Raw genomic sequence first — 56064 nt, forward strand, 5'->3', positions numbered from 1 at the left:
TCGCCGGGCCGCTCACCCGATGGCTGCGCCGGGGCGAGGGCCCGTACCGCACCCGCCCGCAGGTCGACGACGAGCGCGAGGACTACGTGCGCCTCCGGCACAACGGAGGCAACGGCTACGGCCGCTGAGTCCCACCCGCCGGGCCGATGAGTTCCGCCCGCGTCTCCGGTCGGTACGGGTATGACCACGACCACGAGAGTCCTCAGCGTGTCCCTGCCGGTGCCCGACCAGGATGCCGCCCTCGCCTTCTACCGTGATGTCCTCGGCTGCGAGCTGGTCGTCGACGCCGAGATCTGGCCCGGCGCCCGGCTCGTCCAGGTGCAGCCACCCGGGTCCGACGTCGCCATCGTCCTGCTCCCGCCGGACAGCGAGATCCCCGTCGCGCTCCGGCTGGCCACCCCCTCGGCGCAGGACGCCCACGACCGGCTGCGCGCGACCGGTGCGACGCTGCACAACGACCAGGTCCTGCACCTGGAGGGCGCGCCGCCGATGTTCGCCTTCGCCGACCCGTGGGGCAACCAGCTCGTGTTCATGGAGGAGTGAGCCGCCGCCCGGCGCTCACTCCTCGATGGTCACCCGGACGGCCCGGGCCCGCTCGACGGCGGTCTCCAGCACCGCGAACCGCGGGTCCGGCAGGTCGTAGAGCTCGACCCGCGGCAGGTCACGCAGCCCCGCCAGCCGCGGGTCCTCGAGCACGGCCTCGGCCAGGGACCGGTCCCCGCCGAGCACGAGACCTTTCGCGCTGCTCCCCCGGAGCAGCCGCACCGCGTGCTCGGTGACCGCTCCGACGAGCTCGTCGGCCTGGTTGGACCGGCGCCGCGCGAAGCGCTGCTGGCTCCATCCCCCGGCCGCCGTGCGCGACTGCACGTACCGTGTCCCCGCCTTGTGCTCGGTGAGCCGGTCACCGACCGCCACGCCCACCGCGTAGCCACCCCGCCGGACGAGCAGCAGCGCCAGCGGGTCGGCCTCCAGACGCGAGACCCCGACGACCCGCTGGGGGCCGTCGGGGTTGTTCTCGTCGAAGCGCGCTCGCCAGCGGTCGTACCGCCCGGGCGCGACCTCGACGACGCGGGTGCTCACCTCAGATGTTGAAGCCCAGGGCGCGCAGCTGCTCGCGGCCGTCGTCGGTGATCTTGTCCGGGCCCCACGGCGGCATCCAGACCCAGTTGACGCGGTAGCCGGCGACGATGCCCTCGAGCGAGGCCGCGGTCTGGTCCTCGATGACGTCGGTCAGCGGGCAGGCCGCCGACGTCAGGGTCATGTCGATGACGGCGTGGTTCTGCGGGTCGACGGTGATGCCGTAGACGAGGCCCAGGTCGACGACGTTGATCCCGAGCTCGGGGTCCACGACGTCGCGCATGGCCTCCTCGACGTCGGCGACGTTCGCCGGGGTGGTGGTCTCGCTCACTGCTTCGCTCCTTCGGCCTGGTACAGGGCATCGGTGAACGCCGACCACGAGAGGAGGGCGCACTTGACGCGTGCGGGGTACTTCGCGACACCGGCGAGGGCCACGCCGTCGCCGATCTGGTCCTCGTCGCCGGGGTCCTCGCCCTTACTCGTGAGCATCCGGCGCATCGCCTCGTAGGTCTCCCGGGCGTGCGCGACGGTGCCGCCGGTGACCTCCTCGGCGAGGATGGACGCCGACGCGACGCTGATCGAGCAGCCCATCGAGTCGTACGAGACGTCCTCGACGACGGCGTCGTCCCCCGCACCGCTGACGTGCACCCGCAGGGTCACCTCGTCGCCGCAGGTGGGGTTGACGTGGTGGCTCTCGGCGTCGAACGGCTCGCGCAGGCCGGCGCGCACGGGACGCTTGGAGTGCTCGAGGATGAGCTCCTGGTACAGGTCCATCAGACGGGCACCTCCGTCCCGAAGATCGCCGGCACGCGGTCGAGGGCCTCGAGGAGGGCGTCGACCTCGGCGGGGGTGGTGTACGCGGCGAACGACGCGCGCGTGCTGGCGGGCGCGCGCAGCTTCCGGTGCAGCGGCCACGCGCAGTGATGCCCGACGCGCACCTCGACCCCCCGGTCGTCGAGCACCTGGCCGACGTCGTGGGCGTGGACGCCGTCGACCACGAAGGCCACCGCTCCCCCGCGCTCGCGCAGGTCGGCGGGCCCCAGGACGCGCACCCACGGCCGCTCGGCCAGGCCACGCAGCAGCCGCTCTGTGAGCATCTGCTCGTGGGCGTGCACGCGGTCGAGCCCGAGCTCGGTGAGGTGGTCGCACGCGGCGGCCAGCCCGACGGCCTGGGCCGCGACCGGCACGCCGGCCTCGAACTTCTGCGGCACCGGCGCGTACGTGGCGCCCTCCATCGTGACGGTCTCGATCATCGAGCCACCGGTGAGGAAGACCGGCATCTCGTCGAGGAGCTCGGGACGCCCCCAGAGGACGCCGATGCCGAGCGGGCCGAACATCTTGTGGCCCGAGTAGGCCAAGAAGTCGACGCCGAGGTCGGCGACGTCGACCGGCAGGTGCGGCACCGACTGGCAGGCGTCGAGGACCGCGAGGGCCCCGACGGCGTGCGCGCGCTCGGCGAGCTCACGGACCGGGTTGACCGTGCCGAGCACGTTCGAGACGTGGGTGAAGGCGAAGACCTTCGTACGCTCGGTGAGCAGCTCGTCGAGGTCGGAGAGGTCGAGCCGCCCGTCCTCGGTGACCGGCACCCAGCGCAGCGTGGCGCCGGTGCGCTTGCACGCCTCCTGCCACGGGATGAGGTTGGCGTGGTGCTCCATCTCGGTGACGAGCACCTCGTCACCCGGACGCAGCGAGAACCGCTCTCCCGCACCGCCGCCGCCACCGTGCGTGCCGTTGGTGAAGGCGTACGCCACGAGGTTCAGCGCCTCGGTGGCGTTGCGGGTGAAGACGACCTCCGCGGCCTGCGCCCCGATGAACCGGGCGATGGTCTCGCGGGCCTTCTCGTAGGCGTCCGTGCCCTCCTCGGAGAGCTGGTGCGCCCCGCGGTGCACCGCGGCGTTCGTGTGCTCGTAGAAGTGCCGCTCGGCGTCGAGGACGCGGACCGGCTTGTGCGAGGTGGCCCCCGAGTCGAGGTAGACGAGCGGGTGGCCCCCGCGCACCGTGCGCGACAGGATCGGGAACTCGGCCCGGATGCGGGCCAGCTCCTCGTCGGTGAAGGGGGCGGCCGTCATCTCAGGCCTCGGTGGTCGCCGGGAGGAAGCGGTCGTAGCCCTCGGCCTCGAGGCGCTCGGCGAGCTCGGGGCCACCCTGCTCGGCGATCCGGCCGTCGACGAAGACGTGGACGAAGTCGGGCTGGATGTAGCGCAGGATCCGCGTGTAGTGCGTGATGAGCAGGACGCCGGCGCCGGTGGACTCCTTGGCGCGGTTGACGCCCTCGGAGACGATGCGGAGGGCGTCGACGTCGAGGCCGGAGTCGGTCTCGTCGAGGACGGCGAACTTCGGCTGGAGGAGCTCCATCTGGAGGATCTCGTGGCGCTTCTTCTCACCACCGGAGAAGCCCTCGTTGACGTTGCGCTCGGCGAACGCGGCGTCCATCCGGAGGTTCTCCATGGCGCCCTTGACGTCCTTGACCCAGGTGCGCAGCTTCGGCGCCTCGCCGGTGACCGCGGTCTTGGCGGTGCGCAGGAAGTTGGACACGGTGACGCCCGGGACCTCGACGGGGTACTGCATCGCGAGGAAGACGCCGGCGCGGGCGCGCTCGTCGACGCTCATCGCGAGGACGTCCTCGCCGTCGAGGGTGACGGTGCCCGAGGTGACGGTGTACTTCGGGTGGCCGGCGATGGAGTACGCGAGGGTCGACTTGCCGGACCCGTTCGGGCCCATGATCGCGTGCGTCTGACCGGACTCGATGGTCAGCGTGACACCGCGGAGGATCTCCTTGGTGCCCTGCTCGGTCTCGACGGTGACGTGCAGGTCGTTGATCTCAAGGGTGGACATACGGCTCAGATCTCCTCGGACAGGGCGACGAAGACGTCGTCACCCTCGGTACGGACGGTGTGGACGGCGATGGGGGTGATGGCGGGCGGCCCGGTGGGCTCGCCGGTGCGCAGGTCGAAGCGCGAGCCGTGCAGCCAGCACTCGAGCGTGCAGCCGTCGAGGTCGCCCTCGGACAGCGAGACGTTGGCGTGGCTGCAGGTGTCGTCGACGCAGTGGACGGTGCCGTCCTCGGTGCGCACGATGCTCACGCGGCGCCCCTCGATCTCGGCGAGGGCGGCACCGACCTCGGGCAGCTCGTCGAGGCGGCAGACCCGCACGAAGCCCTGCTCGGTCAGCTGGTCGCTCACGCGGCGGCCTCCCCCGCGAGCTCGCGCTCGATGGCGGCCATGAGGCGCTCCTGCACCTCGGGGACACCGATGCGGGCCACGACGCTCGCGAAGAACCCGCGGACGACGAGGCGGCGGGCCTCGTCCTCGGGGATGCCGCGCGCCATCAGGTAGAACAGCTGCTCGTCGTCGAACCGGCCGGTGGCCGAGGCGTGCCCGGCCCCCTCGATCTCGCCGGTCTCGATCTCGAGGTTCGGCACCGAGTCGGCGCGGGCGCCGTCGGTGAGGACGAGGTTGCGGTTCAGCTCGTAGGTGTCGGTGCCCTCGGCCGCGGCACGGATGAGGACGTCGCCGACCCAGACGGTGCGGGCGGTCTCGCCCTGCAGCGCACCCTTGTACTCGACGTTGCTGCGGCAGTGCGGCGCCTCGTGGTCGACGAAGAGCCGGTGCTCGAGGTGCTGGCCGGCATCGGCGAAGTAGACGCCGAGGCCCTCGAACGAGCCGCCGGGGCCGGCGTACGTGGCGTTGGTGTTGAGGCGGACGACCCCGCCGCCGAGCGTCACGGCGATGTGCCGGACCCGGGCGTCGCGGCCGACGACGACGTCGTGCTGGCCGAGGTGGTGCGAGGCGTCGTCCCACTCCTGGACGGTGACGAGCGTGACGTCGGAGCCGTCGCCCGCGAGGACGGTGAGGACCTCGGAGTAGTCGGCGGTGCCGTCGTGCTCGAGGAGCACCGTCGCCTTGGCGAAGCGCCCGACGCGCACCGTGAGGTGGCCGTGGACGACGTCGGAGGCGTTGCCGGACAGGCGGATGCGCACCGGCTCGGTGAGCTCGGCCTCGGCGGGCACGTCGACGAGGGCGATCCCGCCGCTGTGCGCGGCGGCGACGGCCGCAGCGCGGTCCTGCGGGGCCGGCACGCCGAGGGCCTGCCAGTCGGCGACGGGGAGGGTCGAGAGCGTGACGCCCTCGGGGAGTTCCTCGTGCCACTCGAGGCACGCACCGGTGGCCTCGTCGCGGAAGAACGCGCCGAGCCGGTCGACCGGCGTGAAGCGCCACTCCTCCTCGCGGCCGTGCGGGACGGCGAAGTCGGCGACGTCGAAGGACGCGGTCCGCTCGGCGCGCGACTGGTCGGGGACCATCGTCGCGGCGCTGTGGGTGTGGGCGCCCTCGGTGGGGCGCTGGGGGGTCAGCAGCGACATCAGCCGACTGCTCCTTCCATCTGCAGCTCGATGAGGCGGTTCAGCTCGAGGGCGTACTCCATGGGGAGCTCCTTGGCGATCGGCTCGACGAAGCCGCGCACGATCATCGCCATCGCCTCCTCCTCGGTCATGCCCCGGGACATCAGGTAGAACATCTGGTCCTCGGACACCTTGGAGACGGTCGCCTCGTGGCCCATCTGCACGTCGTCCTCGCGGATGTCGACGTAGGGGTAGGTGTCGGAGCGGGAGATGGTGTCGACGAGCAGGGCGTCGCAGACGACCGAGCTCTTCGAGCCGTGGGCGCCCTCCATCACCTGCACGAGACCGCGGTACGAGGTGCGGCCACCGCCGCGCGCCACCGACTTCGAGACGATCGAGCTGCTCGTGTTCGGAGCGGCGTGGACCATCTTCGAGCCGGCGTCCTGGTGCTGGCCCTCGCCCGCGAAGGCGATGGACAGCGTCTCGCCCTTGGCGTGCTCGCCGAGGAGGAAGACGGCCGGGTACTTCATCGTGACCTTGGAGCCGATGTTGCCGTCGATCCACTCCATCGTCGCGCCCTCGGCGCAGGTCGCGCGCTTGGTGACGAGGTTGTAGACGTTGTTCGACCAGTTCTGGATCGTCGTGTAGCGGACGCGGGCGTTCTTCTTGACGACGATCTCGACGACCGCCGAGTGCAGCGAGTCGGACTTGTAGATCGGTGCGGTGCAGCCCTCGACGTAGTGCACGTAGGAGCCCTCGTCGGCGATGATCAGCGTCCGCTCGAACTGGCCCATGTTCTCGGTGTTGATCCGGAAGTAGGCCTGGAGCGGGATGTCGACGTGGACGCCCGGCGGGACGTAGATGAACGAGCCACCCGACCACACGGCGGTGTTCAGCGCGGCGAACTTGTTGTCGCCGGCCGGGATCACCGAGGTGAAGTACTCGCGGAAGAGGTCCTCGTGCTCGCGCAGCCCCGTGTCGGTGTCGACGAAGATGACGCCCTTCTCCTCCAGGTCCTCGCGGATCTGGTGGTAGACGACCTCCGACTCGTACTGCGCGGCGACGCCGGCGACGAGGCGCTGCTTCTCGGCCTCGGGGATGCCGAGCTTGTCGTAGGTGTTCTTGATGTCCTCGGGCAGCTCCTCCCAGGAGGTGGCCTGCTTCTCGGTGGACTTCACGAAGTACTTGATGTTCTGGAAGTCGATGCCCGTGAGGTCGCTGCCCCAGGACGGCATCGGCTTCTTGTCGAACAGCCGCAGCGACTTCATCCGCAGGTCCTTCATCCACTGCGGCTCGCTCTTGCGGTCGGAGATGTCGGCGACGACCTCCGGGCCGAGGCCGCGCCTGGCGGACGCGCCCGCGGTGTCGGAGTCGGCCCAGCCGTACTCGTAGGTGCCGAGACCCTTGAGACCGGGGTTGAGCTCTTCGATGTGGCTCGTCATGACGAGGACCTCTCGGTGGTGGTCGGGGTGGGGACGAAGGTGGTGCAGACGTGGTCGCCGTGGGCGAGGGTCGCCAGGCGCTGGACGTGGACGCCGAGGAGACGGGAGAACGCCTCGGTCTCGGCCTCGCACAGCTCGGGGAACTCGGACGCGACGTGCTGCACGGGGCAGTGGCCCTGGCAGAGCTGCACCCCCGTCAGCGTCGTGGCGGCCCCGGGTGTTCCCACCGGGCGCGCCGAGGCGGCGTAGCCCTCGACGTTGAGGGCGGAGACGAGGGCGTCGGTGCGCCGCGCGGGGTCCTCGCCCGCCGCTTCGAGCACGGGGGCAATCCGCTCCTCGAGACCGGCGAGCCGCTCCTCGGCGAAGGCTTGGACGGCCCGCTCGCCACCGGTGCGGCGCAGGAAGCGCAGGGCCTCGCCGGCGAGGTCGTCGTAGTCGGAGGAGAGCGCGCGGTGCCCGGCGTCGGTGAGGGTCCAGGCCTTCGCGGGCCGGCCGCGGCGCCGGGGGCCCCCGGCCTCGCGCGGCTCGACGAGCCCGGCGGCGTGCAGGTTGTCGACGTGGCGGCGCACGGCGGTCTCGGTGAGGCCGAGCCGCTCGACGAGGGCGGTGATGCTCACCGGGCCCTCCTGGCTCACGACACGCAGCACCCGGTCGCGGGTGCGCGACTCGTCGGTGTGGACGTCGGGATTAACCACACACCCATGTTAGGTAAATGCGCCGACGCCGTCCAAGGAAGGGTCGCCTAACCGAGCCGGGGCTCCTCGGCGCACTCCTCGTCGGACGGCCCGTCGATGTCGTCGTCCTCGTCGATGGGCAGGAAGACCGACGGCATCCGGCTGCGGGGCGGCGCCACGGAGTCGTGACCGAACAGCCGCTCGCGCAGCGGGGCGGTGAGCACCCCGAGCGGGGCGGTCAGCACGTAGCCGTAGGCGACGACGAGGCCGGTGAGCCCCGGCGCCACGACGAGCCCCGCGACGATGGCCACGACGACCGCGGCGGTGCCGAGCCGGGCGCGTGGCGTCGTGGGCGCGAGGAGGTTGCGGAAGGAGCGGAACCGGATGGTCATCACCATCAGGAAGGCCGGGGCGACGCTGACGAGCAGCGGGAACCACGCCCGCCACGGGCCGGTGCCCGGGCCGAAGAACGGCGAGTCGAGGGCGAAGATCGTCGCGATGACCACGCTGGCCGCGCCCGGCGACGGCAGGCCGACGAAGTAGCGCTTGTCGGCCGCCGGGTCGATGGTCACGTTGAAGCGGGCCAGCCGGAAGGCCGCGCAGGACAACCAGAGCAGGGCGACGAGCCAGGACAGCACCGGCCACTCCCCCAGCGCCCACGTGTGCACGAGCACGGCCGGGGCCACGCCGAAGGAGATGAGGTCGGCGAGGGAGTCGAGCTGGAGGCCGAACGGCGACGTGGCGCCGACGAGGCGGGCCACGAAGCCGTCGGCGATGTCCATGACGATCGAGACGGCGATGAGCACCGCCGCGAGGGTGAAGTGGCCGCGGAACGCGAGCAGCACCGAGGAGAACCCGCTGATGAGGTTGAAGGTGGTGAACGCGCTCGGCGCGAGGAGCCGGGCACGCTCGCGCTTGGGCAGCTGGCGCAGCGAGACGACCGAGGCACCGCTCGGGGAGACCAGCCGCCAGCGGTCGAGGATGCGCCGCCGGCCGTTGCCGTCCGCCGGGTCGCTCGTCATGCCGGCCCCCCGGAGCAGCGCAGGGGCGGGCTGGGCGCGGCGGGGACGGCGGCATCCGCTGTGGCGGGGCCGGGGTCCCGGTCGGTGCGAGGCATGGGCCCCACCCTAGGATGTCGGTCCATGGCGCCGGCGGTCCTCGTGCACGACCTGCGGCGCGCCTACGGATCCCGCACCGCCGTCGACGGCGCCTCGTGGTCCGCCGCCCACGGGCGTGTCTGCGCGGTCCTCGGCCCCAACGGCGCCGGGAAGACGACGACCGTCGAGTGCCTCGAGGGCCTGCGCCGCCCCGACTCCGGCGAGGTCCGCGTGCTCGGCACCGACCCCTGGCGGGCGCCCGCTGCGCACCGGGCTGCGGTCGGCGTGATGCTCCAGGACGGCGGCCTCCCCACCACGGCGCGCCCCCTCCCCCTGCTCCGGCACCTCGCCGCGCTGCACGCCTCCCCCTGGCCGGTCGACGAGCTCGCGGCCCGGCTCGGCATCGACGACTTCGCCCGCACCACCGTGCGGCGGATGTCCGGGGGGCAGCGCCAGCGGGTGGCCCTCGCCGCCGCCCTGGTCGGGCGGCCCGAGGTGCTCTTCCTCGACGAGCCGACCGCCGGGCTCGACCCGCACGCCCGCCTCGACGTCTGGGACCTCGTGCGCGCCGAGGCCGACCGTGGCGTGTGCGTCGTCCTCACCACCCACTCGTTCGAGGAGGCCGAGCGGATCGCCGACGACGTCGTCGTGCTCGCGGCGGGCCGGGTCGCCGCCGCCGGCACCCTCGACGAGGTCCGCGGCGGGCGGCCCCTCGAGGACGTCTACTTCGAGCTGACGGGTGGGGCCCGCCGATGAGCGCACCGGCCGCCCCGCGTCGCCGGGTCCTCGCCCAGGCCGCCTTCGAGACCCGGATGCTCCTCGGCAACGGCGAGCAGCTGCTGGTGTCCGTGCTGCTGCCGGCCATCGCCCTCGTCGGCCTCGCGCTGGCGTCCGTGCCGGACCTCGGCCCGGGACGGCGCGTCGACCTCGCGACGGCCGGGACGCTGGCCCTGGCCGTCCTGTCCACGGCGTTCACCGGGCAGGCCATCGCCACCGGCTTCGACCGCCGCGCCGGCGTGCTGCGCCTCCTCGGCACCACCCCGCTGGGGCGGGACGGGCTGCTGGCCGGGAAGGCGCTGGCCGTCCTCTCGGTGCTCGGCGTGCAGGTCCTCCTCCTCGGCGGGCTCGGGGCGGTGCTGGGCTGGCGGCCGGCCGCCGCCGGGCTGCTGCCCGCCCTCGTCACGCTGCTGCTCGGCACGGCCACCCTGGTCGCGCTGGCGCTGCTGCTCGCCGGCACCGTGCGGGCCGAGGCGGTGCTGGCCGTCGCCAACCTCGTCTGGGTGCTGCTGCTCGGGCTCGGGACCCTCGTGCCGACCGACGTGCTGCCCGCGCCGCTGCGGGGCATCGCCCAGGCGCTGCCGGGTGGGGCGCTCGGGGACGCGCTGCGCACCTCGCTCGTCTCCGGCGGCTGGCCGTGGACGCAGTGGGCGGTGCTCGCGGCCTGGGGCGTCGTGGGCGGTGCGGCCGCGGCCCGCTGGTTCCGCTGGTCCGGCTGAGCCGTACGATCGTGGCGTGAGCCAGCGGTCCGTCCTCGCCGCGTCCGTCTCGACCCGCGCCGTGCGCCGCTGGGCCTGGGCGACGCTCGTCGCCAACACGGTGATCATCCTCACCGGCGGGCTCGTCCGCCTCACCGGATCGGGGCTGGGCTGCCCCACCTGGCCGCGTTGCACGGACGCCTCCTACGTGCCGCACCAGGAGCTCGGCCTCCATGGCGTCATCGAGTTCGGCAACCGGTTGCTCACCTACGTCCTCGTGGCGGTGGTCGTCGGCACCGCCGTGGCCGTGTGGCGCTGGTCGGGAACGTCGCGCGGGCTGCGCCGCCTCGTCGTGGGCATCGGCCTCGGCATCCCGTTCCAGGCCGTCATCGGCGGCATCACCGTGCTCACCGACCTCAACCCGTGGGTCGTGGCCCTGCACCTCGTCCTGTCGATGTACCTCGTCGCGCTGTCGGTGTGGCTCGTCGTGCGGGTCCACCCGCGCGCCGGGGTCGCGGCGTCCGCGGGCGTGCAGCGGCTGGTCCGCGTCGTCTACGGCGTCGCGTGGGTCGCGGTCTACCTCGGCACCGTCGTCACCGGCAGCGGTCCCCACGCCGGCGACGAGGACTCGCCGCGCAACGGCCTCTCCCCCGAGACCTGGAGCCACGTCCACGCGGCGTCGGTCTACCTCCTCGTGGCGCTGACGCTCGCGCTGTGGTGGAGCACCCGCTCGGGCGCGCTGCGCCGGCCCGTCCTCGTCCTCCTCGGGGTCGAGCTCGCCCAGGGCGTCGTCGGCCTCGTCCAGTTCTGGACGGGCCTGCCGATCGTGCTCGTCGCGCTGCACCTGGTGGGGGCGGCGGCGCTCGTGGCGGCGGCGACCTGGGTCGTGCTGGCCGCCCGCGGCGGGTCGTCGGAGGGTGCCACCGGCGAGACCCGCTCGGCGGACCAGCCCGTCCCGGCCTAGCCCTCCCCGAGCAGCCCGGCCTCCCGGGCCAGGGCCACGGCCTCGCCGCGCGAGCCGGCACCGAGCTTGGCGAGGATGTTCGAGACGTGCACGCTGGCCGTCTTGGTGCTGATGAACAGCGCGCGCCCGACCTCGCCGTTGGAGCGCCCGGCGGCGAGAAGGGTGAGCACCTCGTGCTCGCGGGCGGTGAGGGTGGTGCCGCCGGGCCGCGGGCCGGCGCCGAGCCGGTCGAGGTCCTCCAGGAGCGGGCGGGCGCCCAGCCGTTCGGCCACCGCACGGGCGGCGGCCACCTGCTCGGCGGCGCCGGTCGGGTCGCCCGCGGCCGTGAGCACCTCGGCGAGCCGGGCCCGGACCCGGGCCACCTCGTAGGGCTCGGCCCTCCGGTCGAAGAGCTCGACGACCTCGCGCCACGCCTCGACCAGGGCCTGCGGCGCCACCTCGGCCCCACCGGCCCACCGGACGCGCAGCGCCTCCGCGCGGGCCCGCGCCACCCACGCCTCGCCCTCGAGCGAGGGGTCGGGCAGCGACGACCCCGGTCCCCAGACGGCGGCGGCGTCCGACGCCAGCTCCTCGGCGACCTCGAGCAGGCGCCGGCGCTCCGCCGTCGGGCGCTCGCGCAGCACCGAGCCGATGTGCCCGAGCGCGAGCGCGGCCACGCGCACCTCGACCGGGACGCGCGGCATCGACCAGAGTGAGCGCAGGTGCGCGACGACCTCGTCACGCACCTCGAGCATCCGCTCGAGCCGGCCCGCACGGCCCAGCACGTCGACGGCGACCGCGCCGGCCTGCGCCGCGATGCGCCCGTCCTCGGACCACCACGGCCGGGCGGCGGCGAGCAGCGCCTCGGGGTCGAGGGAGCCGCGGGCCGCCGGCACGTAGGAGCCCGCCGACTCGACGCCCGCGAGGCCGCCCGCCGGCAGCCCGGCGGTCGCGGCGTCGGCCACGAGCCGCACCGCGAGGTCCCAGTCGCCCATCTCGTGGGCCGCCGTGACGGCGAAGGCGCGGCCGTCGGTGCCGAAGACCGAGGCCTCGAGCCCGGCCCGGCGCGCCTCGGCGTGCTCGCGCTCGAAGCCCTCGAGGGCCGCCCGGTAGTCGCCGCGACGCAGGTGGATGCTCGCGAGGACGTGCATCGCCCGGAGCAGGGCGAGGTCGGGGGCGTCGGTCCACTCGGCGACGACGGCCTCGAGCCGGCGCATCGCCTCCCCCGGGTCGCCGGCCGCCTCGCCGAGCCGGACGAGCACCGAGGACAGGTCGGCGCGGTCGACGAGCAGGTCGTGCTGCACGGCCAGGGCCATCGCCTCGTCGGCGACCGCGAGCGCCTCGGTGGTGGCGCCGACGTCGGTGAGGACCTCGGCGCGCCGGGTGAGCAGGCCGACCCGCAGCGGTGCGGGGGCGTCGTCGTCGAGCAGAGTGAGGGCCTCGGCGGTCAGCGCCTCGCGGTCGACCCGTTCCTCGGTCATCCGGGAGGCGAAGGCCAGCGCCCCGAGCAGCTCGGCGCGCTCGCGCGGGCTCGGCGCGGTACCGGCGAGGCGGCTGCGCAGGAGGGTCATCGCGCGCATCGGCCGCCCGGCGGCGTTGGCCGCGCCGGCCGCCCGCAGGGTCAGCGTGTGCACCTCGGGCGCCTCGACGTCGACGAGCCCGAGCGCGGTCTCGAAGTGGGCCAGCGCCTCGGCGGGGCCGCCCATCCGGCGAGCGGAGTCGCCGGCGCGGACGGCGGCCGTGAGGGCGAGCGTGCGGTCGCCGGAGGCCAGCGCGTGGCGGGCCAGCGCGGCGTCGGAACCGAGCCCGGGGTCCTCGAGCAGGGCGTCGGCGCAGGCCCGGTGCAGCTGGACCCGCTCGTGGGGCAGGAGGTCCTCGCTGACCGCCTCGGCGAGCAGGGCGTGGCGGAACTCGTAGCCGCGGTCGGCCCACGGCTCGAGGACGTGGTGCTCGAGGGCGGCCCGCAGCGCGGTGCGCAGCACGCCCGGCGGCACCGCCGCGACCCGCTCGAGGAGCGCGTGGGGCACGCGGCGGCCGATGACGGCGGCGACCCGTACGACGGACTGGGCGTCGTCGTCGAGCTGGTCGACCCGGGTCAGGAGGAGGCGGGTGAGGTCGCCGGCGTCCACGCCCCCGGCGCCGGCCGCGGCGGCGAGCTCCTCGGCGAAGAAGGCGTTGCCCTCGGCCCGGCGCGCGACGTCCTCGACGACGCGGGGGCCGAGGTCGGCGGCGGCGCGGCGGACGACCTGGCGCAGGTCGGCATCGGGCAGCGGCCCGAGCTCGACACGGGTGAGCGAGGGCAGCCGCGACCAGAGGGCCAGAGCTGCCGCGAGCGGGTGCCGGCGGTGGATGTCGTCGGTGCGCCACGTGGCGAGCAGCCCGACGCCCTCGGGGGCGCCGCGGGTGAAGAGCAGGCTGAGCAGCTCGCGGGTGGACTCGTCGGCCCAGTGGACGTCCTCGACGACGACGAGCACCGGGCCGCGCCGCCCGAGCTCGGCGAGCGTGGCGTGCACCGCCTCGACGAGGTCGGCGCGCACGGCATCCCCACGGGCACCGCCCGCGAGCCGGGGCACGAGCGGGACCAGGCCGGGGTGGGCGGCGACCAGCTCGTCGACCAGGTCGCGCTCGCGGGCGTCGAGCCCGGCGACCATCTCGACGAACGGTAGGTACGGCAGCGTCGTCCCGGCCTCGCCGACGCAGTGCCCGAGCAGGACCCGGCCCGCGGCGTCCTCGACGACCCGGCCGACGAGGGCGGACTTGCCGATGCCGGCGTCGCCGCCGAGGAGGACCGCCCCGCCGTCGTCCCCACCCAGGGCGGCCGAGACCCGTGCGAGCTCGTCGAGACGACCGACGAGCGCGGGGCGGGGACGGGACGGCACGGTGCCGATCATGGCAAAGGACACCGACGCCGTCGTGCTCACGGGTGGCGCGGCCGGCCGGCGGGACGGGGCCGGACCAGGCGGGTGAGGACCGCGGCGAGCGGGTGCAGGGCGACCGCGACCGGGGCGGCCGACGGCTCCGGAGCCGGGTGGTGGTGCCGGGAGTGGACGTCCACCCCCGCGAGCTCGAGGCGGCGCTCGACCTCGGCGGTGACGAACAGCGGGTCCGCGTGGATGCTCATGGTGCTCTCCTTCTCGGTGCCGGTGGGGCTCTCCCGCCGACTCCTCCACGGTGCTCGGCTGAGGTGGCCCCCCACATCGGGCGGCTGCCGTATCCCTGCAGCGCCGCGGTGGCCTGAGGTACCTCACGGCATTCCACAAGAGGCCTTGCACAACAGCACTTGTGCGTCTACCGTGGAGGGATGACCAAGCCGGAGATCCGCACCCTGCGCGACGCCGCACCCCTCGCCGCGCTGGCCCACCCGTTCCGCGCCCGGATGATGGACGCCCTCAAGGTCGACGGCCCCTCGACCGCCTCGATGCTCGCCGCGCGCACCGGCCAGGCCGTGGGCAACGCGAGCCACCACCTCAAGGTCCTCGCCGAGGCAGGGCTCGTCGAGGAGGCCCCCGAGCTGGCCCGCGACCGGCGCGAGCGGTGGTGGCGCCTCGTCTCGGCGGGCACCCGCTGGAGCAGCGTCGACCTCGCCGACGACCCCGCCGCGGCCACCGCCGCCCGTGAGGCCGAGGCCCTCCAGCTGCGCCGGCAGGTCGAGCGGATCACCGGATGGCTGGCCAACCGCGACACCGACCCCGAGTGGGAGGACGCCGCGTTCGCGAACCAGAACTGGATGCGCCTCTCCCCCGCCGAGCTCCAGCAGGTCGCGGAGGAGACCATCGCGCTCTACCGCCGGTGGTCCGACCGCGAGGTGCCGGACGACGGCGTCGAGCGCGAGCCGGTGCTGGTCGTCGCCCGGGGGTTCCCGTGCCAGCCGTGACCCGCACCGCCCCGGTGGGCACCGCCCCGGTCGCCCTGCGCCACAACGTGAACTTCCGGCTGCTGTGGGCCGGCGAGGGCATCAGCGTCCTCGGTGCGATGACCACCACCGTCGTCGTCCCGCTCCTCGCGGTGACGTCCTTCGACGCCGGGCCCGGCTGGATGGGCCTGCTGACCGCCGCGGCGTGGCTGCCGTGGCTCGTCGTCGGGCTGCCCGCCGGGGCCTGGGTCGACCGGCTCGACCCGCGCCGCGTGATGATCGTGGCCGACCTCGTGGCCGCCCTGGCCGTGGGCTCGGTGCCGGTGGCCTACCTCCTCGGCGTCCTCGATCTGCCGCACCTGCTCGCCGCCGCCCTCGCCAGCGGCACGTGCGCGGTCTTCTTCCGCACGGCCTACGGCGCCTTCGTGCCGCGCGTCGTCCGTGAGGAGGACCTCGACGCCGCGAACGGCCGCCTCTACGGCACCGAGTCGGCGATGCAGGTGGCCGGGCCGGGTCTCGGTGGCCTGCTCGTCCAGCTGGTCGGGGCGGCGCTGGCCGTCGTCGCCGACGTCGTCAGCTTCCTCGCCTCGGCGCTCTGCCTCTGGCGGATGGACCCCGCCGCGCTCCGCCCGCCGCCCGAGCGCCCGGCCCGCGAGCCGCTGCGCCGTGAGATCGCCGACGGCGTCCGCATCGTGCGCCGCGACCGGTACCTGCGCTACTTCACCCTCCAGGGTGCGGCCTCGAACTTCGCGCTCACCGGGTACGGCGCGCTGCTCGTGCTCTTCCTCGTCCGCGACCTCGGCGTCGAGCCCGCCACGGTCGGCCTGCTCGTCGCCGCCGGCAGCGTCGGTGGCCTCGTCGGCGCGGCGGTGGCGACCCCGCTGGCCCGCCGGGTCGGCACCGCCCGCGCGATGCGCTGGCTGCAGCTGCTCGGCGGGCCGACCGCGCTGCTCGTGCCCTTGGCGGCCCCCGGGCCGCGCGTCGCCCTCGTCCCGGTCGGCGTCGCGCTCGTCGGGGTGGGGGTCGTGGGCGCCAACGTGGTGCGCTCGGCGTTCCGGCAGCGCTGGACGCCGCCGACCCTGCTCGGGCGGACGATGTCGGCGTCGTCGGTGCTCAACTTCGGCACGATGCCCGTGGCCGGCGTGGTGGCCGGGTGGCTCGGCTCGTCGCTCGGGGTGCGCCCGACCATCCTCGTCAGGACCGCGCTGCACGCACTGGTCTCGGCGACCGTGCTCGTCGGGCCGTACCGGCGCGGTCGGGACCTGCCCGAGGGGCGTCTCGACGACGCGTGAGCCGGTGTCAGCGGATGGCGAGGTGCAGCAGCGGGTCGACCGCCACCGCGAGGAAGACCACCGTCACGTAGGTGATCGAGTAGTGGAAGAGGCGCATCGGCTTCAGGGCCGGGCCCTCGAGCCCGCGCTTGGCAGCGCCGAGCAGTCGGTGCGCCTCGGCGACGAACAGGGCGCCGGCCACGAGCGCGGTCCCCGCGTACAGCCAGCCCATCGAGGCCACCGGGACCAGGACGAGCGAGGTCGCGACCATCACCCACGAGTAGGCGACGACCTGGCGCCCCACCGCGACCGGCCCGCGCTCGACGGGGAGCATCGGCACCTCGGCGGTCGCGTAGTCCTCGCGGAAGGCCATCGAGAGCGGCCAGTAGTGCGGCGGTGTCCAGAAGAAGATGACGAGGAAGAGCACGAGCGCGGGCCACTCGACGGTGCCGGTGACGGCGGACCAGCCGATGAGGGTCGGCATGCAGCCGGCGATGCCGCCCCACACGATGTTCTGCGAGGTCCGGCGCTTGAGCAGGATGGTGTAGCCGACGGCGTAGAGCACGATGGCGAGCACCGACAGCAGCGCCGACAGCGCGTTGACGACCAGCGCGAACCAGACCGTGGAGGCGACGGTGAGGACGCCGCCGAAGACCAGGGCCTCGGGGACGCTCACCTCGCCGGTGACCATCGGCCGCGAGCTGGTGCGGTGCATCAGCCGGTCGATGTCGCGGTCGTAGACCGAGTTGAACGTGTTCGCGGCGCCGGCGCTGAGGATGCCGCCGACGAGGGTCGCGACGACGAGCCAGAGGGACGGCACGCCGCGCTGTGCGAGGAACATGACCGGCACCGTCGTGACGAGCAGGAGCTCGATGATCCGGGGCTTGGTCAGCGCGACGAAGGCGGCGACCCGGCGTCGAGGGGACCGCGCCACGGCAGGGGCCGCGGGGGTCGTCAGCGGGGTGGTGGCCACGTCGTCCTTCACGGTCGGCCGGAACGGTGCTCGGCGATTCTAGCCGCCGCCGCGCGTCTGGCCGAAGACCGGCCCCCACCGCAACGTGGGTCCGGCACTAGGGTGGGTACTCGAAGCGTCACACGGCGCCCTCACCGCCGGTGGTTTCGTCCAGATGAGTCCCGCGAGAGAGGTTCCCCTTGACCACCACCACCCCCCGCAAGCGCACCGCGAAGCCGCTCGCCGGCCGTTCCCCCGAGCTGAACAAGCCGGTCGCCCGCAAGGCGAAGTGGAGCGACCTCGACGTCCGCGCCGTCGACACCGCGCGGCTGCTCGCCGCCGACGCCGTGCAGAAGACCGGCAACGGCCACCCCGGCACCGCGATGAGCCTCGCACCCGTCGCCTACCTGCTCTTCCAGAACGTCATGCGCCACGACCCGTCCGACCCCTCGTGGCTCGGCCGTGACCGGTTCGTCCTGTCCTGCGGGCACTCCTCGCTGACGCAGTACGTCCAGCTGTACCTGTCCGGCTACGGCCTCGAGCTCGCCGACCTCAAGGCGCTGCGCACGTGGGGCTCCCTCACCCCCGGCCACCCCGAGGTGCACCACACCAAGGGCGTCGAGATCACCACCGGCCCGCTCGGCTCGGGCCTGGCCTCCGCGGTCGGCATGGCGATGGCGCAGCGCCGCCAGCGCGGCCTGCTGGACCCCGAGACCAAGGCCGGCCAGAGCCCGTTCGACCACCACGTGTGGGTGCTCGCCTCCGACGGTGACCTCATGGAAGGCGTTGCCTCCGAGGCCTGCTCGCTCGCCGGCCACCAGGAGCTGAGCAACCTCACCGTCGTCTACGACGCCAACCAGATCTCCATCGAGGACGACACCGACATCTCCTTCACCGAGGACGTCGCCAAGCGCTTCGAGGCCTACGGCTGGGACGTCGTGGACGTCGACTGGCGCCGCTCGAGCGACCCCAAGGGCGACGCCGGGTACACCGAGGACGTCGACGCCCTGCTCGCCGCGCTCGAGAAGAGCCGCCGCCCCGGCAAGCGCCCGACCCTCGTGCGCCTGCACACCGTCATCGCCTGGCCCGCCCCGTCGGCGCGCGGCACGGGCAAGGCCCACGGCTCCGCCCTCGGCGCGGACGAGGTCGCGGCCACCAAGAAGATCCTCGGGTTCGACCCGAAGAAGTCCTTCGACGTCGACCGCGCGGTCATCACGCACACGCGCGAGGTCAAGAAGCGCGGCAAGGCCGCCCACCGCGAGTGGGACAAGGGCTACAAGGCGTGGCGCAAGGCCAACCCCGAGCGCGCGGCCCTCCTCGACCGGCTCGTCGCCGCCGAGATGCCGAAGGACCTCGCGAAGGCGCTGCCCGTCTTCGACGCCGACGAGAAGGGCATCGCCACCCGCGCCGCCTCCGGCAAGGTGCTCACCGCCCTCGCCGACGTCATGCCCGAGCTGTGGGGCGGCTCGGCCGACCTCGCCGAGTCCAACAACACGACGATGGGCGGCCAGCCCTCGTTCATCCCCACGGGGAAGCAGACCGACGAGTGGAAGGGCAGCCCCTACGGCCGCACCCTGCACTTCGGCATCCGCGAGAACGCGATGGGCATGATCCTCAACGGGATCGCCCTCGAGGGCCTGACCCGCCCCTACGGCGGCACCTTCCTCGTCTTCTCCGACTACATGCGTCCGGCGGTGCGGCTCGCGGCCCTCCAGGAGCTGCCGGTCACCTTCGTGTGGACCCACGACTCCATCGGCCTCGGCGAGGACGGCCCGACCCACCAGCCGGTCGAGCACCTCGCCTCGCTGCGCGCCATCCCCGGGCTGGCGGTGGTCCGCCCGGCCGACGCCAACGAGACCTCCGAGGCGTGGGGCGAGGTCCTCCGCCGCGGCGGCACCGCCGGGCTCGCGCTGTCCCGCCAGGCCCTGCCGACCCTCGACCGGAAGACCCACGCCAAGGCCTCCGGCGTCCGCAAGGGCGCCTACGTGCTCGTCGACGGCGGCGCGAAGGGCGACGAGGCGCCCGAGGTCGTGCTCATCGCCACGGGCTCCGAGGTCACCCTCGCCCTCGCGGCGCGCGAGCGCCTCGAGAAGGCCGGCACCCGCACCCGCGTCGTCTCGATGCCGTGCCGGGAATGGTTCGAGGAGCAGCCGCGCTCCTACCAGAACAAGGTCCTGCCCCCCGAGGTCCGGGCCCGTGTCAGCGTCGAGGCGGGTGTGGCCATGGGATGGCACGACCTCGTCGGTGACGCCGGCCGCTGCGTCAGCCTCGAGCACTTCGGGGCCTCGGCCGACGGCCCGCGGCTGTTCCGCGAGTTCGGGTTCACCCCCGAGGCGGTCGTCAAGGCGGCCAAGGACTCGCTCAAGGCCGCCCGCGCCACCGGGGGCGTCCCCGCGGTGAACGACACCGCGCCGCGCTCCCGGAAGGACCAGGGCACCGACGTCGGCACGCCCAAGGCGCCGAGCCGCAAGAGCGCGGCCTCGGCGAGGAAGTGAGACCCGCATGACCGCACCTCAGCCCATCCAGGACCTCGCCGCGAACGGCGTCTCCGTCTGGCTCGACGACCTGTCCCGCGACCGGATCGAGTCCGGCAACCTCCAGCAGCTCATCGACGAGAAGGGGGTCGTCGGTGTCACGACGAACCCCTCGATCTTCCAGGCCGCGCTCTCCGAGGGCCACGCGTACGACGCGCAGGTCGAGGAGCTGGCGCGCGCCGGGAAGTCGGTCGACGAGACCGTCTTCGCGCTGACCACCAAGGACGTCCGCGACGCCTGCGAGATCATGAAGCCGGTCTTCGACGCCACCGGTGGCGAGGACGGCCGGGTCTCGATCGAGGTCGACCCGGGCGCCGCGCACGACACCGGCCGCACGGTCCGCGAGGCCAAGGCGCTGGCCGCCGAGGTCGACCAGCCGAACGTCCTCATCAAGATCCCGGCCACCGTCGAGGGCCTTCCGGCCATCTCGCAGGTGCTCGCCGAGGGCATCTCGGTCAACGTCACGCTGATCTTCTCCCTCGACCGCTACCGCGCCGTGATGAACGCCTTCCTCACCGGCCTCGAGCAGGCCCGCGAGAACGGCAAGGACCTCTCGCAGATCCGTTCCGTCGCATCGTTCTTCGTCTCGCGCGTCGACGCCGAGATCGACAAGCGCCTCGACGCCATCGGCTCCGACGAGGCGAAGGCGGTGCGCGGCAAGGCCGGTCTGGCCAACGCCCGGCTCGCCTACCAGGCCTACGAGGAGGTCTTCTCGACCCCGCGCTGGGCCTCCCTCGAGGCGGCCGGCGCGCACCGGCAGCGTCCGCTGTGGGCGTCGACCGGCGTCAAGGACCCGGCCTACCCCGACACGATGTACGTCACCGAGCTCGTGGCCCCCGGCACCGTCAACACGATGCCCGAGAAGACCCTCGACGCCACCGCCGACCACGGCGAGGTCACCGGCGACACCATCACCGGCGGCTACGCCGAGGCGTCGGACGTCCTCGACACCCTCGAGCGGCTCGGCATCTCGTACTCCGAGGTCGTCGACCTCCTCGAGAAGGAGGGCGTCGAGAAGTTCGAGAAGGCCTGGGGCGAGCTGCTCGACGGCGTGACGAGCGAGCTGGAGAAGGCGAGCGCGTGAGCACCCTCGACGTCTCCGCCACCGGGGCGGCGGCGCAGGCCGTCGCCACCCACGTGCCCACGCTCGTCGCGGACTCCGTGGCCAGCCGGCTCTTCGCGCAGGACCACACCCTGTGGGGTGCCGCGGCCGAGGACGAGGCGTCCAAGCGCCTGTCCTGGACCGGTCTCCCCCGCAGCTCGCGGCCGCTCGTCGGCGAGATCGCCGCCCTGCGGGGCGAGCTCGAGGAGACCGGCTACGACCGCGTCGTGCTCTGCGGGATGGGCGGCTCCTCGCTCGCCCCGGAGGTCATCTGCGCCACAGCCGGCGTCCCGCTCGTCGTCCTCGACTCGTCGGACCCCGACGTCGTCCGCGGCGCGCTCACCGACCTCGACCGCACGGTCGTCGTCGTGTCGAGCAAGTCCGGCTCCACCGTCGAGACCGACAGCCAGCGCCGGGCCTTTGAGCAGGCCTTCCGCGACGCCGGCCTCGACCCCACGACCCGGATGGTCGTCGTCACCGACCCCGGTAGCCCGCTCGAGGAGCAGGCGCGCGGCGCCGGGTTCCGCGTCGTCAACGCCGATCCCGCTGTCGGAGGCCGCTACTCGGCCCTGACCGCCTTCGGCCTGGTGCCGAGCGGCCTCGCCGGGGCCGACGTCGAGGCGCTGCTCGACGACGCCGAGACGGTCGCCGACCTGCTCGCCGCCGACGACGAGGCCAACCCCGCACTGCGCCTCGGCGCCGCGATGGCGGGCACGGACCCGTTGCGCGACAAGCTGGTCCTCGTCGACGCCGGCACCGAGAACGTCGGGTTCGCCGCCTGGGCCGAGCAGCTCATCGCCGAGTCCACCGGCAAGGAGGGCACCGGCATCCTGCCGGTCGTCGCGATCGGCTCCGAGCCGGCCCACCTCTACGCCGACGGCACGGTCGCTCGCCTCGTGTCCTCCGAGTCCGAGGACGACGGCGCCTCCGGTGACTCCGTCGTCACCGTCGCCGGGCCCCTCGGCGCGCAGATGCTGCTCTGGGAGGCGGCGACCGCCGTCGCCGGACGGCTGCTCGGCATCAACCCCTTCGACCAGCCCGACGTCGAGAGCGCCAAGGCCGCGGCCCGCGAGCTCCTCGACGCCGGCATCGGTGCCGGTGAGGACCCCGCGTTCACCGACGGCGCCGTCGAGGTGCGTTCCCTCGGACCGGAGTTCCTCGGGGACGCCACCACCGTGGCCGCGGCCGTCGACGCCCTGCTGGCGCAGCTCGACCCGGAGCACGGCTACGTGGCCGTGATGGCCTACCTCGACCGGGAGGCCGACGCCGACCTCGAGCACGTCGCCCGTGACCTGTTCGACCGCACCGGACGTCCGGTCACCTTCGGCTGGGGTCCGCGCTTCCTGCACTCCACCGGGCAGTACCACAAGGGCGGCCCGGCGACGGGTGTCTACGTGCAGGTCACGACCGCGCCGGCACAGGACCTCGAGGTTCCCGGCCGCGACTTCACCCTCGGCCAGTTCATCGCGGCCCAGGCCGCGGGCGACGCGAAGGTGCTCGCTGACCACGGTCGCCCGGTGCTCCGCCTGCACCTCACCGACCACGACGCCGGCCTCCCCGCCGTGCGCGCCGCCCTCGGGCAGGGCGGGGCATGAGCCCGGCCCGCGTCACCGCCGAGAACAACCCGCTGCGGGACCCGCGCGACAAGCGGCTCCCCCGCATCGCCGGGCCGTCCTCGCTGGTGCTCTTCGGCGTCACCGGTGACCTCGCGCGCAAGAAGCTGATGCCGGCCATCTACGACCTCGCCAACCGCGGGCTGCTGCCGCCGGGCTTCTCCCTCGTCGGGTTCGCGCGGCGCGACTGGGCCGACCAGGACTTCGGCAAGATCGTCTACGAGGCGGTCAAGGAGCGGGCCCGCACGCCCTTCCGCGAGGAGGTCTGGCGCACGCTCTCCGAGGGGATCCGGTTCGTCCCGGGCTCCTTCGACGACGACGCCGCGTTCGACCTGCTCGCCGAGACCGTCGCCGAGCTCGACGAGCAGCGCGGCACCGGCGGCAACCACGCGTTCTACCTGTCGATCCCGCCGGGCTCGTTCGCCACGGTGTGCCAGCAGCTCGAGCGTTCCGGCCTCTCGACGCCGCAGACCGGCTCGTGGCGCCGGGTGGTCATCGAGAAGCCGTTCGGGCACGACCTCGCCTCGGCCCGCGAGCTGAACGCCATCGTCGAGAACGTCTTCCCCGCCGACTGCGTCTTCCGCATCGACCACTACCTCGGCAAGGAGACGGTCCAGAACCTCCTGGCGCTGCGCTTCGCCAACCAGATGTTCGAGCCGGTGTGGAACGCCAACTACGTCGACCACGTGCAGATCACGATGGCCGAGGACATCGGTATCGGCGGCCGGGCCGGCTATTACGACGGCATCGGTGCGGCGCGCGACGTCATCCAGAACCACCTGCTCCAGCTGCTCGCCCTCACCGCGATGGAGGAGCCAGTCTCCTTCGACGCCCAGGGCCTGCGCACCGAGAAGGAGAAGGTGCTCTCGGCCGTGCGCATCCCCGCCGACCTCGCCACCGGCACCGCCCGCGGGCAGTACGCCGCCGGGTGGCAGGGCGGCGAGGACGTCGTCGGCTACCTCGACGAGGACGGCGTCGCCGACGGCTCGACCACCGAGACCTACGCCGCCGTGCGCCTCGACGTCGACACCCGCCGCTGGGCCGGGGTGCCGTTCTACCTGCGCACCGGCAAGCGGCTCGGCAAGCGGGTCACCGAGATCGCGGTCGTCTTCAAGCAGGCGCCGCACCTGCCGTTCTCCAACACCGCCACCGAGGAGCTCGGGCAGAACGCCATCGTCATCCGGGTCCAGCCCGACGAGGGCGTCACGCTGCGGTTCGGGGCCAAGGTCCCGGGCGCGCAGATGGAGGTCCGCGACGTGACCATGGACTTCGGGTACGGCCGCTCGTTCACCGAGTCCTCCCCCGAGGCCTACGAGCGGCTCATCCTCGACGTGCTCCTCGGCGAGCCGCCGCTCTTCCCGCGGCACGAGGAGGTCGAGCTGTCCTGGCAGATCCTCGACCCCATCGAGAGGTTCTGGGCCACCAAGGGCAAGGCCCCCGAGCAGTACGAGTCCGGCGGCTGGGGGCCGGCCTCGGCCGACGCCCTGATGCGCCGCGACGGCCGTGAGTGGAGGCTCCCTTGATCGTCGACCTGCCGAACACCTCGACCGCCGCCGTCTCCAAGCGGCTGGTCAAGCTGCGCTCGGACACCGGCGCGATGGCGCTCTCGCGCGTCCTCACCCTGGTCGTCGTCGTCGACGAGGCCGAGGCGGAGGACGCCATCGAGGTCGCCAACGACGCCAGCCGGCAGCACCCCTGTCGCATCATCGTCGTCGTCACCGGCAACCGCCGGGGCGCCGCGCGCCTCGACGGCCAGATCCGCGTCGGCGGCGACGCCGGCGCCTCCGAGGTCGTCGTCCTGCGGCTCTACGGACCGCTGGCCAAGCACGGCCGCGCGGTGGTCACGCCGCTGCTCCTGGCCGACTCCCCCATCGTCGCGTGGTGGCCGGTCGAGGCGCCCAAGGACCCCGCGGGGGACCCCATCGGGGCGATGGCGCAGCGGCGCATCACCGATGCCGCCCGCGCACCGGGCACGCCGCGCGCGGCGGTCAAGCGGCTCGCGTCGGCGTACGCGCCGGGCGACACCGACCTCGCGTGGTCGCGCGTCACCCTGTGGCGCGGGCTGCTCGCCGCGGCGCTCGACCAGGCGCCGTACGAGCCGGTCACGGCCGCGATGGTCGTCGCCGCCTCCGACTCCCCCTCCGGCGAGCTGCTCGCCGGGTGGCTCGCGGCCCGCCTGCGCTGCCCGGTCTCGCTCGCCCGGTCCCGCACCGGCTCGGGCGTCATCTCGGTCCGGCTCGAGCGGGCCAGCGGCACCGTCGACCTCGTCCGCCCGGTCGAGGGCGACACCGCCGTGCTGCGCCAGCCCGGCCAGCCCGACCGCACCCTGGCCCTGCCCCACCGCTCCGATGCCGAGTGCCTCGCCGACGAGCTGCGACGGCTCGACCCCGACGAGGTCTACGCCGATGCCGTCCGCAAGGGCTCGAGCGCGGTCAGCACGTCGCGCCGCACCGCGAGCGAGGCCGTCCGCGACGGCACGGCACCTTCCCCCGCCGAGGCCGAGCGCACCGCCCAGCGGCTGCGCCGTGCCGCCCGGGCCGCGGGGAGCAGCGCCATGGTCGACAAGATGCCGATGCCCGCCGACCACGCCGACTCCGACGCGGTCCGCAAGGCCGCGGAGACCAAGCTCGCCGAGGTGAAGGAGCGCCGCTCGTGACCCGTCCCGAGGCCACCGTCGTGGTCCACCCGTCCCGCCCGTCGCTCGCCGACGGCGCGGCCGCGCGGCTCGTCGTCGCCCTCGTCGACGCGCTGGCCGACCGGGGTGTCGCCCACGTGTCGATGACCGGGGGCTCGATGGGCTCGGAGATCGTCCGGTCGCTGGCCGCCGAGCCGGCGCGAGCCGCGGTCGACTGGTCGCGCGTGCACGTGTGGTGGGGCGACGAGCGGTACCTGCCCGCCGGGGACCCGGACCGCAACGACACCCAGAACGACGACGCCGGCCTCAGCTCGCTGGGCCTGGACCCCGCGAACGTCCACCGGGTCCCGGGCCCGGACTCCAGCGGCTCCGCCGAGGAGGCGGCCGAGGCCTACGCCGACACACTGCGCCGCACCGGGAACGGGGCCTTCGACGTCATGGTCCTCGGCGTCGGGCCGGACGGGCACATCGCCTCGCTCTTCCCGCACCACCCGGCCGCCGCCACCACCGGCACCCCCGCCGTCGCCGTGCACGACTCCCCCAAGCCGCCACCGGACCGCGTCTCGCTGACCCGCGAGTGCCTCGAACGCTCGCGGGAGGTCTGGTTCCTCGTCAGCGGGGCCGACAAGGCCGACGCCGTCGCGCGCGGGGTCGGTGGTGCGTCCTTCGAGACCACGCCGGCCGCCCACGTGCACGGCGAGGAGCGCACGCTCTGGCTCCTCGACCCCGACGCCGCCGCCGAGCTGGGCTGAGGGGCCGGCGATGGGCATCCTCGACCGCTTCCGCGGCCGCACCGACGGCGAGGCACCGGTCGGCGACGTCGGTGAGCCGATGGCCGACGTCGAGCCGGTCGAGGAGGTCGCCACCCGGCCGCTCACCGGGGAGGAGGAGGCCCGCCTCGAGTCCTACCGGCTCCGGTACGAGAAGCACGGCATCGACCCCACGGACGCGGCGAGCATCGCCGCCGCCTGGGAGGCCGCCGTCGAGCGGGACGCCGAGGACGAGGCCGCCGAGGTCGTCACCGTCGTCGCGACGGCGGTCGGCGACCACCTCGTCGGCACCGGCTACCGCTGGGTGGTCAGCACCGACCCGTTCGGCACCGACCTCGCCGTCGAGCCCCCGCGCCGCGGCGTGCCCGTGGTCGTCCGCACGCTCGTCGCGGTGCGCTGGATGAACCGCGAACGGGGTTGGCTCGAGGGCGTCCTCGCCCACCTCGCCCGCGCCGCCCGCCGCTGACCGAGGCTCCCCTCCGTGCCAGGTGCGGGTGTCCGCCCGCGACCGCGCACGGATCCCCGCACCTCGCGCGGACCCCAGTCCCTCATCCCCACGGCGGATCGTCGCCTCGGGTCGGGTTCGCCGGCTCTGGTCCGGTTCGCCGGATGGCGGTGAGAAGTCGCCGCCACTCCGCCTTCCGGACCAGAGTCCGGGGAAGCGGCGGACTCTGGTCCGGCGCCGCGGTTCCTGCCGACGGGCCGTGCTGTTGCTGACTCACCACGCAGGATGTGCGGCACCGCCCTCATCCCGGACAGCGGAACCCGGACACACCGCGACCCCGGCCGCATCGGCCGGGGTCGTCGGGTGCTGCAGTGGGTCAGCGGCTCACTGGATGAGGCCGCGCCCCCGCAGCGTCTGGAGCGCCTCGTCGAGGATGGCCTGGCCGTCCTCGTCGGAGCGACGCTCCTTCACGTAGGCGAGGTGGGTCTTGTACGGCTCCACCTTCGGGGGAGCCGGTGGGTTGTCCTGGTCCTGCCCCGCGGGGAAGCCGCAGCGCGGGCAGTCCCAGGTCTCGGGGACGACCAGCCCGGCCTCCTCGGCGAAGCTCGGCTTGGTCTCGTGCCCGTTGGAGCACCAGAACGAGACGTAGCGGCGGGGCGCGGCCTCGCCGCGCTCGGCCTCACCCATCGGACCCGCGCCCACGCGCGAGCCCCGGATCGCGTTACCTCCGGCCATGGTCAGTCCCCTCTCAGGCGAACCGCTCGAGGACGCCGAGACCGACGACGCAGGTGAACCAGATGACCGCCACACCGACCGTGATCCGGTCGAGGTTGCGCTCGGCGACCGAGGACCCGCCCAGCGAGCTGGACATGCCACCGCCGAACATGTCCGAGAGGCCGCCGCCCTTGCCCTTGTGGAGCAGGATGAGCAGGGTGAGGAACAGGCCTCCGAGGACCAGGAGGACCTGGAGGCCGATGCGAACCGCGTCCACGGATGGATCCTTCGTGTGGGGGTCGGGGACAACCGGTACAGGATAACCGCTGACCGGCGCGACCGCCGCAGCCCCGTGGGCGCGGCGGTCGCGGACGCTCAGACGGTGCCGCGGTGGTCGCGGAAGCGGCAGATGGCGGCGAACTCGCCGGCGTCGATCGAGGCACCGCCGACGAGGGCGCCGTCGACGTCCTCCTGGCCCATGATCGCCGCGACGTTGCCGGACTTCACCGAGCCGCCGTAGAGGATGCGGATGCCGTCGGCGACGTCGCCGGAGTACAGCTCGGCGAGCTTGGTACGGATCGCCGCGCACACCTCCTGCGCGTCCTCGGGCGTCGCGACCTCGCCGGTGCCGATCGCCCAGACGGGCTCGTAGGCGACGACCACGGTGCGGGCCTGGTCGGCGGGGACGCCCGCGAGACCGGCCTCGACCTGAGCCAGCACGTGCTCGACGTGCGTGCCGGCCTGCCGGATCTCCAGGCCCTCACCGACGCAGAAGATCGGGGTGATCCCGTGCTTGAGCGCGGCCTGGAGCTTGGCGGCCACGACGTCGTCGCCCTCGCCGTGGTACTCGCGCCGCTCGCTGTGCCCGACCGTGACGTAGGTGCACCCGAGCTTGGCGAGGAAGGCCCCGCTGATCTCGCCGGTGTACGCGCCGGAGTCGTGGGCCGAGAGGTCCTGTGCCCCGTGCTTTAGCTCGAGGCGGTCACCGTCGATGAGCGTCTGGACGCTGCGGATGTCGGTGAACGGCGGCAGGACCGCGACCTCGACGGCGGCGAAGTCGTGCTTGCCGTCCTTGAGGGTCCAGTCGAGCTTCTGCACGAGGTGGGTGGCCTGGAGGTGGTCCAGGTTCATCTTCCAGTTCCCCGCCATCAGCGGGGTGCGGCCGGAGGCCATTCAGTGCTCCTTCGTGAGGATCGCGATGCCGGGCAGCTCCTTGCCCTCGAGGTACTCGAGGGAGGCCCCGCCACCGGTGGAGATGTGGCCGAACTGGTCGTCGGTGAAGCCGAGCTGCCGGACGGCGGCCGCGGAGTCACCGCCACCGACGACGGTCAGCGCGCCGCCGGCCGTGGCGTCGACGAGCGCCTGCGCGACGGCCTTCGTGCCGGCCGCGAACGGCTCCATCTCGAACGCGCCCATCGGGCCGTTCCAGAAGACCGTGCGGGTGTCCGCGAGCCGCTCGGCGTACAGGCGGGCCGACTCGGGCCCGATGTCCAGGCCCATCGCGTCGGCGGGGATGGCGTCCGCGGCGACGACGTCGGTCTCGGTGTCGGCGGAGAACTCCTTGCCGACGACGACGTCGACGGGCAGGACGATCTCGACGCCGTCGCGCTCGGCCCGTTCGAGGTAGCCCTTGCACGCGTCGACGCTGTCGGCGTCGAAGAGGCTCTTCCCGATCTCGTGGCCCTGCGCCGCGAGGAAGGTGAAGAGCATCCCGCCGCCGATCAGCAGCCGGTCGGCGGTGCCCATCAGGTTGTCGATGACCGCGAGCTTGTCGGCGACCTTGGCGCCGCCGAGGACGACGGCGTACGGACGCTCGGGGTCCTCGGTGAGGCGCCGGAGCACCTCGACCTCGGTGCGCACGAGCCCGCCCATGGCCGACGGCAGCCGGGTGGCGACGTCGTAGACCGAGGCCTGCTTGCGGTGGACGACGCCGAAGCCGTCGGAGACGTAGGCGTCCGCGAGCCCGGCGAGGGCGTCGGCGAACTCGGCGCGGTCCTCGTCGGTCTTGGCCGTCTCACCGGCGTTGAAGCGGAGGTTCTCGAGGAGGACGACGTCGCCGTCCGCCATCGCCGCGACCGCGGCCTGCGCGCTCTCCCCCACCGTGTCGGTGGCGAAGACGACGTCGCGGCCGAGCAGCTCGGAGAGCCGCCCGACGACGGGACGCAGCGAGTACTTCTCCTCGGGTGCGCCCTTGGGCCGCCCGAGGTGGGCGCACACGATGACGCGTGCGCCCGCCCCGGACAGCTCGGAGATGGTCGGGACCGACGCCCGGATGCGCCCGTCGTCGGTGATCGTCGTGCCGTCGAGGGGCACGTTCAGGTCGGACCGGACGAGGACGCGCTTGCCGCGCAGGTCGCCCAGGGAGGCGAGGTCAGCCATCAGGGTGTCGGTCCCGTCCCGCTCAGAGGCTCTTGCCGACGAGCGCGGTGAGGTCGATGAGGCGGTTGGAGTAGCCCCACTCGTTGTCGTACCAGCCGACGACCTTGACCTGGTTGCCGATGACCTTGGTCAGGCCCGAGTCGAAGATGCACGAGCTCGGGTCCGTGACGATGTCGGCGGAGACGATCGGGTCCTCGGTGTACTTCAGGAAGCCCTTGAGCGGGCCCTCGGCCGCCGCCTTGACGATGGCGTTGACCTCCTCGACCGAGGTCTCGCGGCCCGCCTCGAAGGTGAGGTCGGTGGCCGAGCCGGTCGGGGTGGGCACGCGCAGCGCGTAGCCGTCGAGCTTGCCCTTGAGCTCGGGCATGACCAGGCCGATGGCCTTCGCGGCGCCGGTGCTCGTCGGGATGATCGAGAGCGCGGCGGCGCGGGCGCGCCGCAGGTCGCGGTGCGGGCCGTCGAGAAGGTTCTGGTCCGAGGTGTAGGCGTGGATCGTCGTCATCAGGCCCTTGACGATGCCGAGCTCGTCGTGGAGCGGCTTGGCCATCGGTGCGAGGCAGTTCGTCGTGCACGAGGCGTTGGAGATGACGTGGTGGGTGGCCGGGTCGTAGTCGCCGTGGTTGACGCCCATGACGAAGGTGGCGTCCTCGTTGGAGGCCGGCGCGGAGATGATGACCTTCTTGGCGCCGCCGTCGATGTGGGCCTTGGCCTTGGTGGCGTCGGTGAAGATGCCGGTGGACTCGACGACGACGTCCGCGCCGGCGTCGCCCCAGGCGATGTCGGCGGGGTTGCGCTCGGCGAAGATCTTGATGGTCGTGCCGCCGACGGTGATCGAGTCGTCGGTGTACGAGACGTCGTCGGCGAGGACGCCGAGGACCGAGTCGTACTTCAGCAGGTGGGCGATGGTCTTGTTGTCCATCAGGTCGTTGGCGGCGACGATCTCGATGTCGGCCCCCGACGCCTGCACGGCGCGGAAGAAGTTGCGGCCGATGCGGCCGAAGCCGTTGATGCCTACGCGAACGGTCACTGTGCGTGCCTTCCAGTGGAGAGGGATGTGCCGTGCGGAGCCGCCCGGCACCGTGGTTCCGCCACCAACCCTAGACCCCGCCCCTCGGGGCCCGACGGGCGTCCACCGTACGGGCGAGTAACCGTTTACGCACGGCCTCCCGTGAGACGGGTGCGAGACCGGAAACGGTGCGCCCGGTCAGCTGTCGAGCATGTCCGGGGTGAGCACGGCCTCGGTGTCGGGGATCCCCTCGTCCTGGGCCTTCTTGTCGGCCATCGCGAGCAGCCGGCGGATCCGCCCGGCGACGGCGTCCTTGGTCATCGGCGGGTCGGCCAGGGTGCCCAGCTCCTCGAGCGAGGCCTGCTTGTGGGTGAGCCGCAGCTCTCCGGCCTCCTTGAGGTGGTCGGGCACCTCCTCGCCGAGGATCTCCAGGGCCCGCTCGACCCGCGCCCCCGCAGCGACGGCCGCGCGGGCCGAGCGGCGCAGGTTGGCGTCGTCGAAGTTGGCGAGCCGGTTGGCGGTGGCCCGCACCTCGCGGCGGATGCGGCGCTCCTCCCAGGCCAGGACGGCGTCGTGTGCGCCGAGCCGGGTGAGCATCGCGCCGATGGCGTCGCCGTCGCGGATGACGACGCGGTCCACGCCCCGGACCTCGCGGGCCTTGGACTGGATGCCGAGCCGGCGCGCGGCACCGACGAGGGCGAGGGCGGCCTCCGGGCCCGGGCAGGTGACCTCGAGGGCCGAGGAGCGGCCGGGCTCGGTGAGCGAGCCGTGCGCGAGGAAGGCCCCGCGCCACGCGGCCTCGGCGTCGCAGACCGAGCCGCTGACGACCTTGGCCGGCAGCCCCCGGACGGGACGACCGCGACTGTCGATGAGGCCGGTCTGGCGGGCCAGGGCCTCACCGTCCTGGACGACCCGCACGACGTACCGGCTGCCCTTGCGCAGCCCGCCGGCCGCGAGGACGAGGACCTCGGGGGTGTGGCCGTACACCTCGGCCAGCTCGCGCCGCAGCCGCCGGGCCGCGTTCGCGGTGTCCAGCTCGGCCTCGACGACGATGCGCCCCCCGATGATGTGCAGCCCCCCGGCGAACCGCAGCATCGCCGCGACCTCGGCCTTGCGGCAACAGGGCTTGGTCACGACGTGCCGGCTCAGCTCGTCCTTCACCTTCGCCGTCATCGCCATGCCGGTCATCCTGCCACGCGTCATCGGGGCGGTCGCGGGCTGTACAGGATGTCCCGCAGGGCCGCCGCGTAGCGAAGCGGGTCGTGCTCGCCGCGGGCCGCGCGTCGGCTGACGGGGACCACGTGGAGCTCGGCGCCGAGCCGCTCGGCGGCCGCGGCGAGAGCCGCCTCGTCCTCGACGGCGGCGGGGTCGGCGAGGACCGCGTCGAGGCGCAGCCCGGGTGCCAGACCGGCGAAGGACCGCAGGAGGCGCACGGCGTCGAAGCCCGCCGTCTCCCCCGACCCCGGGTCGAGGTTGAGCACGAGGAGGCGCCGGGCCCGGCTGACCTCGAGGGCCTCACGGAGCTCGGGGACCAGGAGGTGGGTCATCACGGAGGTGAACCACGAGCCGGGGCCGAGGACCACCCAGTCGGCGCTGCGGATCGCGGCCACCGACTCCGGGTAGGCCGGCGGGGCTGCCGGCACCAGCCGCACCTCCTCGACCGTGCCGGGGGTCACGGCGACCTCGGCCTGCCCGCGCACCGTCGCGAGCGACCCGTCGGCCGAGAGCCCGCTGACGTCGGCCTCGATCACGAGCGGGACGGCGGCCATCGGCAGCACCCGGCCCCGCGCCTGGAGGAGGCGACCGACGAGGTCGAGGCCGGCGACGGGGTCCTCGTGGAGCTCCCAGAGCGCGACGATGAGCAGGTTGCCGAGGGCATGGCCACCCAGCGGGCCGTCGCCGGCGAAGCGGTGCTGGAGGACGTCGCGCCAGGTGTGCCCCCACTCGGTGTCGGCGCAGAGGGCGGCGAGGGCCATCCGCAGGTCGCCGGGTGGGAGGACGCCGAACTCGTCGCGGAGCCGGCCGCTCGAGCCGCCGTCGTCGGCGACCGTGACGACGGCGGTGACCTCGTCGGTGACGAACCGCAGGGCCGTGAGCGTGGCGGCGAGGCCGTGGCCGCCCCCGAGGGCGGTGACGACCGGGCCGCTCACTCGCGCCCCAGATCGCGGTGCACGACGAAGGTCGCGATGTCGTCGTCGGCGAGGCGCCGCGAGAGCGCCTCGGCGACCGCGACCGACCGGTGCTTGCCGCCCGTGCACCCGACCGCCAGGGTCGCGTAGCGCCGGCCCTCGCGCCGATAGCCCGCGGTGACCGGCTCCATCAGCGCGACCACGCGGTCGACGAACGAGCCGGCCCCCTCCTGGGCCATGACGTACTCGGCGACGGGCTCGTCGATGCCGGTGAGCTGGCGCAGCTCGGGGACCCAGAAGGGGTTGGGCAGGAAGCGCATGTCGAAGACGAAGTCGGCGTCCAGCGGCACGCCGTACTTGAACCCGAACGACATGACCGCGAGGCGCAGGCTCGGCCCGCCGGAGACCCCGACGATGGGCGTGAGCTTGCGCGCGAGCTGGTGGACGTTCAGGCCCGAGGTGTCGATGACCACGTGGGCGTCGGCGCGCAGGTCGCGGAGCAGCTCGCGCTCGGCCTGGATGCCGTCGAGCAGCCGACCCTCGCGCTGCAGCGGGTGCGGGCGCCGGACGCTCTCGAAGCGGCGCACCAGCGCCTCGTCGGTGGCGTCGAGGAACATCAGCTGCGGCTGCCAGCCGTGCTCGCGGACGGCGGCCAGGCCTTCGCGCAGCTCGCCGGTGAACGGCCGTGCCCGCACGTCGACGACGGCGGCGATGCGCAGGTCGGCGGCGCCCTCCTCGCGTGCTCGTGACGCGAGCACGCCCATCGCGGGGATGAGCTGCGGCGGCAGGTTGTCGACCACGTACCAGCCGTGGTCCTCGAGGACGTTCGCGGCGGTCGACCGGCCGGCGCCGCTCATCCCGGTGACGACGAGGAAGTTCGCCCTCGACGCCCGCTCGGTCGTGCCTTCCTCAGCCACCGCGCGCTCCTTCGTCCTCGATGACCTCGCCGGTGGCGGGGTCGACCGCCGGGGTGCCCGCGTCGGTCGAACCCAACTCTGCCGCAACGACGGCCGCCAGCGCAGGCCCGATGCCGGGAACGCCCGCCAGCTCCTCGACGGACGCCGCCCGGATCTTCTTCACCGACCCGAACTCGCGCAGCAGGGCCTTGCGCCGCTTCTCGCCGAGACCCGGCACGGAGTCGAGGGCGCTCTGGGTCATCGCCTTGGACCGGCGCTGCCGGTGGAAGGTGATGGCGAACCGGTGCGCCTCGTCGCGCAGCCGCTGCAGGAGGTAGAGGCCCTCGCTGGTGCGCGGCAGGACGAGCGGGTGCTCCTCCCCCGGCACCCAGACCTCCTCGAGCCGCTTGGCGAGACCGACGACCATGACGTCGACGGCACCGGCCTCCTCGAGGGCACGGGCGGCCGCGTTGACCTGCGGCAGACCGCCGTCCACGACGACGAGGTTGGGCGTGTAGGCGAACCGCGCCGGCCGTTCGCGGCCCTCGGCGACGTCGCGCTCGTGCTCCTCGGCCTCCTTGCGGCCGCGCCGGAAGCGCCGGGTCAGCACCTCGTGCATCGCCGCGGTGTCGTCCGTGGCGCCGGTCTCGTCGCCCCGCACGATGAACCGGCGGTACTCGGACTTGCGGGGCAGGCCGTCCTCGAAGACGACCATCGAGCCGACGACCTGGGTGCCCTGGACGTGGCTGATGTCGAAGCACTCGATGCGCAGCGGGGCGTCGTCGAGGTCGAGGTAGTCCTGGAGCTGCTGGAGCGCCTGGCTGCGGGTCGTGAGGTCCCCGGCCCGGGTGACCTTGTGCCGGGCCAGGCTCTGGGTCGCGTTGCGCGCCACCGTCTCCATCAGCGTGCGCTTGTCACCGCGCTGCGGCACGCGCACCTCGACCCGGCTGCCACGGATCCCGGCCAGCCACGACTGGAGCGCCTCGGCGTCGTCGGGCAGCACCGGCACGAGCACCTCGCGCGGGACGCCCTCGCTGGACTCGCCGCCGTACACCTGCTGGAGGAGGTGCTCGACCACCTCGGCCGTGGTCTCGGCGTCGCGCTCGGCGACCCACCCCCGCTGGCCGCGCACCCGCCCGCCACGCACGTGGAAGAGCTGCACGGCGACCTCGAGCTCGTCCTCGGCGAGACCGAACACGTCGGCGTCGGTGGCGTCGGGGAGGACGACGGCCGACTTCTCGAGGACCCGCTCGAGGGCGCCGATGTCGTCGCGGAGGCGGGCGGCCCGCTCGAAGTCGAGCTCGGCCGCGGCGCCCTTCATCTCGGCGGTCATCCGGGAGAGGAAGCGGCCGCTGTTGCCGGCCATGAAGTCGCAGAAGTCCTCGGCGATGTCGCGGTGGTGGCCGGCGTCGACCCGACCGACGCACGGCGCGCTGCACTTGTCGATGTACCCGAGCAGGCAGGGCCGGCCCACCTGTCCGGCGCGCTTGAAGACGCCGGAGGAGCAGGTGCGCATCGGGAAGACCCGCATCGCGAGGTCGAGGGTCTCGCGGATCGCCCAGGCGTGGGCGTATGGCCCGAAGTACCGGGTGCCCTTCTTCTTCGCGCCGCGCATCACCATGGCGCGCGGGAACTCCTCGCCCATCGTCACCGCGAGGTACGGGTAGGACTTGTCGTCGCGGTACTTGACGTTGAAGCGGGGGTCGAACTCCTTGATCCACGCGTACTCGAGCTGGAGCGCCTCGACCTCGGTGGTGACGACGGTCCACTCGACGCTGGCGCCGGTGCGCACCATCGTGGCGGTGCGGTGGTGGAGCGCCGAGATGTCCTGGAAGTAGGACGAGAGCCGGGAGCGCAGGCTCTTGGCCTTCCCGACGTAGATGACCCGCCCCTCCTTGTCACGGAAGCGGTACACCCCGGGGTCGGTGGGGATCTCGCCCGGCCGGGGGCGGTACGTCGAGGGGTCGGCCACGCGTCCACCCTAGGCCGCGCTCCCGACACTCAGCCCGCCGCCTCCCGCATGCCCGGTGAGACGTAGATGGTCGTGACGCGGACGTGGTCGACCCACGCCGCGAGCCGCTCGGCCTCCTCGGCCAGGGCCCGGCGCGCCGCCGCGGGCACCCTCTCGCGGATGCCCAGCCGCACCACGCCGTCCTCGTCCTGCACCCAGCAGCCGACGACGCGCCCGTCCCACCACGCCGTCGTCCCCGCGTTGCCGGCGGTGTCGACGAGGGCCGGGCCGTGCCCGCCGAGGTAGAAGGCGCGGCCGCGCCACCCCATCACGGTGGGGTCGAGGGTCGGGAGCAGCGCGGCCCACGGGTCGGCCGGCGCGACGGGGTCGAGGTCGTCGGGCAGCAGCCAGCCGAGGGCGTCCGTGCCGTCGAGCGCGACCGGCACGGCCCCGAGGTCGGCCAGCGCGCCGCGCACCGTGCCGAGGGTCCCGCCGAGCCACCAGCGCAGGTCCTCCTCGGTCCCCGGGCCGAAGGTGTGCAGCCAGTGCCGGACGACCTCGGCGTGGGCGGCGCGGGCGTCGAGGGGCTCGGGCACCTCCCCGAGCCAGGCGGCCGACGTAGTCCAGCGCGGCTTCGACAGCCGCCAGTGCGCGGCGTTGCCGGCCCGCACCACCCGGCCCTCGGCGGAGAGGAGCCACAGCACCTGGGGCAGCACCGGGACGGTGGCGCCCCAGCGGGTCCCGGGCGAGCGGTCGATCGTCACGTCGGTCGCCGGCAGCGCGGCCCGCACCTCGGGCGCGGTGAGCTCGGCACCGGCGAGCAGCCCGTGCACCTCCTCGCACGCCGCGGCGAGCCATCCCGGACCGTCACCGGTCACCCCGGAGCGCTCGAGGTCGCGCGCGATGCGCGGACGGAGCGTCCCCGCGACGCGCGCCGCCGGCCCACCGAGCACCGCCGGGAGCAGCTCGCGGGTGACGGCGAACAGCGTCTGGCGCATCGCGGTCTGCTTGACGAGGGTGCGCGACCCGTAGAGGGCGTCCTCGACCTCGTCCACCGTGGACGACGGCACGCGGGCGCGCGCGGCCAGGTGGACGCTCGCCGGCTCGGTGGCGTGCAGCGCGGTCATCCCGGTCGTCGCGGCGAGGACGTCCGGGAAGCCGCAGCCGGTCCCGAGCCCGTGACGGCGCCCCAGACGGGCCCGCCGCTCGTCGTCGCCGACGTGGCGGGCCGGGACCGGCTGCTGCCGGGTCAGGAGACGGTCAGGCCGTCGCCGCTGACCGTGACCGACTTCTCGGGCAGCGGCTTGGTGGCCGGGCCCTGCTTCACCGCACCGGTGGCGGCGTCGAACTGGCTGCCGTGGCAGGCGCAGGAGATGACGCCGTTCGCTACGCCCGACACCTGGCAGCCCTGGTGCGTGCACACCGAGGAGAACGCCTTGTACTCCCCGGCCGTCGGCTGCGTGACGACGGTGGAGAGGGCCTCGAAGATCTTGCCGCCGCCGACGGGGATGTCGGCCGCCTTGATGGCGTCGGACGCGGCGGAGGCGGCCGAGCTGGCGGCACCGGCCGCGGAGCTCGCTGCGTTCTGGACGTCGTCGGCGGCACCGCAGGCGGCGAGCGTGCCGACGCCGACGACGGAGGCACCGACGGCTCCGGCGGCGCGGAAGGTCTGGCGCCGGCTGAGGCACGAGCACTCGGGGGCGGACGGGATCGTGGGGTCGCTGCTCATCGACGTGGCCTCTCGGTCCTGGTGGCTGGTCCGCACGAGTATCCACGGCCTCGCTGGACGGCGCCTGTGGACACCAGGACAGGGTCCGGAGGTACACCCGGCCGGGGCCTTCGGCTACACCCGCGACGCCCTGACCGGCGGATTCCGCAGGTAACAAGTCGGCACCATCCCGAGGAAGGTCCTCGGAATGCGCGCGTTCGACGGATACAGTCCCGACGTGCTCGCTCAGCGGGCCCGAGCAACCCGCTCACACCAGAAAACCTTCCCAGGAGGAAACGTGCCTCAGCGTTCCGTGGTCGCCGTTGGCGCCTCGCTGCTCGTCGCCTCGCTCGCGCTCGCCGGTTGCGGCACGCGTGGCGGCGACGACACCGGTGGCGACACCGGCGGCGGTTCCGGCGACAAGGTCGCCAAGATCGGCGTCATCGCGCCCCTCTCCGGCGACCTCGCCGCCCTCGGCAAGGGCATCGAGCACTCCGTCGACCTCGCCATCAAGCAGGCCAACGAGTCGGGCGCGATCCCGGGCTGGAAGCTCGAGCTCGCCGCCGAGGACGACCAGGCCACCCCCGACGTCGGCAAGAACGCGGCGACGAAGCTGTCCTCGGACAAGGACGTCGTCGGTGTCGTCGGCACGCTCAACAGCTCGGTCGCCCAGAGCGTCCAGCCGGTGCTCGCCACGGCCAACATCACGATGGTCTCGCCGGCCAACACCAACCCGTCGCTCACCCAGGGCGCGGACTTCGCGACCGCCCCGAAGCGTGCGTACCCGAACTACTTCCGCACCTGCACCACCGACTCGATCCAGGGCCCGTTCGCGGCGCGCTACCTCTTCGAGAAGGCGGGCATCAAGGAGGTCGCGACGGTCCACGACAAGAAGACCTACGGCCAGGGCCTCGTCGACGCCTTCACCAAGGAGTACACGAAGCTCGGCGGCAAGGTCGTCGCGGCCGAGACGATCAACCCGGACGACGACAAGTACGACGCCGTCGTCAGCAAGATCAAGCCCTCGAACCCGAAGGCCGTGTACTACGGCGGCGAGTTCCCGCAGGCCGGTCCGTTCTCGCAGCAGATGAAGGCCGCCGGCCTCAACGTCCCGCTCATGGGCGGCGACGGCATCTACTCCGGTGAGTTCGTCAAGCTCGCGGGCTCCACCGCCACCGGCGACCTCGCCACCTCGGTCGGCGCCCCGACCGACCAGCTCGAGTCGGCCAAGGCGTTCGTCGACGCGTACAACAAGGGCGGCTACGCCGAGCCCTACGAGGCCTACGGCGCCTACGCGTACGACGCCGCGAACTCGATCATCAACGCGCTGAAGGTCTCCCTCAAGGACGCCGACTCCGCCGAGGCGGCCCGCGAGGCCACCGTCAAGGCGATGAGCTCGGTCTCCTTCGACGGCGTCACCGGCAAGGTGGCCTTCGACGAGTACGGCGACACCACCTCGCGGGTCCTCACCGTGTACCAGGTGAAGGACGGCGCGTGGGCTCCGGTCAACACGGAGGAGTTCAAGTAACCCCAGCGGAGCGGCACACGCCGTGAGCACCTCGACGGCGGGGGTGGTCGAGCAGACCACCCCCGCCGTCCGTGTCCGGGAGCGCCCGCCACCGTGTGGCGTGTTCCCGTGACGCAGGTCACCCGCTACTCTCCCCCCAGCCCACCCGCACGTCACGCCCCTAGGAGGCCGTGGTGGAACTTGCCCAGCAGCTCGTCAACGGGCTGACCCTGGGATCGCTGTACGCCCTGATCGCGGTCGGATACACGGTCGTCTACGGGATCATCCAGCTGATCAACTTCGCCCACGGCGAGATCTTCATGGTGGGCGCGTTCGGCGCCCTGAGCACCGCGCTCGTCTTCTTCCGCGCCGACGTGGACGGCGGGAAGGTGCTCCCGTTCTGGGCCCTCCCCCTCCTCATCGTCGGGGCGGTCGCCGCGTCGGTGGCCATCGCCGTGCTCATGGAGCGCATCGCCTACCGGCCGCTGCGCAACGCGCCGCGCCTCGCCCCGCTCATCACCGCCATCGGCATCTCGGTCTTCCTCCAGGAGGCGGTGCGCCTGCTCTACGGCAAGATCCCGACCTTCCCGGACGCCAAGCAGAAGGTGCCCTTCCCGCAGATCGACGTCGTGAGCGGCCCGGCCTTCAACCTCGGCGGCGTGACGCTCCAGCGCTCGACGATCTTCACCGTGGGCGCCCTCCTCATCTGCGCCGCCGGGCTCTTCTACTTCGTGTCCCGCACCAAGACCGGCCGCGCGATGCAGGCCGTCTCGCAGGACCCGGACACCGCGCGGCTCATGGGCATCAACGTCGACCGGATCATCGTCGTCGCGTTCGTCATCGGCGCCACGCTCGCGGCGATCGCGGGCATCGCCCAGGGCCTGCAGGTCACGAACATCAACTTCAAGATGGGCTTCCTCGCCGGCCTCAAGGCCTTCACCGCGGCCGTCCTCGGCGGCATCGGCAACGTCTGGGGGGCCGTCATCGGCGGACTGACCCTCGGCCTCGTCGAGGCGCTGGCCGTCCAGTTCATCCCCGGCACCTTCGGCGGCAGCCCGTGGAAGGACGTGTGGGCCTTCGCGCTCCTCATCCTCGTCCTCGTCTTCCGGCCCCAGGGCCTCCTCGGCGCAAAGGTGGTGGACCGCGCGTGAGCACCGTGACGCACTCCCCCGACACGACCGACCCCGAGGTCTCGCGCCTCGACCGGCTCCGCGAGCAGCACGGCGGGAAGTCGGCGGTCCTCGCGATCGCCGGCGGCGTGCTGCTGCTCGTCAGCGGCCTGCTCTCCTGGTCCTACGACGACCGCATCCTCGGCGACATCAGCGTGCGCTTCTACCCGCTCGGCATCCAGCTCTACGCGATGCTCCTCGGCATCGTCGGGATCGCCCTCGGCGTGCTGCTGCTGCGCCGGCCGGGCTGGCTGAACCCCGGGCGCGGGCTGCGCGCAGTCGGCTGGGGCTCGGTCGTCTTCGTCGTCGCCGGGCTGATCTCGGTGGCCTACCAGGCCGGTGGGCTGGTCAACGCGAACGAGGGCGGCTGGGTCGCGCTCGTAGGCGCGCTCCTCGTGCTCGCCGCGGGGCAGCTCTCCCCGGCGGTGGACCTCGACGTCCGCACCTGGCCGCGGCTGCCGTCGTGGGCCGAGATCCTCGTCATCGTCGTCATGCTCGCGCTGCTGCTCTTCGCGACGGCCTACACCCTGAGCGTCGAGGACCCCGCCACCTTCGGCTGCCTCCTCGTCACGATCCTCACGGTGGCGATCGGCCTCGTGGGCAGCGGTTTCGGCGAGTACCTCGGGTTCATCGGGCAGAACAACCGGCGCCCGCTGCTGCTCGCGGCGTTCCTCGTCGCGTTCCTCTTCCCGTTCACCCAGGACGGCTCGGACGCGAACATGTCGATCGCCACGCAGATCCTCATCTTCGCGGCGACCGCCCTCGGCCTGAACATCGTCGTCGGCCTCGCCGGCCTGCTCGACCTCGGCTACATCGCCTTCCTCGGTACCGGCGCCTACGTCGGCGCGATGCTCTCGAAGTCGGCGTTCGCCACCATCGGGTGGAACCCGCCGTTCCTCGTCGTCATGCTGCTCGGGATGCTCGTCGCGTCGATCTTCGGCCTGATCATCGGCTCCCCGACGCTGCGGGTCTCCGGCGACTACCTCGCCATCGTGACCCTCGGCTTCGGTGAGATCTTCCGCCTGGCGATGTTCAACCTCGACGGCAACAACGGCCCGGACCTCACGAACGGCCCGAACGGCATCCCCGGCATCCCGGACCTCAACTTCTTCGGGTGGGACTTCGGGGCGACGCACGTCATCGCGGGCATCCCGCTCGGCCGGTTCAGCAACTACTACTTCCTGCTGCTCCTGCTCATCGCGTTCGTCATCCTCGTCTTCACCCGGCTCAACGACAGCCGGATCGGGCGCGGCTGGGTCGCCATCCGCGAGGACGAGCGGGCGGCCGAGGCCATGGGCGTCAACGTCTTCGGGCTCAAGCTCCTCGCCTTCGCCGTGGGCGCCTCGCTCGCCGGCCTGGCCGGGACGATCAAGGCGCACCAGGACACGTCGGTGACGCCGGACCAGTACATCTTCCTCGAGTCGGCGTTCCTGCTCGCCGCCGTCGTCCTCGGCGGCATGGGCACGGTGGCCGGCGTCCTCGTCGGCGCCACCGTCCTGAAGCTGCTCCCCGAGAAGGCGCGCGTCGTCAACGACTACCGCCTGCTGATCTTCGGCCTGCTGCTCGTCGTCATGATGCGCTTCCGCCCCGAGGGTCTCGTCGCGAGCAAACGACGGCAGCTGGAGTTCCACGAGGACGACGAGGAGCTCGCCGAGATCGTGCAGTCCGAACACCTGGAGGAGGCGAAGTGACCGTCACCGACCCCGCACCCGGCACCCCCGCGCCCGGCGGCCACGAGATCGGCGAGCGCGTCGTCCTCGAGGCCAACCACGTCACGATGCGCTTCGGCGGCCTGACCGCCGTCGGGGACGTCAGCATGAAGGTGCACGACGGCGAGATCGTCGGGCTCATCGGCCCCAACGGTGCCGGCAAGACGACCTTCTTCAACTGCCTCACGGGGATGTACATCCCCACCGAGGGGCAGGTCACGCTCGGCGGCGAGCAGCTGCCGCCGAAGCCGCTCAAGGTCGTGCGCGCCGGCATGGCCCGCACCTTCCAGAACATCCGGCTGTTCAGCAACATGACGGCCCTGGAGAACGTCATGGTCGGGCGGTACTGCCGCACCTCCTCGATGGCGCTGACCTCGATCCTGCGCGGGCCGAAGTTCCGCCGCGAGGAGGAGGCCACCCGGACCCGGGCGCAGGAGCTGCTCGACTACGTCGGCCTCGGGAAGTCCACCGAGATCCTCGCGCGCAACCTCCCCTACGGCGACCAGCGCCGCCTGGAGATCGCCCGGGCCCTGGCGACCGACCCGCAGATCCTGCTCCTCGACGAGCCGACCGCGGGCATGAACCCCAAGGAGACCGAGGAGACGATGCACCTGATCTTCAAGATCAGGGACAGCGGGCTCGCGGTCGTCGTCATCGAGCACGACATGCGGTTCATCTTCAACCTCTGCGACCGGGTGCTCTGCCTGGTCCGCGGCGAGGTCCTCGTCGAGGGCTCGCCCGGCGAGGTGCAGTCCGACCCGCGCGTCATCGAGGCCTACATCGGCGGCGACGACACCGACGAGGACGAGGAGGAGAGCGCGTGAGCGCCATGCTGGAGGTCAAGGACCTCGTCGTGTCCTACGGCAAGATCAAGGCCGTCAAGGGGATCAGCTTCAGCGTCGGCCAGGGCGAGGTCGTCTCGCTCATCGGCACCAACGGCGCCGGCAAGACGACCACGCTGCGGACCATCTCCGGTCTGCTGCGTCCGGTCTCGGGCTCGATCACCTTCGACGGGCGTGACCTGACGAAGGTGCCGCCGCACGAGATCGTCTCGCTCGGGCTGGCCCACTCCCCCGAGGGCCGGCGGATCTTCCCCAAGCTGAGCGTCGAGGAGAACCTCATGCTCGGGGCGTTCTCGCGCAAGGACAAGGGGATCCGCGAGGACCTCGCGGCCGCCTTCGAGCTCTTCCCGATCCTCGAGGAGCGCCGCGCCCAGCCCGCCGGCACCTTCTCCGGCGGCGAGCAGCAGATGCTGGCCATGGGTCGGGCGATGATGAGCCGGCCCAAGATGCTCATGCTCGACGAGCCGTCGATGGGTCTCTCCCCGCTGATGATGAAGCGGATCATGACGACGGTGACGACCCTGCAGGAGCAGGGCACGACCATCCTCCTCGTCGAGCAGAACGCCCAGGCCGCGCTCAAGCGGGCCACCAAGGGCTACGTGCTCGAGGTCGGCTCGATCGTGCTGTCCGGCACCGGGTCCGAGCTGCTCGCCAGCGACGACGTCCGCAAGGCCTACCTCGGCGAGGACTGAGGCGAGCGGGTCCCACGCTCCGCGTGGGCCTGACCGGGTCGAACGACGAGAACATGCCGTGCGGGCCTCGACCCGCGCGGCATGTTCTCGTCTCTCGACCGGGTGCCGGCGCGCCTAGGGTGGGCGGATGAGCACCTTCCGGCACGACGAGTCCGCTCGCGCCCTCGCCCGCCTCGCCTACCGCACCCTCGAGCCGTACCACCTCACCGCGTACTTCGGCCCGCACGTCGACGCCGCGCGCGAGGAGCTGGGCATCGGCTGGCTCGGGGCGTACACCGGGATGCGGGCCGCCCCGCTGGGCGTCGTCCCGGGCGAGGTGGTCGCCGCGACGTTCTTCGGCTTCCGGCCCGACGCCGTCGTCAAGGCGTGGGGACTCGCGCTCGGGCGCCACACACCGGCCGAGCTCGACGAGGTGCGCACCCGCTGCCTGGACACTGGGCTGCGGGCCGCCCTCGGCCCGGACGTCGACTCCCCCGAGCTCGTCGACCTCGTCGGCCGGCTGCGCCCGGTGCTCGACCGGCTCGACCACGGGGGGCGTCCACTGGCCGCCGCCTTCGCCGCGCAGGACTGGCCCGCGGCCCCGCACCTGGCCCTCTGGCACGCGAGCGCCCTGTGGCGGGAGTGGCGCGGGGACGGGCACGTGGCGGCGCTGACCGCGGCCGGGCTGCGCCCCCTCGAGTCCCTCGTCCTCTACGACGCCTGGCTGCGGGCCACCAGCCCGGAGCGCGCGAGCCGGGGACGGCCCTTCCTCCAGCCCACCCGGAGGTGGACCGACGAGGAGTGGGCCGAGGCCACCGAGGCCCTGTGCGCCGCCGGGTTGCTGGCACCCGGCGCCGACGAGGCGCCGCCGGCGCTGACCGACGCCGGCCGGAGCCTGCGCGACCATCTCGAGGACGCCACGGACGACGCGTCGGCCGCCGCCTGGGCGGACATCGAGGACGCCGACGGCCTGCTGGCCTCCGCGCGACCGTTCGTGAAGAAGGTCATCGACGCCGGCTGGCTGCCGGGCACCCCCGCCCGCCGCTGAGGGCGGTTCGCGCCGGTCAGCCGGCCTTGCGGGTGGTGGCCTTCTTCGTCGTGCGGGTCGGCTCGCGCCGGCTCGACGTGCTCTTCGCGGCGGTCTTCTTGGCCGCGGCCTTCTTCGCGGGGGCCTTCGCCGGGGCCTTGGCGGCGCTCTTCCGGGCGCCGGTGCCGCGCTTCGGCGTGCTGGTGCGGGCGGTCTTCGCGAGGACCGGCGCGAGGAACCGGCCGGTGTGCGAGTGCTCGAGCGCCGCGACCTCCTCGGGGGTGCCCTCGGCGATCACCTTGCCGCCGCCGCTGCCGCCCTCGGGACCGAGGTCGACGAGCCAGTCGGCGCTCTTGATGACGTCGAGGTTGTGCTCGATGACGATGACCGTGTTGCCCTTGTCGACCAGGCCCTGGAGCACCCCGAGCAGCTTGCGGATGTCCTCGAAGTGCAGGCCGGTGGTCGGCTCGTCGAGGACGTACACCGTGCGGCCGGTCGAGCGCTTCTGGAGCTCGGAGGCCAGCTTGACGCGCTGCGCCTCACCACCGGAGAGCGTGGGCGCCGGCTGGCCGAGCCGGACGTAGCCGAGCCCGACCTCGTTGAGCGTCGTCATGTGCCGGGCGATGGCGGGGACCGCCTTGAAGAAGTCGGCGGCCTCCTCGATCGGCATGTCGAGGACGTCGGCGATGGTCTTGCCCTTGAAGTGCACCTCGAGCGTCTCGCGGTTGTAGCGCGCGCCGTGGCAGACCTCGCAGGGGACGTAGACGTCCGGCAGAAAGTTCATCTCGATCTTGATCGTGCCGTCGCCGGAGCACGCGTCGCAGCGCCCGCCCTTGACGTTGAACGAGAACCGGCCCGGCTGGTACCCGCGGACCTTCGCCTCCTCCGTGGTGGCGAAGAGCTTGCGGATGTGGTCGAAGACACCGGTGTACGTGGCCGGGTTGGACCGCGGGGTGCGGCCGATCGGGCTCTGGTCGACGTGGACGACCTTGTCGAGGTGGTCCAGGCCGGTGACCGACTTGTGCCGGCCCGGCACGTGCCGGGCGCCGTTGAGCTTGTTGGCCATGACGTTGTAGAGGATGTCGTTGACCAGGGTGCTCTTGCCCGAGCCGGAGACCCCGGTGACCGCGACGAGGTTGCCGAGCGGGAACCCGACGGTCACGTTCTCGAGGTTGTGCTCGGTGGCCCCGACGACGACGACCTCGCGGCCGCGCTCCTGGGGGCGGCGCACCGACGGCGTGGGGATCTCGCGGCGGCCCGAGAGGTACTTGCCGGTGATGGAGTCCGGGTGGGTGAGCAGGTCGGCGACGGTGCCCGAGTGGACGACCTGCCCGCCGTGCTCGCCGGCGCCCGGACCGATGTCGACGACCCAGTCGGCGGTGGCGATGGTGTCCTCGTCGTGCTCGACGACGATGAGCGTGTTGCCGAGGTCGCGCAGCCGGGTGAGGGTCTCGATGAGCCGGTGGTTGTCGCGCTGGTGCAGCCCGATGCTCGGCTCGTCGAGGACGTAGAGGACCCCGACGAGGCCCGACCCGATCTGGGTGGCGAGCCGGATGCGCTGCGCCTCACCGCCGGAGAGGGTGCCGGCGGGCCGGTCGAGGGAGAGGTAGTCGAGGCCGACGTCGAGGAGGAACCCGAGCCGGGCGTTGATCTCCTTGATGACCCGCTCGGCGATCTGCCGCTCGCGGACGGTGAAGTCGACGTCCTCGAAGAAGCGGGCGGCATCCGCGATCGCCAGGCGCGAGACATCGGCGATGGACCGGCCGCCGATGAGGACGGCGAGCGACTCCGGCTTGAGCCGGGTGCCCTTGCAGACCGGGCACGGCACCTCGCGCATGTAGCCCTCGTACCGCTCCCGGCTCCAGTCGGAGTCGGTCTCGGAGTGGCGGCGCTTGACGAACGGGATGGCGCCCTCGAAGCCGGTGGAGTACGAGCGCTCGCGCCCGAACCGGTTGCGGTACTTGACGTGGACCTTGTGGTTGCGGCCGGTGAGCAGGGAGTCGCGGACCTTCTTCGGCAGCTCGCGCCAGGGCACGTCCATCGAGAAGCCCATCTCGGCTGCGAGGGCCGACATGACGCGCTGGAAGTAGTCGGCGGCGCCGGAGGCCGTGGCCCACGGGGCGATCGCGCCCTCGGCGAGGCTGAGGTCGTCGTCGGGGACGATGAGCTCGGGGTCGACCTCGAGCTCGGTGCCTATGCCGGTGCACTCGGGGCAGGCGCCGAACGGGCTGTTGAACGAGAACGAGCGCGGCTCGACCTCGTCCATCTGCAGCGGGTGGTCGTTCGGGCAGGCCATCTTCTCGGAGAAGCGCCGCTCGCGGTCGGGGTGGCCCTCCTCGAGGTCGACGAACTCGGCGACGAGGACGCCACCGGCGAGGCCCAGGGCGGTCTCGACGGAGTCGGTGAGCCGGCGCTTGCCGGCGGTGTCGGCGGACCCCTTGGCGACGAGGCGGTCGACGACGACGTCGATGGTGTGCTTGACCTGCTTCTCGAGCTTCGGCGGCTCGGTGAGCGAGACGACCTCGCCGTCGACCCGGGCGCGCGAGAAGCCCTTGGACTGGAGCTCGGCGAACAGGTCTACGTACTCGCCCTTGCGGGCCCGCACGACGGGGGCGAGGAGCTGGAACCGGGTGCGCTCGGGGAGCTCGAGGAGGCGGTCGACGATCTGCTGCGGGCTCTGCCGGGTGATGGCCTCGCCGCAGACCGGGCAGTGCGGGCGGCCGGCGCGGGCGAAGAGCAGGCGGAGGTAGTCGTAGACCTCGGTGATGGTGCCGACCGTGGAGCGCGGGTTGCGGTTGGTCGACTTCTGGTCGATGGAGACCGCCGGCGAGAGCCCCTCGATGAAGTCGACGTCGGGCTTGTCCATCTGCCCGAGGAACTGCCGGGCGTACGCGGAGAGGGACTCCACGTAGCGCCGCTGGCCCTCGGCGAAGATCGTGTCGAAGGCCAGCGAGGACTTGCCGGACCCGGACAGGCCGGTGAAGACGACGAGGCTGTCCCGGGGCAGCTCGATGCTGACGTCCTTGAGGTTGTGCTCGCGGGCGCCACGGACGACGAGGTGGTCATGACTCACACCGGCCATGCTAGGTGGACCCACCGACAGGCCCGTCATCGCCGGTCACGCCGTCTAGGGTCGGCCTCGTGACCACCCCCATCGCCGAGTATGCGCTCCTCGGGGACACCGAGCGCGCGGCCCTCGTGAGCCGGCACGGAGCCGTCGACTGGCTCTGCCTGCCGCGCTTCGACTCCCCCGCCTGCTTCGCCGCCGTGCTGGGCACCGACGACCACGGCCGCTGGTTCCTCGGCCCCGTCGAGGAGGCCACGGCCACCCGCGGCTACCGCGAGAACAGCTTCGTCCTCGACACCGTCCACGAGACGGCCTCGGGTCGCGTCCGCGTGACCGACCTCATGCCGTTCGGGGACGGTCGGGCCGACCTCGTGCGCGTCGTCGAGGGCCTCGACGGCGAGGTCGAGATGGACCACGAGTGGGTCGTGCGCACCGGCTACGGCAAGGTCGTGCCCTGGGTGTCACGCATCGAGGACGCCGACGGCGCGACCGTCATCCGGGCCGTCGCGGGCCCGGACATGCTCGTGCTGCGCGGCACGCGCCTGCCCGAGCCCACCGACCACCACCACGCCGACCGCTTCACCGTGCGGGCGGGCGAGCGGTACGAGTTCGCGATGACGTGGGTGCCGTCCTGGTCCGAGGTCCCCCGCGCCCTCGACGTCCAGAGCCGCATCGACGCCACCGTCCAGCGGTTCGACGACTGGGCCGACCGGCACACCCACCAGGGCCCGTACCGCGACGCGGTCACCCGCTCGCTGCTCGTGCTGCGGCTGCTCACCGACGAGCTGCGCGGCGGCATCGTCGCCGCGCCCACCACGAGCCTGCCCGAGGACGTCGGCGGCGAGCGCAACTGGGACTACCGGTACTGCTGGCTCCGTGACGCCTCGCTCACCCTCGAGGCACTGCTGGCGTGCGGGTACGTCGAGGAGACCAGGCTCTGGCGCGACTGGCTCGTGCGGGCCGTGGCCGGCGACCCCGCCGACCTCCAGATCATGTACGCCGTCGACGGCAGCCGCGAGCTGCCGGAGCGCACCCTCGACCACCTCCCCGGGTACGCGGGGTCCACCCCCGTGCGCGTGGGCAACGCCGCCGTCGACCAGCGCCAGAGCGACGTCCTCGGCGAGGTGATGATCTCGCTCGACGAGGCCCGGCGGCTCGGTGTCAGCGAGTCGCACGAGTCCTGGGCGGTGCAGCGCGCGCTCGTCGACGACCTCGCGGACCACTGGGACCAGAGCGACAACGGGCTGTGGGAGATCCGCGGCGAGGCGCAGCACTTCACGCACTCGCGCGTCATGGTCTGGGCGGCCTTCGACCGGGCCGTTCGCGCGGTCGAGGAGGACGGCCACGAGGGGGATGTCGAGCGCTGGCGCGACCTGCGCGACCGCGTGCACGCCGAGGTCCTCGAGAAGGGCTACGACGCCGAGCGCGGCACCTTCACCCAGCACTACGACACCCGCGAGGTCGACGCCGCGCTCCTGCTGGTCCCGACGGTCGGTTTCCTCCCCGCCGACGACGAGCGCGTGCTCGGCACCATCCGGGCGGTCGAGGAGGACCTGCTGCGCGGCGGCTTCGTGCTGCGCTACCGGACGCAGAGCGGCGTCGACGGCCTGAGCGGCGACGAGAACCCGTTCCTCGCGTGCTCGTTCTGGCTCGCCGAGGCCTACGCCCGCTGCGGCCGGCTCGACGACGCGCACGCACTGATGCAGAGGCTGCTCGGCATCCGCAACGACCTCGGCCTGCTCTCGGAGGAGTACGACCCGCGCTCCGGTGCGCTGCTCGGCAACTTCCCGCAGGCCTTCTCGCACCTCGCCCTCGTCCGCGCCGCCTGCGCGATCGCGGACGCCGACGCGGCGGCCGCCCGGGGGTAGCGTCGGCGCCATGCCCGACACCGAGCCCGACCCGTCCTCCCTGCTCGCCGCGCACACCGAGCGGCTCGTCGCCACGGTCCGTGCCCTCGACGACCCCGCCGCCCCCTCGCTCTGCGAGGGCTGGACCCGCGCCCACGTCGCCACGCACGTCGCGCGCAACGCCGACGGGCTGGTGCGCCTCGTGCGCTCGGCCGTCGACGGCACCCGCGACACGATGTACGGCAGCCGCGACGAGCGCAACGCCGACATCGACGCCGGTGCCGGTCGCTCGGCCGCCGAGCTGGCCGACGACATCGAGCGCACCGCCGGCGAGTACGCGCAGGCCGCTCCGCGCCTGCGACTCGAGCACGCCGACCACGCCCTCGAGCGGACACCGGGCGACGTGCGCGGCCGGGCGGCGGACATCCCGATGATGCGGCTGCGCGAGGTCGTGTGGCACCACGTCGACCTCGACGCCGGGTTCGGGTTCGCCGACCTCGAGCCCGAGCTGCAGCGGGCCTTCCTCGACGAGGAGGTCGAGCGGCTACGGGGGCTGGACGACGCCCCGGACATCACGCTGCGCAGCACCGAGGGCGAGCAGTGGACGGTCGGTGTCGGCACGACGTCGGTGACCGGCGACCGGGCGGCTCTGCTCGGCTGGCTGGCCCGCGGTCTCACCGGCGGCGTCTCGGCCGACCCGCTCCCCCAGCTGCCGGCAGGGCGGTGAGCGGCGTGGCGTACACCGGCGAGGTGACCCCCGGCGGCCCGACCGACGTCCTCGAGCTCGGCCCGCTCACCCTGCGCAAGATGGCCGTCTCCGACATGCACAACAACGTGTACCTGCTCACCTGCACCGCCACGGGCGAGCAGCTGATGGTCGACGCCGCCGACGACCCCGCGCGCTGCCTGGCCCTGGTGGCCGAGGGCACCGGCCGGCTCGACCACCTGGTGACCACGCACCAGCACTGGGACCACGTGCGCGCCCTCCAGGAGGTCGCCCGGGCCACCGGCGCCACGACCTACGCCGGCGAGGACGACGCCGACGCCCTGCCGTTGGCGCCCGATGTCCGTCTGCGACACGGCGACACGGTGCGCTTCGGTGAGATCGTCCTCGACGTCGTGCACCTCAGGGGGCACACGCCCGGGTCGGTCGCACTGGCCTGGGCGGCGCCCGACGGTGCGACCCACCTGCTCACCGGCGACTCGCTGTTCCCCGGCGGCGTCGGCAACACCAAGCGCCCCGAGCAGAGCTTCGAGGACCTCTACCGCGACGTCACCGAGCGGATCTTCGCCGTGTACGACGACGCCACCCTCTTCCACCCGGGCCACGGCAACGACGGCCGGCTCGCCGACGAGCGGCCGCACCTGGACGAGTGGCGGCAGCGCGGCTGGTGATGCAGGGGCCGCCGAGGCCCCGCGCGAGCCCGTTCCCGGTCGTCGAGCCCCCTGCAGGGGGCTCGCTGACCGGAAGGCGGCTCGCCTGCACCGGGTCGGTCGTTAGCCTGTCGCGGTGACGTCCCCCGCCGACCGCGTGCCCGCCCCGCTGCTGGTCCTCGCGGGAGTCGTCTCGGTCCAGTTCGGCGGCGCCCTGGCGGCCACCCTGGTACCCGTCGTCGGGGCCGCGGGGTCGGTTGTCATCCGGCTGCTCTTCGCGACGGCGCTGCTGCTGGTCGTCGTCCGCCCCCGGTGGCGTGGCCACTCGCGGCGGGCCTGGGCCACCGTCGCCGCCTTCGGGGTGGCGCTCGGCCTGATGAACTTCGCCTTCTACGGGTCGCTCGCCCACCTGCCCATCGGCGTGGCGGTCACCATCGAGTTCATCGGCCCGCTCGCCCTGGCCGCCGCCCTGTCCCGGCGGGTCGTCGACGGGCTGGCCGTGCTCGCCGCAGCCGCCGGCGTGGTCCTCATCTCCGAGGCGCTGAGCATCCCCTTGGCGGACCTCGAGTGGACCGGGATCCTGCTGGCGCTCACCGCCGGTGGCTTCTGGGCGGCCTACATCGTCCTGTCCGGGCGCACCGGCGCCGAGTTCCCGAAGCTCGAGGGCCTGGCCCTCGCCATGGTCTTCGCGACCGTCGTCACGCTGCCGTTCGGCCTGACGAGCGTGCCCTCGTGGACCGTCGAGACCCTCGCCAAGGGCTTCGGCATCGCGGTGATGTCCTCGGTACTGCCCTACTCGCTCGAGCTGCTGGCGCTGCGCCGCCTGCGCGCGCAGGTGTTCGGCATCCTGCTGTCGCTCGAGCCGGCCGTGGCCGCGCTCGCCGGGCTGCTGGTGCTCGGGCAGCGCCTGCACGGGCTGCAGCTGCTGGGCATGGCGCTCGTCGTCGCCGCGTCCGGTCTGGTGCTGGGCCTGGGCGCGCGCAAGGACCCGGCGGAGTCGACCGCGACCTAGCGGCGTCGGCCCGGCCGGCCTCAGTCGTCGATGAGCTCGGGGTGGCGCCGGGTGCGCCAGAGGCTGGCGATGGTCGTGACGCCGAGGATGACGACGATGGCGCCGAGCGACACCGCGATCGGGATCTCCGGGATCGACTCGAGCTTCTTGCCGCCGTTGATGAACGGGAGCGTGTTCTCGTGGAGGGCGTGGAGGAGGAGCTTGACGCCGATGAACGCCAGCAGCACGGCGAGGCCGACGCTCAGGTAGATGAGCTTCTTCAGCAGGCCGCCGATGAGGAAGTACAGCTGGCGCAGGCCCATCAGCGCGAAGAGGTTCGCCACGAGCACGATGTAGGGCTCGCGGGTCAGGCCGTAGATGGCGGGGATGGAGTCGAGGGCGAAGAGCAGGTCGGTGGTGCCGAGCGCCAGGATGACGAAGAACAGCGGCGTGGCGAGGCGCTTGCCGGTCTCCTTGGAGAACAGCTTGGTGCCGTCGTACTCCTTGGTCGCGGGGAACCGCTTCTCCATGAACTTCATGAAGCGGTTCTCCTCGAACTCGTCGTCGTCGCTCTCCCCCTCCTTGGCGAGCTTGACGGCCGTGTAGATGAGGAACGCGCCGAAGATGTAGAAGACCCAGCTGAAGTTGTTGATGGCCGCGGCGCCGACGGCGATGAAGATGCCGCGCAGGATGATCGCGATGACGATGCCGACCATCAGCGCGAACTGCTGCAGCTTCTCCGGCACCGCGAACTTGGCCATGATCAGCAGGAAGATGAAGAGGTTGTCGACCGAGAGCGAGTACTCGGTGAGCCATCCGGCGAAGTACTCCCCCGCCAGCTGGCCGCCGGCGAACACCCACATGCCCAGCCCGAAGAGGACGGCCGCGCCCACGTAGACGGCCAGCGCGACGGACACCTCCCGGGTCGAGGGGCGGTGCGGGCGACGGGCGATCATCACGACGTCGAACAGCAGGATGGCCGCCGCGACCCCGATCGTCACCCACCACACCCACGGGGCGAGGTCGAGGTCCGGGGTGGTGGCCGTCGGCATCAGGGTGGGGAGCACCGCGCAAGCCTAACGGCGGGTGGACGGCTCGACGCACGGCGTCCGCGCCCTCCTACGCTGGCGCCATGGCGAGCATGCTCGAGGACCTCTCCCTGCTGACCGGCCTGCACCGTCAGGTCGTCGAGGAGTCCGGGCGCGCGGACCTCCTCGAGCTGACCGACGCCCTGGAACGGCGCGTGCGGGGCGAGGAGGACGGCGACCCGGCGGCCCTGGTCGCGGCACTCGACCCCGACACCACGTCGCGGATCGCCCGGCTGCTGACCGTCCACCTACACCTCACCAACCTCGCTGAGGAGCGCCAGCGCGCACGGTCGCTGCGCAGCGAGGACGGCGAGTACGGCGGCGGGGCGGACACGGGTGACATCGGACCGGCCGTGGCCGCGGCGGGTCCGGACGCCCGCGAGCGGGTCGAGCGGATGCGCATCCACCCGGTCCTCACGGCGCACCCGACAGAGGCGCGGCGGCGCGCGGTGGCCTCGGCGCTGCGGCGCATCGCCGAGCACCTCGACGCCCACGACGACCCGGGGTCGGGGCCGTCGGAGCGGGCGCGGGCGCGGCGGCGGATGCTCGAGGACATCGACATCCTCCAGCGCACGTCGACGCTGCGCATCACCCGCCCCACCCCGGCCGACGAGGTGAAGACGGTCCTGACGGTGTTCCGGCAGTCGCTGATCCACGCGGTGCCGCGCTTCCAGCGGGCCGTCGAGGCGGCTTTCGGCGACGACGAGCGCCCCGGCGAGCGGCCCCTGCCGCCCATCGTCCGGTTCGGCTCGTGGGTGGGCGGCGACCGCGACGGCAACCCCTTCGTCACAGCCGAGGTCACCCGCGAGACGGTCAGCGCGCACGCCGACCAGGCGCTCGAGGTGCTGCACGACGCCGTGGACCGCGTCGCCCGGATGATCACCGTCGACGAGGAGTCCACTCCCCCGACCGCCGCGCTGCGCGACGCGCTGGCCAACGACGCGGCGGCCCACCCGCGGCTGCTCGCCCAGGTCACCAAGGACTCGCCGAACGAGCCGCACCGGCAGAAGCTGCTCGTCGTGGCGGCCCGGCTCGCCGCGACGCGCGAGGAGCGGGCGGGCGTGGCCTACGCCGGTCCCGAGGAGGCGCTGGCCGACCTCGCGCTGGTGCAGGAGTCGCTCGTGGCGGCCGGCGACGCCCGGACCGCGTTCGGCGAGCTGCAGGACGTCGTGTGGATGGTGCAGACCTTCGGGTTCCACCTCGCCGAGCTCGAGGTGCGCCAGCACTCGGCGGTGCACCGGGCGGCGTTGGTCGAGGTGCTCGGCCTGCTACCGGAGGACGCGCGCCCCTCGGACCCGGTCGCCGCCGCCTCGGACGCGGCACTGCTGGACCGCCTCGCGGTGGAGGGATGGCCCGAGCTCGAGGGGTCTGCCGAGGGGGCGACGCGCGAGGTGCTCGACACGCTGCGCGTCATGGCCTGGCTCCAGCAGCGGTGGGGTCGGCGCTCGTGCGGGAGGTACGTGGTGTCGTTCAGCCAGTCGGCGGGTGACCTCGTGGCGGTGCGGGCGCTGGCGCGGCTGGCGGTCGGGTCGCGACCGTTGTCCCTCGACGTCGTGCCCCTCTTCGAGACCGGTGCCGACCTGGATGCCGCGGACCGCACGCTCGAGGCGTGGGTGGGGCTCGAGTCGACGTCCTCGTGGCTCGAGGGGGTCGGGCGGCGGGTCGAGGTGATGCTCGGCTACTCGGACTCGGCCAAGGACGTCGGGCCGGCGTCGGCGACGCTCGCGCTGCACCGGGCCCAGGTGGGGCTGGTGGCGTGGGCGGCCCGGCACGGCGTCGAGCTGACGCTGTTCCACGGTCGCGGTGGGTCGCTGGGGCGCGGCGGAGGGCCGCTGCACCGGGCCATCGCCGCCCAGCCGACCGGGTCGGTCGACGGCCGGTTCAAGGTGACCGAGCAGGGCGAGGTGATCTTCGCCCGGTACGCCGACGTGCGCATCGCCGAACAGCACCTCGAGCGGGTGGCCTCGGCGGTGCTGCTGACCGACTCCGCGGGCCACGCCGCCGCCCGGGACGCCGCCCTCGGGCAGTACGAGTCGGTGGGCGAGGTGGTCGGCGACGCGAGCCGTCGCGCGTTCCGGGCCCTCGTGGAGCAGCCGGGCTTCGCCGACTTCTTCGCGATGTCCAGCCCCCTGGACCTGCTCGCCGACCTGCGGCTGGGGTCGCGGCCGTCGCGGCGGTCGGGGTCGGAGTCGGGGCGCTCGCTCGACGACCTGCGAGCCATCCCGTGGGTGTTCGCCTGGTCGATGACGCGGGTGAACCTGCCGGGGTGGTACGGGCTCGGGAGCGGGCTGGCGGCGCTGCCGTCGCTGGACCCTGCGCGCGAGGCGTACCGGGAGTGGCCGGTGTTCGCTGCGCTCGTCGACGTCGCCGAGATGAGCCTGGCCAAGACCGACGACGAGCTGGCGGCCGGCTTCCTGCGGCTGGGTGGGCGTCCCGAGCTCGCGGCGATGGTCCTCGAGGAGCTCGCCCTCACCCGACGGATGGTCCTCTCGCTGTTGGGGCAGAGCGAGATGCTGGAGCGTAAACCGCACCTGCACACCGCGGTCGGGCTGCGGCGACCCTTCGTGGACATGCTCAGCCACCTGCTCCTGCGGGGCCTGTCGGAGGTCCGAGCGGTGGACGAGGACGGCGGCTCGGAGTGGCACCGTCCCCTCCTGCTCACCGTGAACGGGCTGGCGGCGGGGCTGCAGAACACGGGGTGAGCCTGCTGCCGGTATCGGGGCAAATCATCTGCAGCGGAGGCGAATTGGCCTGCGGATGACCTTGCCGATCGTACGCCTGTTCGCTACGATGAGGCATGGACAGGGGGACGATCAGCAGCCGCATCGCGGCACTCCGGACGGAGTGCGCGCGGCTGGGTCGTGAGCTGGTGGAGTCCGGTCAGGGGCTGTCGTCGGAGGACGCGTTCGAGCTGGCCGGGGAGGCGCAGGGCTTGGCGAACTCGGCCGATGCTCTGGTGGCCGTGTCGGCGGCGTGGGGTGCTCGGTTCGAGACGCGGCTGTCGGGTGATGGCCCGGCCGAGCGGGTGCACCCGGTGGGGTTCGTCGATGGCATGTCGGGGGTGATGTTCTGCCTGGAGGCCGGCCTGACCGAGGGCGTGGCCGGGCGCAAGGTCACGCTCGGTGCGGTGCTCGGGCAGCGGTTCCCCCCGTACGCGTGACCTGCTGGTCGCGGGCGCGGTGGGCACGATCACGGTGCAGAAGGTCGTCGATGCGTGCGCCGGGCTGGATGTGGAGGCGTGCGGTCGGGTGGATGCCGAGCTCGCGCCCCGGCTGCCGGATCTGGACCCGGCGCGGGTGATGTCGGAGGCGCGGCGGGTCGCGACGCGGGTGGCGGCGGACCAGGTCGCGGCGTACGTGGCGCTGACCAAGACAGGCCGGCGGGTGGAGGTGTGCCCCGGCGCGGACGGGCTGAGCGAATGGTTCGCCTCGCTCCCGACCGCGACGTCGGCGGCGATGTGGTCGGCGGTCGAGCAGCTGGCCGGGGAGTACCGGCAGGTCGACGAGGCGCTGTCGGTGCCGGAGTCCCGCGCGGATGCCCTGACCGACCTCGTCCTGCGGAACGTGTCCGTGTCGGCGCAGGTGACGCTCGGGGTGCCGGTCGTTACGAACGAGCCTGCACCGGAGCCGATGCGGGGTGAGCGGTTCCGGGTGGACTGGGACGACGACGACACGATCATCGACCACTCCACGGGGGTCGAGACCCGCTACGGCGACCTCGACCCGGTCACGCGTGAGGAGCTCTCTTGGGTCGAGGAGCCGGCCGAG

Annotated in this window: 53 protein-coding genes (2 of these 53 cut by a window edge); 27 read left to right on the forward strand and 26 right to left on the reverse strand. The window is 73.2% G+C overall.

What is annotated here, in order from left to right; genetic code table 11:
• Together ACQZ2A_RS00870 and ACQZ2A_RS00875 are read left to right on the forward strand one after the other, a co-directional pair.
• Positions 1–128, forward strand: the 3' portion of a protein-coding gene (locus ACQZ2A_RS00870) for a hypothetical protein (protein WP_430206603.1). 148 nt of this gene lie to the left of the window's left edge; the window shows 128 of its 276 coding nt (coding positions 149–276); the start codon falls outside the window, past its left edge; it ends in the stop codon at positions 126–128.
• 79 nt (positions 129–207) lie between these two features.
• The gene (locus tag ACQZ2A_RS00875; protein ID WP_430206604.1) at positions 208–543 is read left to right on the forward strand and encodes a VOC family protein; all 336 of its coding nucleotides are present in this window, start codon (positions 208–210) and stop codon (positions 541–543) included.
• A 15-nt stretch (positions 544–558) separates the two neighbouring features.
• On the opposite strand, the gene ACQZ2A_RS00880 is transcribed toward ACQZ2A_RS00875, so the two are convergent.
• The 10 genes from ACQZ2A_RS00880 to pssA are packed head-to-tail and all read right to left on the reverse strand — an operon-like array spanning position 559 to position 8554.
• A complete protein-coding gene (locus ACQZ2A_RS00880) occupies positions 559–1080 on the reverse strand; it encodes an acVLRF1 family peptidyl-tRNA hydrolase (protein ID WP_430206605.1) in 522 nt (173 codons plus the stop codon).
• A 1-nt stretch (position 1081) separates the two neighbouring features.
• Positions 1082–1408 carry a metal-sulfur cluster assembly factor gene (locus ACQZ2A_RS00885; RefSeq protein WP_430206606.1) on the reverse strand — a complete coding sequence of 109 codons (327 nt, stop codon included), beginning with the start codon at positions 1406–1408 and terminating at the stop codon, positions 1082–1084.
• Positions 1405–1851, reverse strand: coding sequence for a Fe-S cluster assembly sulfur transfer protein SufU (sufU, locus tag ACQZ2A_RS00890; RefSeq protein ID WP_430206607.1), 447 nt, complete (start codon positions 1849–1851; stop codon positions 1405–1407). The genes ACQZ2A_RS00885 and sufU overlap by 4 nt, the downstream gene beginning before the upstream one ends.
• Positions 1851–3146 (reverse strand): SufS family cysteine desulfurase, encoded by a 1296-nt coding sequence (locus ACQZ2A_RS00895; protein WP_430206608.1) that lies wholly within the window; start codon positions 3144–3146, stop codon positions 1851–1853. The genes sufU and ACQZ2A_RS00895 overlap by 1 nt, the downstream gene beginning before the upstream one ends.
• A gap of 1 nt (position 3147) precedes the next feature.
• A complete protein-coding gene (sufC, locus tag ACQZ2A_RS00900) occupies positions 3148–3912 on the reverse strand; it encodes a Fe-S cluster assembly ATPase SufC (RefSeq protein WP_430206609.1) in 765 nt (254 codons plus the stop codon).
• A gap of 5 nt (positions 3913–3917) precedes the next feature.
• Positions 3918–4259 (reverse strand): non-heme iron oxygenase ferredoxin subunit, encoded by a 342-nt coding sequence (locus tag ACQZ2A_RS00905; RefSeq protein WP_430206610.1) that lies wholly within the window; start codon positions 4257–4259, stop codon positions 3918–3920.
• Positions 4256–5437: a Fe-S cluster assembly protein SufD gene (gene sufD, locus ACQZ2A_RS00910; RefSeq protein WP_430206611.1), complete on the reverse strand. Its 1182-nt coding sequence runs from the start codon at positions 5435–5437 to the stop codon at positions 4256–4258. Before sufD ends, ACQZ2A_RS00905 begins: the two co-directional genes overlap by 4 nt.
• Positions 5437–6858, reverse strand: a complete 1422-nt coding sequence (gene sufB, locus ACQZ2A_RS00915; RefSeq protein ID WP_430206612.1) for a Fe-S cluster assembly protein SufB — start codon at positions 6856–6858, stop codon at positions 5437–5439. The genes sufD and sufB overlap by 1 nt, the downstream gene beginning before the upstream one ends.
• On the reverse strand, positions 6855–7553 hold the full coding sequence (locus tag ACQZ2A_RS00920) for a helix-turn-helix transcriptional regulator (protein WP_430206613.1): 699 nt from the start codon (positions 7551–7553) through the stop codon (positions 6855–6857). Before ACQZ2A_RS00920 ends, sufB begins: the two co-directional genes overlap by 4 nt.
• A 47-nt stretch (positions 7554–7600) precedes the next feature.
• Complete coding sequence (gene pssA / locus ACQZ2A_RS00925; protein WP_430206614.1) at positions 7601–8554, reverse strand: CDP-diacylglycerol--serine O-phosphatidyltransferase; 954 nt, start codon at positions 8552–8554, stop codon at positions 7601–7603.
• A gap of 120 nt (positions 8555–8674) precedes the next feature.
• On the opposite strand from pssA, the gene ACQZ2A_RS00930 reads away from it, so the two are divergent.
• Genes ACQZ2A_RS00930 through ACQZ2A_RS00940 form a run of 3 tightly spaced genes read left to right on the forward strand, consistent with a single transcriptional unit; the run spans position 8675 to position 11068 of the window.
• Positions 8675–9385 carry an ABC transporter ATP-binding protein gene (locus ACQZ2A_RS00930; RefSeq protein ID WP_430206615.1) on the forward strand — a complete coding sequence of 237 codons (711 nt, stop codon included), beginning with the start codon at positions 8675–8677 and terminating at the stop codon, positions 9383–9385.
• Positions 9382–10125 carry an ABC transporter permease gene (locus ACQZ2A_RS00935; RefSeq protein ID WP_430206616.1) on the forward strand — a complete coding sequence of 248 codons (744 nt, stop codon included), beginning with the start codon at positions 9382–9384 and terminating at the stop codon, positions 10123–10125. The genes ACQZ2A_RS00930 and ACQZ2A_RS00935 overlap by 4 nt, the downstream gene beginning before the upstream one ends.
• A 16-nt stretch (positions 10126–10141) precedes the next feature.
• Positions 10142–11068, forward strand: coding sequence for a COX15/CtaA family protein (locus tag ACQZ2A_RS00940; protein WP_430206617.1), 927 nt, complete (start codon positions 10142–10144; stop codon positions 11066–11068).
• Here the strand turns inward: ACQZ2A_RS00940 and ACQZ2A_RS00945 are convergent.
• Positions 11065–13926: a helix-turn-helix transcriptional regulator gene (locus ACQZ2A_RS00945; protein ID WP_430206618.1), complete on the reverse strand. Its 2862-nt coding sequence runs from the start codon at positions 13924–13926 to the stop codon at positions 11065–11067. The two genes, ACQZ2A_RS00940 and ACQZ2A_RS00945, sit on opposite strands and share 4 nt — an antisense overlap.
• Positions 13927–13964: 38 nt before the next feature.
• Complete coding sequence (locus ACQZ2A_RS00950) at positions 13965–14168, reverse strand: hypothetical protein (RefSeq protein WP_430206619.1); 204 nt, start codon at positions 14166–14168, stop codon at positions 13965–13967.
• Positions 14169–14348: 180 nt separating this feature from the next.
• Between ACQZ2A_RS00950 and ACQZ2A_RS00955 the strand changes: the two genes are divergently transcribed.
• Positions 14349–14921 (forward strand): ArsR/SmtB family transcription factor, encoded by a 573-nt coding sequence (locus tag ACQZ2A_RS00955; protein WP_430206620.1) that lies wholly within the window; start codon positions 14349–14351, stop codon positions 14919–14921.
• Positions 14918–16192 (forward strand): MFS transporter, encoded by a 1275-nt coding sequence (locus ACQZ2A_RS00960; protein WP_430206621.1) that lies wholly within the window; start codon positions 14918–14920, stop codon positions 16190–16192. Before ACQZ2A_RS00955 ends, ACQZ2A_RS00960 begins: the two co-directional genes overlap by 4 nt.
• 7 nt (positions 16193–16199) lie before the next feature.
• On the opposite strand, the gene ACQZ2A_RS00965 is transcribed toward ACQZ2A_RS00960, so the two are convergent.
• Positions 16200–17129, reverse strand: a complete 930-nt coding sequence (locus ACQZ2A_RS00965) for a heme o synthase (protein ID WP_430206764.1) — start codon at positions 17127–17129, stop codon at positions 16200–16202.
• Positions 17130–17323: 194 nt separating this feature from the next.
• On the opposite strand from ACQZ2A_RS00965, the gene tkt reads away from it, so the two are divergent.
• The 7 genes from tkt to ACQZ2A_RS01000 are packed head-to-tail and all read left to right on the forward strand — an operon-like array spanning position 17324 to position 26243.
• Positions 17324–19618, forward strand: a complete 2295-nt coding sequence (gene tkt, locus ACQZ2A_RS00970; protein ID WP_430206622.1) for a transketolase — start codon at positions 17324–17326, stop codon at positions 19616–19618.
• A 7-nt stretch (positions 19619–19625) separates the two neighbouring features.
• Positions 19626–20741, forward strand: a complete 1116-nt coding sequence (gene tal / locus ACQZ2A_RS00975; protein ID WP_430206623.1) for a transaldolase — start codon at positions 19626–19628, stop codon at positions 20739–20741.
• The gene (locus tag ACQZ2A_RS00980; RefSeq protein WP_430206624.1) at positions 20738–22354 is read left to right on the forward strand and encodes a glucose-6-phosphate isomerase; all 1617 of its coding nucleotides are present in this window, start codon (positions 20738–20740) and stop codon (positions 22352–22354) included. Before tal ends, ACQZ2A_RS00980 begins: the two co-directional genes overlap by 4 nt.
• The gene (gene zwf, locus ACQZ2A_RS00985) at positions 22351–23895 is read left to right on the forward strand and encodes a glucose-6-phosphate dehydrogenase (protein ID WP_430206625.1); all 1545 of its coding nucleotides are present in this window, start codon (positions 22351–22353) and stop codon (positions 23893–23895) included. The genes ACQZ2A_RS00980 and zwf overlap by 4 nt, the downstream gene beginning before the upstream one ends.
• Positions 23892–25028: a glucose-6-phosphate dehydrogenase assembly protein OpcA gene (gene opcA / locus ACQZ2A_RS00990; protein ID WP_430206626.1), complete on the forward strand. Its 1137-nt coding sequence runs from the start codon at positions 23892–23894 to the stop codon at positions 25026–25028. The genes zwf and opcA overlap by 4 nt, the downstream gene beginning before the upstream one ends.
• Positions 25025–25759: a 6-phosphogluconolactonase gene (pgl, locus tag ACQZ2A_RS00995; RefSeq protein WP_430206627.1), complete on the forward strand. Its 735-nt coding sequence runs from the start codon at positions 25025–25027 to the stop codon at positions 25757–25759. The genes opcA and pgl overlap by 4 nt, the downstream gene beginning before the upstream one ends.
• Before the next feature lie 10 nt (positions 25760–25769).
• Complete coding sequence (locus tag ACQZ2A_RS01000; protein ID WP_430206628.1) at positions 25770–26243, forward strand: hypothetical protein; 474 nt, start codon at positions 25770–25772, stop codon at positions 26241–26243.
• A 363-nt stretch (positions 26244–26606) separates the two neighbouring features.
• Here ACQZ2A_RS01000 and ACQZ2A_RS01005 read toward each other — a convergent pair whose 3' ends face one another.
• The 11 genes from ACQZ2A_RS01005 to ACQZ2A_RS01055 form a co-directional block, all read right to left on the reverse strand.
• Entirely contained in the window at positions 26607–26957 is a 351-nt protein-coding gene (locus ACQZ2A_RS01005) for an RNA polymerase-binding protein RbpA (RefSeq protein WP_430206629.1), read from the reverse strand.
• Positions 26958–26970: 13 nt separating this feature from the next.
• Positions 26971–27213 carry a preprotein translocase subunit SecG gene (gene secG, locus ACQZ2A_RS01010; protein WP_430206630.1) on the reverse strand — a complete coding sequence of 81 codons (243 nt, stop codon included), beginning with the start codon at positions 27211–27213 and terminating at the stop codon, positions 26971–26973.
• Positions 27214–27311: 98 nt separating this feature from the next.
• Positions 27312–28109, reverse strand: a complete 798-nt coding sequence (gene tpiA / locus ACQZ2A_RS01015; protein WP_430206631.1) for a triose-phosphate isomerase — start codon at positions 28107–28109, stop codon at positions 27312–27314.
• A complete protein-coding gene (locus tag ACQZ2A_RS01020) occupies positions 28110–29315 on the reverse strand; it encodes a phosphoglycerate kinase (protein WP_430206632.1) in 1206 nt (401 codons plus the stop codon).
• A 22-nt stretch (positions 29316–29337) separates the two neighbouring features.
• On the reverse strand, positions 29338–30342 hold the full coding sequence (gap, locus tag ACQZ2A_RS01025; protein ID WP_430206633.1) for a type I glyceraldehyde-3-phosphate dehydrogenase: 1005 nt from the start codon (positions 30340–30342) through the stop codon (positions 29338–29340).
• Between the two features lie 177 nt (positions 30343–30519).
• Positions 30520–31500, reverse strand: coding sequence for a DNA-binding protein WhiA (whiA, locus tag ACQZ2A_RS01030; RefSeq protein ID WP_430206634.1), 981 nt, complete (start codon positions 31498–31500; stop codon positions 30520–30522).
• A 20-nt stretch (positions 31501–31520) separates the two neighbouring features.
• Entirely contained in the window at positions 31521–32471 is a 951-nt protein-coding gene (locus tag ACQZ2A_RS01035) for a gluconeogenesis factor YvcK family protein (RefSeq protein ID WP_430206635.1), read from the reverse strand.
• On the reverse strand, positions 32468–33367 hold the full coding sequence (gene rapZ / locus ACQZ2A_RS01040) for an RNase adapter RapZ (RefSeq protein ID WP_430206636.1): 900 nt from the start codon (positions 33365–33367) through the stop codon (positions 32468–32470). Before rapZ ends, ACQZ2A_RS01035 begins: the two co-directional genes overlap by 4 nt.
• On the reverse strand, positions 33360–35318 hold the full coding sequence (gene uvrC / locus ACQZ2A_RS01045) for an excinuclease ABC subunit UvrC (protein WP_430206637.1): 1959 nt from the start codon (positions 35316–35318) through the stop codon (positions 33360–33362). Before uvrC ends, rapZ begins: the two co-directional genes overlap by 8 nt.
• Positions 35319–35347: 29 nt before the next feature.
• Positions 35348–36424, reverse strand: coding sequence for a winged helix DNA-binding domain-containing protein (locus ACQZ2A_RS01050; protein WP_430206638.1), 1077 nt, complete (start codon positions 36422–36424; stop codon positions 35348–35350).
• 122 nt (positions 36425–36546) lie between these two features.
• On the reverse strand, positions 36547–37026 hold the full coding sequence (locus tag ACQZ2A_RS01055; protein WP_430206639.1) for a Rieske 2Fe-2S domain-containing protein: 480 nt from the start codon (positions 37024–37026) through the stop codon (positions 36547–36549).
• A 277-nt stretch (positions 37027–37303) separates the two neighbouring features.
• On the opposite strand from ACQZ2A_RS01055, the gene ACQZ2A_RS01060 reads away from it, so the two are divergent.
• The 6 genes from ACQZ2A_RS01060 to ACQZ2A_RS01085 all read left to right on the forward strand — a co-directional run bounded on the left by ACQZ2A_RS01060 (position 37304) and on the right by ACQZ2A_RS01085 (position 43951).
• Positions 37304–38533, forward strand: coding sequence for a branched-chain amino acid ABC transporter substrate-binding protein (locus ACQZ2A_RS01060; protein WP_430206640.1), 1230 nt, complete (start codon positions 37304–37306; stop codon positions 38531–38533).
• A gap of 173 nt (positions 38534–38706) precedes the next feature.
• Positions 38707–39663, forward strand: coding sequence for a branched-chain amino acid ABC transporter permease (locus ACQZ2A_RS01065; RefSeq protein ID WP_430206641.1), 957 nt, complete (start codon positions 38707–38709; stop codon positions 39661–39663).
• Positions 39660–41372 (forward strand): branched-chain amino acid ABC transporter permease, encoded by a 1713-nt coding sequence (locus ACQZ2A_RS01070; protein ID WP_430206642.1) that lies wholly within the window; start codon positions 39660–39662, stop codon positions 41370–41372. The genes ACQZ2A_RS01065 and ACQZ2A_RS01070 overlap by 4 nt, the downstream gene beginning before the upstream one ends.
• Positions 41369–42214, forward strand: coding sequence for an ABC transporter ATP-binding protein (locus tag ACQZ2A_RS01075; RefSeq protein WP_430206643.1), 846 nt, complete (start codon positions 41369–41371; stop codon positions 42212–42214). Before ACQZ2A_RS01070 ends, ACQZ2A_RS01075 begins: the two co-directional genes overlap by 4 nt.
• A gap of 5 nt (positions 42215–42219) precedes the next feature.
• Entirely contained in the window at positions 42220–42924 is a 705-nt protein-coding gene (locus ACQZ2A_RS01080) for an ABC transporter ATP-binding protein (RefSeq protein WP_430206765.1), read from the forward strand.
• 127 nt (positions 42925–43051) lie between these two features.
• Positions 43052–43951, forward strand: a complete 900-nt coding sequence (locus tag ACQZ2A_RS01085) for an SCO6745 family protein (RefSeq protein WP_430206644.1) — start codon at positions 43052–43054, stop codon at positions 43949–43951.
• A 16-nt stretch (positions 43952–43967) separates the two neighbouring features.
• On the opposite strand, the gene uvrA is transcribed toward ACQZ2A_RS01085, so the two are convergent.
• Entirely contained in the window at positions 43968–47012 is a 3045-nt protein-coding gene (gene uvrA, locus ACQZ2A_RS01090; protein ID WP_430206645.1) for an excinuclease ABC subunit UvrA, read from the reverse strand.
• Positions 47013–47071: 59 nt separating this feature from the next.
• Here uvrA and ACQZ2A_RS01095 point away from each other — a divergent pair, with 59 nt between their 5' ends.
• From ACQZ2A_RS01095 to ACQZ2A_RS01110, 4 genes are all read left to right on the forward strand, one after another.
• Positions 47072–48865: a glycoside hydrolase family 15 protein gene (locus tag ACQZ2A_RS01095; RefSeq protein ID WP_430206646.1), complete on the forward strand. Its 1794-nt coding sequence runs from the start codon at positions 47072–47074 to the stop codon at positions 48863–48865.
• A gap of 10 nt (positions 48866–48875) precedes the next feature.
• Positions 48876–49571, forward strand: coding sequence for a maleylpyruvate isomerase family mycothiol-dependent enzyme (locus ACQZ2A_RS01100; RefSeq protein WP_430206647.1), 696 nt, complete (start codon positions 48876–48878; stop codon positions 49569–49571).
• Between the two features lie 5 nt (positions 49572–49576).
• Positions 49577–50239 carry an MBL fold metallo-hydrolase gene (locus tag ACQZ2A_RS01105; protein ID WP_430206648.1) on the forward strand — a complete coding sequence of 221 codons (663 nt, stop codon included), beginning with the start codon at positions 49577–49579 and terminating at the stop codon, positions 50237–50239.
• Positions 50240–50354: 115 nt separating this feature from the next.
• Entirely contained in the window at positions 50355–51230 is an 876-nt protein-coding gene (locus tag ACQZ2A_RS01110) for an EamA family transporter (RefSeq protein WP_430206649.1), read from the forward strand.
• Between the two features lie 20 nt (positions 51231–51250).
• Here ACQZ2A_RS01110 and ACQZ2A_RS01115 read toward each other — a convergent pair whose 3' ends face one another.
• Complete coding sequence (locus tag ACQZ2A_RS01115; protein WP_430206766.1) at positions 51251–52261, reverse strand: TerC family protein; 1011 nt, start codon at positions 52259–52261, stop codon at positions 51251–51253.
• An 80-nt stretch (positions 52262–52341) separates the two neighbouring features.
• Between ACQZ2A_RS01115 and ACQZ2A_RS01120 the strand changes: the two genes are divergently transcribed.
• From ACQZ2A_RS01120 to ACQZ2A_RS01130, 3 genes are all read left to right on the forward strand, one after another.
• On the forward strand, positions 52342–54999 hold the full coding sequence (locus tag ACQZ2A_RS01120) for a phosphoenolpyruvate carboxylase (protein WP_430206650.1): 2658 nt from the start codon (positions 52342–52344) through the stop codon (positions 54997–54999).
• A 95-nt stretch (positions 55000–55094) separates the two neighbouring features.
• Positions 55095–55457, forward strand: a complete 363-nt coding sequence (locus tag ACQZ2A_RS01125; RefSeq protein ID WP_430206651.1) for a hypothetical protein — start codon at positions 55095–55097, stop codon at positions 55455–55457.
• A 19-nt stretch (positions 55458–55476) separates the two neighbouring features.
• Positions 55477–56064, forward strand: the 5' portion of a protein-coding gene (locus tag ACQZ2A_RS01130; protein ID WP_430206652.1) for a DUF222 domain-containing protein. The gene runs 477 nt beyond the window's last position; the window shows 588 of its 1065 coding nt (coding positions 1–588); the start codon lies at positions 55477–55479; the stop codon falls past the right edge of the window.

This window comes from Phycicoccus avicenniae (genome assembly GCF_050496545.1).
Lineage (GTDB): Bacteria > Actinomycetota > Actinomycetes > Actinomycetales > Dermatophilaceae > Phycicoccus > Phycicoccus avicenniae_A.

What these genes read in the sequence shown, in the direction of transcription:
- sufU (WP_430206607.1), bottom strand. Translation starts at nt 1,851, where the DNA reads ATGGACCTGTACCAGGAGCTCATCCTCGAGCACTCCAAGCGTCCCGTG.
- ACQZ2A_RS00895 (WP_430206608.1), bottom strand. Translation starts at nt 3,146, where the DNA reads ATGACGGCCGCCCCCTTCACCGACGAGGAGCTGGCCCGCATCCGGGCC.
- sufC (WP_430206609.1), bottom strand. Translation starts at nt 3,912, where the DNA reads ATGTCCACCCTTGAGATCAACGACCTGCACGTCACCGTCGAGACCGAG.
- sufD (WP_430206611.1), bottom strand. Translation starts at nt 5,437, where the DNA reads ATGTCGCTGCTGACCCCCCAGCGCCCCACCGAGGGCGCCCACACCCAC.
- sufB (WP_430206612.1), bottom strand. Translation starts at nt 6,858, where the DNA reads ATGACGAGCCACATCGAAGAGCTCAACCCCGGTCTCAAGGGTCTCGGC.
- pssA (WP_430206614.1), bottom strand. Translation starts at nt 8,554, where the DNA reads ATGACGAGCGACCCGGCGGACGGCAACGGCCGGCGGCGCATCCTCGAC.
- ACQZ2A_RS00930 (WP_430206615.1), top strand. Translation starts at nt 8,675, where the DNA reads ATGGCGCCGGCGGTCCTCGTGCACGACCTGCGGCGCGCCTACGGATCC.
- ACQZ2A_RS00935 (WP_430206616.1), top strand. Translation starts at nt 9,382, where the DNA reads ATGAGCGCACCGGCCGCCCCGCGTCGCCGGGTCCTCGCCCAGGCCGCC.
- ACQZ2A_RS00950 (WP_430206619.1), bottom strand. Translation starts at nt 14,168, where the DNA reads ATGAGCATCCACGCGGACCCGCTGTTCGTCACCGCCGAGGTCGAGCGC.
- ACQZ2A_RS00955 (WP_430206620.1), top strand. Translation starts at nt 14,349, where the DNA reads ATGACCAAGCCGGAGATCCGCACCCTGCGCGACGCCGCACCCCTCGCC.
- tal (WP_430206623.1), top strand. Translation starts at nt 19,626, where the DNA reads ATGACCGCACCTCAGCCCATCCAGGACCTCGCCGCGAACGGCGTCTCC.
- zwf (WP_430206625.1), top strand. Translation starts at nt 22,351, where the DNA reads ATGAGCCCGGCCCGCGTCACCGCCGAGAACAACCCGCTGCGGGACCCG.
- ACQZ2A_RS01000 (WP_430206628.1), top strand. Translation starts at nt 25,770, where the DNA reads ATGGGCATCCTCGACCGCTTCCGCGGCCGCACCGACGGCGAGGCACCG.
- ACQZ2A_RS01005 (WP_430206629.1), bottom strand. Translation starts at nt 26,957, where the DNA reads ATGGCCGGAGGTAACGCGATCCGGGGCTCGCGCGTGGGCGCGGGTCCG.
- tpiA (WP_430206631.1), bottom strand. Translation starts at nt 28,109, where the DNA reads ATGGCCTCCGGCCGCACCCCGCTGATGGCGGGGAACTGGAAGATGAAC.
- ACQZ2A_RS01020 (WP_430206632.1), bottom strand. Translation starts at nt 29,315, where the DNA reads ATGGCTGACCTCGCCTCCCTGGGCGACCTGCGCGGCAAGCGCGTCCTC.
- whiA (WP_430206634.1), bottom strand. Translation starts at nt 31,500, where the DNA reads ATGGCGATGACGGCGAAGGTGAAGGACGAGCTGAGCCGGCACGTCGTG.
- ACQZ2A_RS01050 (WP_430206638.1), bottom strand. Translation starts at nt 36,424, where the DNA reads ATGACCGCGCTGCACGCCACCGAGCCGGCGAGCGTCCACCTGGCCGCG.
- ACQZ2A_RS01055 (WP_430206639.1), bottom strand. Translation starts at nt 37,026, where the DNA reads ATGAGCAGCGACCCCACGATCCCGTCCGCCCCCGAGTGCTCGTGCCTC.
- ACQZ2A_RS01080 (WP_430206765.1), top strand. Translation starts at nt 42,220, where the DNA reads ATGCTGGAGGTCAAGGACCTCGTCGTGTCCTACGGCAAGATCAAGGCC.
- ACQZ2A_RS01085 (WP_430206644.1), top strand. Translation starts at nt 43,052, where the DNA reads ATGAGCACCTTCCGGCACGACGAGTCCGCTCGCGCCCTCGCCCGCCTC.
- uvrA (WP_430206645.1), bottom strand. Translation starts at nt 47,012, where the DNA reads ATGGCCGGTGTGAGTCATGACCACCTCGTCGTCCGTGGCGCCCGCGAG.
- ACQZ2A_RS01100 (WP_430206647.1), top strand. Translation starts at nt 48,876, where the DNA reads ATGCCCGACACCGAGCCCGACCCGTCCTCCCTGCTCGCCGCGCACACC.
- ACQZ2A_RS01115 (WP_430206766.1), bottom strand. Translation starts at nt 52,261, where the DNA reads ATGCCGACGGCCACCACCCCGGACCTCGACCTCGCCCCGTGGGTGTGG.
- ACQZ2A_RS01120 (WP_430206650.1), top strand. Translation starts at nt 52,342, where the DNA reads ATGGCGAGCATGCTCGAGGACCTCTCCCTGCTGACCGGCCTGCACCGT.
- ACQZ2A_RS01125 (WP_430206651.1), top strand. Translation starts at nt 55,095, where the DNA reads ATGGACAGGGGGACGATCAGCAGCCGCATCGCGGCACTCCGGACGGAG.